Source organism: Novosphingobium resinovorum (assembly GCF_027922145.1).
Taxonomy (GTDB): domain Bacteria; phylum Pseudomonadota; class Alphaproteobacteria; order Sphingomonadales; family Sphingomonadaceae; genus Novosphingobium; species Novosphingobium resinovorum.
Genome location: NZ_BSFC01000019.1, coordinates 8,579 through 63,805, shown reverse-complemented (window position 1 = coordinate 63,805; position 55,227 = coordinate 8,579). Strand labels below are relative to the sequence as shown.

Here is a 55,227-nt window from a genome sequence, read left to right as displayed (position 1 = left end):
CGTGAATTGCGGGACGAGCTGTCGGTGATGGTTGGCGTCGGCAATTCGGTGGCCGAGCGTATCGTCGATGCCGCCGACAAGGCCCGCGCGGCCGAGGCGGGCGTGCGCCGCCGCTCCGCCCGTTGGCGCGACGAGGCCGATGCGGTGCTGCGCGCCGAGGCGGAGGCGCGGCCTGCCGCGCCTGCTCCGGTAGCGGATGAGGCGCGCGAACTCAGCCGCATCGTGTTCGACCTGACCTCGAAGCGCGGTAATCGGGTAGCATGACTGGGCGCGTGGCATGATAAGAGCGCTGACCAAGCCTACCCGGTTGATGCTGGGCGTCGCGGCGGCGGCGGCGGTGGCCAACGCCATCGCCTTTGCCGCTTCGGCAGACATTGCCGGGGGGGCGCCGACGAGCCGCCTCGGGGCCTCGCTGCAGGATTCGGCGGCGCGGCGTGACAGCACTTCGGCCGCCGAGAAGCGCAGGCTGGAAATGCGCGAGCAGGCGGTGAAGGCCAGCGAGGCGCGGCTTGCCGGGCAGGTGCGCCAGCAGCAGGAACAGCAGGCCGCCGCCGCGAAGGCCGGGGCCCAAGGCGGTGCGGGGGGTGGGGCAGGGGCGCCCTCGGTGCCTTACGACAACCTCGCGCGGATCTACCAGACGATGAAGCCGAACCGCGCCGGGCCGATCTTCGAGAAGCTCGACATCGAGGTCCAGCGCGAAGTCGCCACCCGCATGCGCGAGCGGGCGACGGCGCAGATCATGGCGAACATGTCGCCACAGGGCGCCGTGGCGCTGTCGATGGCGCTGGCCGGACGCAAGGTGGTGCCTGCGGTGGCGAAGGCGGGGAAGTAACCCCACCCCTCGTCATTGCGAGCGCAGCGAAGCAATCCACCCCGGTTTGCGCGGCCCTGGATTGCTTCGCTGCGCTCGCAATGACGAATGGGGCAGTAGCGGTTCCCGACCTCACCGCTCCGTCGCGGAAACCTTCACGATCAGGACCTTGTCGATGGCCGGGGCCACCCGCTTCACTGACGGCGCGATCATCCCCGCCAGACGTTCCACATCCACCGGGGAGAAGCGCGAGGCGCGCAGGCGGGCGAACTCGATCGCCGCGGGGAGCGCGGCGGCGCGCAGTTCCGGCATCCGCTTGCCGAGCGCGGCGGCATCGTCGGCGGTCTTCGCCTGCAGCGTGATCGCAACGTGGAGCACCCCGTCCACCCGTCCGCCATCGACGATCGGCGCGTCGATCTGCTCCATCGGCAGGAACGTGGGATCGGGCGGCGGCAGTTCCACCGCCTTGCGCGGTTCGGTGTTCGCGGCAAACGCCGGTGCCGCGCAGAGTAGCAGTGCCGGGACAAAGAAACGGAAGCGGGGCATGCGAACTCCGGTGGGCGGGCGACGCCTCTATAATAGGATGAAATTCGAGGAGTCCCGTTGAGATGAGCAGCGATCGGCGCCCAGCCAAGGTCCGCGTAGTATCTGCGAGCCAGGGCGAGGGTGCGTCCGCAATGGAAAATCCCGGCGTTAACCCGGGGCGCCGTCGCGGCGATCGGCCGGATGAGGACGCCGAGGCGGTGGCTGCCGCTGTGCTCGCGGCTCCGACCCGGCAGGGCGGGAGCCTCTTGTGGGTGTTCGGCGCGCTGGTGCTGTTCCTCGTCGGCTGTGCTATCGGCGGGGCCTTGCTGGTGATCTCGGGCATCGCATCGGCGGAATCGCTGTGAGGCGCATGCGGCTGCTCCCGGGCGCGGCGCTGGCGCTGGGCGCCTCGCTGTTGTGCGGTACGACCGTCGCGCCGCCGCTGCCCTACGGCACGCTCGACCCCGGCGTGGGCGCGCGGTTGCCGGGCTTCGCGGCCGAACTGGCGCAGCGCCCGCCGCTTACCGGTGTCGGTGCCTGGACGCCGCTGGCCGAGGCCGAGGCATGGCGCCGTCTCTCCACCGCGCCCAACCCGCAGCGACAGGCGGTGCGCTGGGACTATGCCCGCAGCCTGATCGCCGCCGAGCGCGGGCCGGAAGCGCTCGGTGTGCTCGAAGTCATGCGGCAGGACGACCCCGACCTCGGCATGGTCGATGCGTGGAGGCTGGCTCACGGCGCCGCGCTGACGCAACTCGGCCGGTCAGAGGATGCCATGGGCGAACTCGACATGCCGGGCCTGCGCGCCAATCCCGAGGCATGCCTCTGGCGCCTGCGCGCGCTGGCGCAGGAAGGTCTGGCCGAACAGGCGCTGGCGCAGCTGGAATGCGCCGGACCCGCACTCGCCAGCCCGCGCGGCGCGCCGTTCGTCCTCGCCGCTGCGCGCGCCGGAGTGGAGGGCGGTGCGCCGGACAAGGCGCTGCACTGGTTGTCATGGCTGCCCGACCGCGACCCCGCCGCCAACCTGCTGCGTGCCCGCGCTGGGCAGGCCTTGGGCCATCCCGACGAGGCCCGCCTGCGCTATGCCCGCGTGGTGCAGTCCGGAGACCCGGTCGAGCGCATGGACGCCCGGCTCAGCAAGCTGGAGGGCGACGTTGCCCGAGGTGCGATCCGGCCCGAGGCGGCGCTGAAGGAACTCGACGCCATCCGCTATTCGTGGCGCGGTGACGGTATCGAGGAACGCGCGCTGCGCTTGTCCTACCGCCTTGCCGACGCGCGCGGGGACTTGTCCGGGACGCTGTCCGCCGGAGCGGCTCTGGTGCGCTTCCACGATGTCGCCGACCTCGGGCCGGAGTTCCTGCCCGGCCTGCGCGCGAAGCTGACTGCGGCGCTCGACCCGGCGCGCAAGCTGGCGCTGGACAAGGCGGCCGGGCTCTACTGGGACTATCGCGACCTCGCCCCGAACGGCGCCGAGGGCGACCTCATGGCGAGCCAGCTTGCCGCGCGGCTGCAGCAGGCGGGCCTCTATGAGCGCGCGGCGGACCTCCTCTCCTATCAGCTGACGCAGCGTGCCGGCGACCTCGCGCGCGGACCGCTTTCGGCGCGGGTGGCGGGGCTCTACATCCTCGCCGGCAGGCCCGAGCGGGCCTTGCGCACCTTGCGTGAAACCGACGATCCCGGCCTCCCCGACGCGATGATCGCCGAACGCAAGCGCGTCGAGGCGGCCGCACTCACGCAAGTCGGCCGCGCCGAGGAGGCCATGGCGGTGCTGCAGGATTTGCCCGGAACCTCGGCGCTGCAGGCGGAAATCCTGTGGCAGCGGCGCGAGTGGGCGCGCTATGCGACGCTCTCGGCGGGCGCTCTACCGAAGGGGCGTGTCCTCGATCCGGTGGCCCAGGCGCAAGTGCTGCGCCACGCGATCTCTCAGGCGATGCTGGGGCGGGAAGACGCGCTCTCCGGGCTTCACGCGCGCTATGCGGGGGCGTTCAAGGGTCTGTCGTCGGCGCCGGTCTTCGAGATGCTGACCGGGACTGCCGGGGCGGTCGATCCGGGGAAGCTGGCGCAGGCCATGGCGGCTATTCCCTCGGCCAGTCCGGCAGGGGATTTTGCGGATTTGCTGGAAGCGGGGAAGAAGTGAAGTCCTGGGGCGCCAAAGAGCTTTGGCGCCCCAGCCCCCCATACTGTCGTCGTTTCCCGCGCAGCAGGTTCAATCCCGCATTGCGCGGCAGGCTTTCATCGTCATTCCCGCGAAGGCAGGGGCCCCTCTGATGACCTGGCAATAGGCACCGTCAGGAGATGGGTTCCCGCCTTCGCGGGGATGACGAAAAGTAAGAGATAATACGCAGCTACCTCGCCAAGTGCGCCTGACGAAGCTGCGCGCGTGCCCTCGACGGTATACCGGGTGCACGGGTGGTAAGCCCCTGCGAACCTTAATCGAGGAAGTTCACCAGCGACATCGAGTTCAACTGCGAGAACACCGAATAGCTCGCCTGCAAGATCGTCTGCCGCTGCGAGATGTCGATGGCGACCTGCCCCAGGTCCGCGTCCTCCACCGAACCGATGACGTTCGTCAGCAGCGTCACGCGGTCGTCGGCGCGGGTGCTCAGGGTTTCGACTTTGGCCTGCATCCGGCCGTTGCGGGCGTTGGCCGACTGGACTTGCGTGATCCCCTTGTCGAGCAGGCCGAGGGCGTCGTTGATCGCCTGCGTCTGTTCCTCGGTCAGCGTATCGCCGAAGGGACCGGCAGCGGCGAGGGCCTGGAACGCGGGGATGAGCGAACTGCCGATGTCGCTGGCGCCGATGCCGTAGTCCACGTCGAGCCCGTCGCCCGCGCGGGTGGAAAGGCGCACGGAATCGTTGGTGAAGGCCGTGGTGGAATCGTAGTTGGCAAGATCGTCGAGCGAAGCCGGGGCGAACGGCGTGCTGGAGGTCTGCGATCCGGCGAACAGCGGCACGCCCGCCACCTTGGCATTGAGCGCGTTGCGCAGATCGCCGAAGGCGTCCTCGATGATAGACTGCAGGCCCGGCGAGTTGCCGGTGCCGACGGCGCTGAACAGTTCGTCGCGCAGGCTGCCCATGGAACTATCCACCGCCTCGATGTTCGCCTGATAGAGCGAGAGCGTGGTGGAGACGCGGCTGATGTTGGTCTTGTAGCTCTCCTGCGTCGCAAGCATCGACTTGGCCGACAGCGTGCGCACCGCGTCGAGGCCGAGCCCGGCGTAGTCGTTGACCTTCTTCTCGGTCGCCAGTTGCAGCTGGCTGGTGGCGAGGCTCTGCTGCGAGCGCTGGATGGCGCTGGAGAGGGTCTGCTGGAGCGGGATTGTGGCTACACGGGTCATCTCGGGGCCGGTCCTCAGAGCATGTTCAGCAGGGTGTCGTACATCTGCGAGGCGGTGGTCATCACCCGCGCGGCGGCGGAGTAGCTGTTCTGCAGCACGACCATCTGCGCCAGTTCCTCGTCGATGTTGACGCCGGAGTAGGAATCGCGCCGCGTCGCCGCGTCGGTCAGGCGAGCGGAGGCATCCTCGTACGTCGTCTGCGCCAGCGAGGCCTGCGCGCCGATATTGCCGAGCAGGCGGTTGGCGAAGGCGCTGATGGTGGCCTTGCCGTCCCTGCCGAAGTCGGCCGTCCCCGAGAGCGCATCGACGAACGCGGTGGCGTTGCGGATATCGCCTGCGCCGATCGCCTTCTCGCCCACCGCTGCGCTTGCCTGCAACTGGGCGAGCGGCACGCGCGAGGTGTCGTTGAGCATGTCGGCGGAGACTTGCGCGGTCGCAAGCCCGCTTGCCGCGCCGGTGAGGCCCGAGAGAGCGGAGAAAGTCAGCCCGGTGCCGTAGCGGTTGGTGCTGTCCACCGGCACTTCGATCGTCGCGCCGGAGTTGCCGACCTTGGGCGTGAAGGCGACGCGGCCGGTATCGTCGAGCGCGAAGCTGCCGTATTTCGCCAGCTCTCCGCCGTTCAGCTGCGTTATGACGTCGCCCCAGGTGTCGCCGTCGGCAGCGGTCAGGGTCTGGCTGGTGAGGATCTTGCCCGAGGAATCACGCAGGACCAGCTTGGTCGTTTCGCCTGCGGTGAACCCGGTCGGGTCGCTCGCGGTGAAGCCCGAAGGCACGAGCCCGCTGGTGCCCGAGCGCACCAGATTGTTGAGCCCGAAGAACTGCGAGAACCCCGCGCCCGCGCGGTCGCTGGGTGCGTCTGCGTCCTGCGCGATGGCGATGCCGTTGGCGCTCGATGCGGCGCTGATCGACAGCACGCCGTCCGTAAAGCTGGCGGTGGCGACGGGGGAAAGCCCGGCGTTGATCGCCGCAACCGCGTCGTCCACGGTGACATTTGCGGGGAGCGCGTCGAAGTCCACGGTGGTCTTGGCCACCATGGTCCCGTCGCTCGACACGACCGCGAACGTGGCCTTGCCGGTGAAGCCGAGGCGGTCGCTGCCGATGAGGCCGTTGGCCTGCCCGGTCAGGGTTTGCGGCGCGGGGAGGGTGGTGCCCCCGTTCGACACCGCGTTCAGAGTCTGGGCAAGGCCGGTGAACAGCTGGCCCAGCTGCTCGGAAAAGCCCGGCAGCACGCGGTCGCGCATGTCGAGCAGGCCGCCGAGCTTGCCGCCGACGGCGGTGGAGGAAATCGTCTCCCCGGTCGAAGCCTGCATAGTGCCGTCGTCGCTGGCGAAGCGGATGTCGATGGCGGAATAGCTGGTCTGCGCCGCGCCAGCGCCCTGGTCGGCATAGCTCAGCTGGCGCAGGCGCTTGTCGAGCAGTACCTGGCCCGAGGCGGTGTCGATGGTGACGCGCCCGTCGGGCTGTTCGCGCACGCTGACTTCGACGAGGCCGCTCAGTTCCTCCAGCGCGCTCATCCGCTCGTCCGCCGGGCCGGAGGTGCTGAGGCCAAGGCCCTGCAGGCGCGAGACATCGGAGTTGAGGCCGTGAATCTTTTGCAGGAGCCCGTTCACCCGGTCGACGGTGTCGGAGACTTCGCTTTCCACGTCGGCGCGCAAGTTGGTGACGTCGGACTGCAGGCCCTGCAGGGTGTCGATCGTGTCGTCCACGTTGCCGGTGAACAGCGCGACGGACTCCGCCGAGCCTTGCAGGCCGGTGACCTGCGACACCGAACTGGAGATCGCCGAAAGCCGTGCGGTCAGGCCGCTGTCCGAACTCGGCGATCCCAGCAGCGCCTGCAGGCGGTCGAGGTAGCTCGCGGCCGCCTCGGCCCGTCCGGCAGTGCCCGCACGCTTGTAGACCGCGTTCTCGAGGAACTTGTCGGCCACGCGCGAAGGCTCGCCCACGACCACGCCGTTAACCGTGCCGCCCGCCACCGACGCGCTCTGCGACACCGTCTGGCGGGCATAGCCGACGGTGCCGACATTGGCGACGTTGGTCGAGACGACCTGCATCCCCGCCTGCGAGGCGGAAAGCCCCGAGATCGCGGAACTGAGGATCGAGTTGATGGACACGGGCTAGCCGGGCAGCTGCGTGATCAGCGCTTCAGGTTGCTCACTTCCTGCAGCATGTCATCGACCGTGGTGATGATCTTGGACGAGGCGCTGTAGGCGCGCTGGAACAGGATCATGTTGGAAAATTCCGACGCCAGATCGACGTTAGAGGCTTCCAGCATGCTCGCCGAGATCTTGCCGCCGCCCACGGTGCCGGGCTCGTTCAGCGCGAAGTTGCCCGAATCTTCCGAGACGATGTAGGCGTTGCCGCCGATGCGGGTCAGGCCGTCCGGGTTCTGGAAGGTGGCGATCGGCAGCTGATAAATCGCGCGTGAGGTGCCGTCGTCGAACACCGCGCTGACGACGCCAGTGTCGGAGATCTTCACCGAAGCTACCGTGCCCAGCATGCCGCCATCGACGGTTGAGGAGAGCAGCGCCGAGGTGCTGCCGAACTGGGTCAGCCCGTCGAGCCCGGCGTTGCCGCCGAGGTCGAGGCTGATCGGCATCGCGGCGGCGCCATTGTTGTATTCAAGCTGCAGGCTGCCGAACAGCGCCGTCGCGGGGGTGCCGAGGTCGAGGCTGCCGTCGGCGTTGAAGCTGACGGTGGTGCTGGCGATCATGCCGTTCGCACCCACGGGGTCGCCGTTGACGCTGGAGATGTCGGTGGGGTCGCCGGTGATCTCGGCTGCCCACTGGTTCGCGCCGGTCTTCACGAAGTTGAACGTCAGCGTATGCGCGGTGCCCTGCGAATCGTAGATTTCGACAGAGCGCGAGAACTGCGGATCGACGTCGCCGCTCGACATGTCGCCGGCGTCGTAGTCCGCCACCGCCTCAGAGGTGGAATCGAGGTTGGCGCGCAGTTCGATCGAGGTCGTGGGCGCTGCTGCCCCGGTCAGTGCGGTCGGGCGGATCGGTTCAAGCGAGGAGATCGCGCCGTTGTTCGCATAGTTGCCCTGCGTGTCGAGCGGCCAGCCCATCAGGTAATAGCCCGAGGTGTTGCGAAGGTAGCCCGAGCTGTCGGTGGTGAAAGATCCCGCGCGGGTAAAGGCGGTCGCGCCGCTGGCGTCGGCGCTTGAGCGCACGACGAAGAAGCCAGCGCCGTCGATGGCGATGTCGGTCAGGCTGGACGATGCCTGCAACAGGCCCTGCTTGGAGATCAGCGACTTTGCCGTCGCGGTCACGCCGCCCGCCGAATAGGTCGAGGAGACGCTGCCCCCGTTTACCAGTGATTCGAACTGCGCCGAGGTGCCCTTGTAGCCCACGGTGTTCACGTTGGTGATGTTGTCCGCGACGGTCGCCATGGCGCTCGACTGCGCACTGAGGCCCGAAACGCCGGCATAGAGAGCGGAATAGAGGCTCATTGCATGTCTCCTGTGCCGTCCATGCGGCAATATTGGCGTCGCGGGGCGGCGCACCCACGCACCGGACACAGGCATTGTAGGATGAATTGGGGAGGGTTGGTTGTCCGGTCGGAAAAATGCTCCTTGTTCCGCAGGAACGGGGGGGCGACGCCGCAGGCGTTGGTGGAGGGGGAGGCGCAGGAAAAACCCCTCTGTCACCGACATCGTCGGCGCCACCTCACCATTCCTGCGGAACAGGGAGGATAAGTCGGCCTGCTTGACCCCACCCTGGCAAAAATTGCCTGCCTTGACCGGATCGCAGCACTGCCATCCTATAATGTCAGTCTCAAAGGGACATTCTGGGACATGACGCTTCGTATTTCGCTTCGCAACGGCGAGCCGGTCATCGTGAACGGCGCGGTTCTGCGCGCGGTCGGTCGCACCGATCTGGTGCTGGAAAACGACGCTACGATCCTGCGCGGGCGCGACGTCATGAAGCCGCAGGACGCGACCTCGCCCGCCAAGCAGCTCTACTTCGCGTGCATGATGGCCTACATCGACCCGGCCGATCTCGAACGCCACCAGCAGACCCTGCTGGAGAAGCTGGAAATCCTGCTCGGCGCGCTCGAGGCGCCCGAGGCCAAGGCGGTCTGCGTCGCTTTCGCCAACAAGGTTTCTGTCGGCCAGTTCTACCAGGCCTTGGCCGACTGCCGCTGGCTGATCGCCTACGAAGCCGAGGCGCTGGCCCGCGTGGTTCCGGAGTAGCGCGTCGATGCTACCTTCCCCGTTCGACATTGCGAGCGCAGCGAAGCAATTCAGGACGGTTTGCGCTGCCCTGGATTGCTTCGCTGCGCTCGCAATGACGAGGGATGGGGCAGCCCCGTGCCCCTAGCTGCCGCCGCATCCGGCCTGCGCATGCTCGCGCCCGACCAGCGCTACGGCCGCGTCGTCGCGGTGCGCGGTGCGCTTATCGAGGTGGACGGGCTTGCCGGGGCGGCGCGGATCGGCTCGCGGATCACCTTGCGCTCGCCTGTAGGGGCGATCGAGGCGGAAGTGGTCGGCCTCGATCACGGCATCGCCCACTGCATGCCCTTCAACGAGCCGGAAGGCATCGCCTCCGGTTCGCGCGCGGATCTGTCGGCCGGGCAACTGGGCCTGCGCGTCTCCTCGGGCTGGCTGGGCCGGGTAGTGGATGGGCTCGGCCGTCCGGTCGACGGCAAGGGTCCGCTGCCGCAAGGACGCGAGCAGCGCCGCATCAAGTCCGCGCCTCCGCCCGCCTCCGCGCGCGCCCGCGTCGGTGCGCGGATCGAGACCGGGGTGCGCGCGCTGGACCTTTTCGCGCCGTTGTGCCGGGGCCAGCGCCTCGGCCTTTTCGCGGGATCGGGCGTGGGCAAGTCCACGCTCCTGTCGATGCTGGCGCGCTGGACCGAGTGCGACGTCGCCGTCATCGGCCTCATCGGCGAGCGTGGCCGCGAAGTGCAGGAATTCATCCAGGACGATCTCGGTGAGGAGGGCCTCGCGCGCAGTGTCGTCGTCGTCGCCACCTCGGACGAGCCCGCGCTGCTGCGCCGCCAGGCCGCCTGGACCACGCTGGCCGTCGCCGAACATTTTCGCGACGAGGGGCTGGACGTGCTGTGCCTGATGGACTCGGTCACCCGTTTCGCCATGGCCCAGCGCGAGATCGGCCTCGCCGCCGGAGAGCCGCCTGCGACCAAGGGCTATACCCCCACCGTCTTCGCCGAACTGCCGCGCCTGCTGGAGCGTGCCGGGCCGGGAACTGCGGGGCAGGGGGCGATAACCGGCCTGTTCACTGTCCTCGTAGACGGCGACGACCATAACGAGCCGGTGGCGGACGCAGTGCGCGGCATTCTCGACGGGCACGTCGTCATCACCCGCAAGATCGCCGAGCGCGGGCGCTATCCCGCCATCGACGTCCTGCGTTCGGTCTCGCGTACTTTGCCGCAGTGTCTCGAACCGCAGGACAACGCCACCCGCCTTGCCGCGCGCGCCGAACTGGCGACGTGGAAGGACATGGAGGAGATGGTGCGCCTTGGCGCCTATCGCGCTGGGGCCAATGCGGAAGTCGACCGCGCCGTCGCACTCGCCCCGCGCATCGAGGCGCTGCTCAGTCAGGACAAGCGCGTCCGCAGCTTCGCCGCCGAAGACTTCGCGGCGCTCTCGGGTATTCTGGAGGAAATTCATGAAAACGCCCTATGACGCCGCGTTGCGCGTGCGGCAGCGCGAACTGGACGAAGTGAGCAGCGCCATCCGCACCGAGGCGGGCGCCTTGGGCGCGGTCGAGCAGGAGCGGATGCGCGTCGCCGCCGCGCTGGTGCACGAGGCGGACCTTGCCGCCACCGACCTCACTCTCGTCTCGCCGGGCTGGCAGCGGCGCATGCGCGGCGAGCGGCAGGCGCTTTCGGCCCGTGAGACGCAGCTGCAGGCGCGGCTCGACGCCCTGCGCGAAGTCGCAGTGGACGCCTACGGCGTGCTGCGCGGGATCGAGAACGCCGCTGACGACTACCGCGCCGAAGCCCTGCGCGACGAAGCCGCCGCCGAGCAGTCCGCCACCGACGACATCAGTGCCGCCGCCTTCCTGCGGACCCTGCGCGCGCGATGATCGACAAGACCGCCTCTTCGGACCTGACGGCAGCGAATCTGTCGGCGTCGCAGAAGGCGCGGTTGATCTACGATACGGCGCGTTCGGAGATGTCCGGTCGCCTGTGGCGCGCGGCGCTGGGTTCGGCCGATGAGGCGAAAGGCGAGAGTAAGCCCTCGGTGACGGGCCTGCACCAGAGCGATCCGATCGGGCTCGACCGGCTGCTGGCGATCCTCGATCCGGCCTCGAAGGCGGCGCTGGACACGGCTGTGCCGCAGGTCGAGGTTCCGGCTAAGACGAGCGGCGATGCGGTGTCCGCCATGGGCGACGGCGCGAATGCGCGCTATGCCGGGATGCTCGGCGCGGCGGCGGAGCGGACCGGCCTCCCGGCCTCGGCGCTGGCCGCAATCGTCGATGCCGAGGCGGCGAAGGGCCCGGGCGGGACCTGGCAGCCCTATTCGCGCAACCCGCGTTCCAGCGCGGCGGGGCTCGGCCAGTTCCTCAACGGAACGTGGGAAGGCGAGGCGGTGCGCTCCGGCACCTGGCTCAACAGCACGGCAGAGGCCAACGGCTGGCTCGACGCACGCGGGCAGGTCAAGGCGGAGAGCCGGGGCGCCCTGCTGGCGCTGCGCTACGATCCGCGCGCCTCGATCGAGGCGGTGGCGGACTATGCCAGGGCCAATGTCGCGGCGCTGCGCCGCTCGGGCGCGACAATCGGCGCGGGCACCACCGAGGTCGCGCAGGCGGCGTACCTTGGCCATCACCTCGGCGTCGGCGATGCCAGGCGGTTTCTTGCGGGCGGCCTCTCACCCGACCGCGCGCGCAAGCTGCTGGGCGCGCAAGTCGGTTCGGCGGCGGCGGAACGGCGGATCGCACAGGCCGGAGGCGCGGTTGCGGCGCACCGGTCGTGGCTGATGGACTATGTCGGAAAGCACGTCCGGCCGGAAAGATTTGCCTGATCCTATATTGGCGGGGGCAGTGTGTGCCATCCTTCGGCAAGCTCAGGATGAGCGGAGGGATGGGATGAAAGTGAAATTTGGTCAGATTTCGTTAAATTACGCCCCAATCCCGCTCAGGCTGAGCTTGTCGAAGCCCGTGAGGCGTGGCGCAAAGTGCGAATAGGTAGGAAAATCACTCCACCGCTACGGCAAATTTTGCCGCATCAGTGGATAACTCTCGTATAGGATTGCTGGTTCCCGATTTATAGGAATAGATTCCGAGCCCATGGACGCGTCGCAAGGGGCTTCGCGTGCCATCGGGGTTCGCCATGTCGAAGATCACTGTCGCGCTCGAGGCTGCGGTTGCTGCGGTCAGCGCCAATATGCCGCCGGAAGGCACCGAGCAGACCCGGCGGCAGCGGGCCGAGGTTGACCGCGCTTTCGCCCGCATCCTCAAGTTGATCGCGCCGCGCATCCGCCATTTCATCCGGCAGTATGGCCTCGTCGGCCACTGGGACGATGCGGAGCAGTGCTGCGCCATCGCCGTCCACCGCGCGATCCTGGCTTACGAGCCGGAGAAGGCGCAGTTCACGACGTTCGTGAACTGGCAGATTCGCGGTGAACTGCAGAGCCTGCGCTTCCGCGTCATGACCGACCAGCGCCCCTCCGCCCGCAAGGTGGAAGCCACCACCGTCTCGCTCGACGCCATCACCGGCGGCGAGGACGGGGAGGGGCTGTCGATCCTGGCGGCCATCGCCGACGAGGATGCGCTCGGCCGCACCGAGGCCGGGGCCAGCGACTACCTCGCCCATTCGGCGATGAGCGCGCTGACCGACAGCTACGTCGAGCACATGCGCAATTCCGGCCTCGACCGCATCCGCCGCCGCGCCCAGCCCCGCAAGCTGACCCGCGCCGAGCGCGCTGCCGGGGCGGTGGCGCAGCGCCGTCCGGTGCTCGACACCGGGGAAGTCGGAGAGCTGGAACAGCGCCTCCAGCACAACCGCCAGGTCGTCGAGGGCCGCCTGTTCGAGACTTCGGCGCTCGATGGGGCCGAGGACGAAACCGTCCGCGAACGCATGCGCCAGATCGCCAAGCGCGCCGCCAAGACCATGGGCGATCTTGCCGTCGCCGATCCGCGCTTCGCGCTCATGGCCGAGTACCGCCAGGCGATGGTGGCGGCGCACTGAGTGATATTCTGTGTCGTCATTTTCCGCGACCCGGAGGGCAGCGCGAAGCGCTAATGCGCGAACCCATCTCCTGAGGGTGCCTGTTGCACCGGCGTCAGTTGGGTCCCCGCCTTCGCGGGGATGACTTCGCAGGGATGGGGGGATGTATTTCAATCGGGCGCATCGTGCTCACACGCTACGTCCTCACCCCACCGGCACCGCGCCGTTCTCGTTCGCCAGCCCGGCCATCACGGTGCGGTTGACGGTGATCAGTTCGTCCACGCTTTCGCGCCCGGTGATCACCTGCGAGGTGTACTTGTCCACCCACAGGCTGAGCGAGACGATCCCGGCGCGCAGTTCGTCAGGCAGGGCGTTGGCGGAATCGATGCACAGCGTGCGGAAGGCGCCCCAGACCTCGCGGTTGCGGTGAAGTGCGGGGGCCAGCTGTACGCCCGAAAACCCGGCATCGCGCGCGGCGATCATTTGGGCGGTGATCTCGGTCATCAGCCGGAATTCGGTGCTACGGGGCGTCTCGGCGACCTTGCGGGCGCGGACGTAGGCGTTAACGGACATCGGGGCTCCCGGACGGGGTGGGGCAAATAGCGTCGCCTGTCTCATATAGAGCGTCACGCCCCCGCCCGGTCGCGCCCGCGAAAAATGCGCGAGCCGCCACCGCGATGCAGCACGCCGTCCTATAATTCAGCAAAGGTCCCGTCTCTCGCGGGCAAAGCTTTCTCGGAAATTTCCATGCTCAATATCGTCGGCCTCGTCGTCATTCTGGTGTGCGTCTTCGGCAGCTTCCTGATGTCGGGCGGCAGCATGGGCGTCATTTTCCACGCCCTGCCGCACGAGATGATGGCGATCGGCGGTGCCGCTTTGGGTGCGTTCGCGCTGGGCAATTCAATGACGACCCTGAAGAAGGCGGGCAAGGGCATCGCCCGCGTGTTCAAGGGCGAGCGCTGGAAGGAGGCGGATTACCGTGACCTCCTCGCGCTGCTGTTCGCGCTGCTCGCCACCTTCCGCAAGGGCGGCGCCAACGCCATCGAGCCACACCTCGACCGGCCCGAGGAAAGCGCTCTGTTCGCCCGCTATCCGCGCCTGCTGGCGGACCACGAGCTGATCGAGTTCATCTGCGACTACCTGCGCATGATGACCGTCAACTTCGAGGACCCGCACCAGCTGGCCGAGGCGATGGAGGGCGATATGGAACGCCACCACCACGAGGAACTCGGCCCCCAGCACGCGATCCAGATGATGGCCGACGGCCTGCCCGCGATCGGCATCGTCGCGGCGGTTCTGGGCGTGATCAAGACCATGAGTTCGATTGACCAGCCCACCGAGATCCTCGGCGCGATGATCGGCGGCGCGCTGGTCGGCACGTTCCTCGGCGTTTTGCTGGCTTACTGCCTCGTCGGCCCGATCGCGCAGAAGCTGCAGCAGATCATCGACGCCGATTTCAAGCCCTACACGCTGGTCAAGACCGCCATCGTCGGCCACGCGCAGGAGCAGCCCACCGAGATCGCCATCGAGCTGGCGCGCCGCATGACGCCGTCGAACTACGCCCCCAGCTTCCAGGAGATGGAGACGGCGCTGGAGGCGGTGAAGGAACAGCTCAATGCCGCTCCGGCCTGAGGCGCGCTGACCCATGGCCACCAAGGGCAACGAAAAGCGCCCCATCGTCATCCGCAAGGTCAAGAAGGTGGTCGGCGGCGGCCACCATGGCGGCGCGTGGAAGGTCGCCTATGCCGACTTCGTGACCGCGATGATGGCCTTCTTCATGCTGCTGTGGCTGCTTGCCAATCCGGACGAAGTGCAGCTCAAGGGCCTTGCCGAGTACTTCTCCGCCGATTCCGAGAAGGCCAACCCGGCGACCACGCTGACCAAGGACCCCGGCATGCAGCCGGGATCGGGCGGCCACGGGCGCAACAATCAGGGCGACAAGGAAGAGCCCGAAGGCCAGCCCGCCTCGGAGGCCGGGACCGTGGGCACCGCGCGCGGGGGTACGGCGGAAGTGCCCGCGGCTTCGCTGCGCGTCATGGCGCAGGAGATGCAGGTGGCGCTGCAGCCGCCGATGGACAGCCAGGGACGCGCCAATGTCGACGTGCGGCCGAGCCGCGAGGGGATGCGCATCCACCTCGTCGACAATGCGCAGCGCTCGATGTTCAAGGGTAGCACCGCACAGCTCAACGACTTCGCGCGGGCGCTGCTGACGCGGGCGGCGAAGCAGCTTGCCGGGATCGACGCGCGCATCGCCATCGAGGGCCATACCGACGGCGCGGGCGGGAACAGCGATGCCAACTGGCAGCTTTCGGCCGATCGCGCCCTTGCCGCGCGGGCGGCGCTTGTGGCGGCAGGGCTGCCGGCGGACCGCTTCGCCGAGGTCGTCGGCAAGGCGGCCACCGAGCCGGTCTATCCCGACCAGCCCGATCGCCCCGAAAACCGCCGCATCACCATCGTCGTCATGGCCGAGGCAGGCGCGCTGCCGCATGACGCCAGCTTCAAGTTCTGAGCGGAGGGCACCATGATCAAGCGCATCGTGATGGGCCTGCTCGCCACCGTGGCGGGGCTCGGCGTCGGCGGGGCGGGGGCCTGGGGCGTGCTCCACTTCGCGCCGCAGCTGGTGACGGGGCATGCGAAGAAGCCGACCAAAGGCCCGACCGAGTTCGTGCCGCCGGTGGAAGTGCTGGCGCCGCTGGTCTTCGCCGACGGGCGGCTTTCGGGCTACGAGACGTTCGAGATCCAGCTCGAGGTGCCGCAGGGGACGACCGAGGAAGTGGGCGCGAAGCTGCCGCTATTGATGAACGCGGTGAACCTGCGGACGTATCGCACGCCGATGGCCAGCGGGCCGGACGGAATGCTGCCAGGGCTCGATGCCTTCCGCAAGGTGGTGATGGACGCCGCGCTGGAGGTCTACGGCAAGGACGCGGTACGCTCCGTGGCGGTGACGAAGGCGTCGCCGGGGTAGGGGCTGCGCTGGAACCCGATCCTTCGACAAGCTCAGGATGAGCGAAGTGTTGGGGGCGAGCGCAGCTTTCAAATAAAAAAGCCCGTCATCCCAGCGAAGGCTGGGACCGCTGGCCTGTTACTGCGGGCTTTCGTTCGAATGCCCTGCCGAGGGTTGGGCTTCATGCGGCCAGCGGTCCCAGCTTTCGCTGGGATGACGGGCGCGCGCAGGGAGACAAACGCCCTCAACCCGCTCAGGCTGAGCTAGTCGAAGCCCCCTGCGGCAAGGCGCTACCCGAAACTCTTCACTAGCGACCCCGCCACCAGCGCCCAGCCATCGACCAGCACGAAGAAGATGATCTTCATCGGCAGCGACACGGTCGCGGGCGGCAGCATCATCATGCCCATCGCCATCAGCACCGCCGCCACCGCAAGATCGATCACCAGGAACGGCAGCAGCAGCAGGAAGCCGATCTCGAACGCGCGGCGCAGTTCGGAGATCATGAAGGCGGGCATCAGCGTCGTCATCGGCAGTTCCGCCCTGCTCTTCGGCACTTTGCCCGAGAGGCTGACGAACAGCTTCACGTCATCGTCGCGCACTTGTTTCAGCATGAAGGCGTGGAACGGCTTGCTGGCGCGGGACAGCGCCTCGGTCTCGTTGATCTGCCCGGCGTTGTAGGGCTCCATGCCCTGCTTCCACGCCGCGTCGAACGTCGGCGCCATGACGAAGAAGCTGAGGAACAGCGCCAGCGAAATGACGATCGGGTTGGGCGGCACGCCCTGTACGCCCATTCCCGAGCGCAGCAGCGAGAGCGCCACGACGATGCGGGTGAACGAGGTGATCGTCATCAGGATGCCCGGCGCCAAGCTGAGCACCGTGAGCACCATCACCAGCTGCAGCACCCGGCCCGACATCGTGCCGCCGCCGGTCAGGGCGCTCGCTGCGCCTCCGGCGCCAGCACTCTGGGCCATCGCCGCGACGGGCAGGACGAGGACCACCAGAACCGCGAGAACGGCCAGAATGCGCCGAAGCACGGTTTCCCCGGGGAAACCGGCAGGGGTGGCAGGGGCGCTCATCAGTGCAGTTCCGTCTTCACGTCCTGCGTGAACCAGACGTCCGGGAGCACTGGAATGCGGTCCGCGAAGGAGGCTTTGTGTGCTTCCGGTTCCTTATCAAATATCTGATTTTCATCATTTTGTTTGACGATCTCGACCGCCTTCGGGGCCGCCGTGCTGTCCAGCACCGTCACCCCTTCCGGGCCGATCAGGACGCTGAATTCGGTATCGTCACGGCGCAGCAGCACCAGCGAGCGGCGTTGGTCCACGGCAAGCCGCTCGACTACCTGCAAGCGCTTGTCGTTCCCGGTATTACCCAGCTTTTCCAGCCACTTGCGCGGCATGGTCAGGTCGTAGCGCTTGACGGCCCACAACAGGCACACAAGGGCACCCAACACGACCATAAGGGCACCCAGCATGCGCACAAGCGAGAACAGGTCCACCTTTCAGCGCTCGGCCTGGACCACGCGGGTGATCTCCAGCGACATGGCCTCGCCGTTGACGAGGATGCGGCCCTCGGCGACGAGGCGGTCATTGACGTAGAGGCGCGTCGGATCGTCCTGCCCGCAGTCGAGCTGGATCATCGCGCCGCGGCTCATCTTGAGCACCTGGCGGACCGGGATGCTGGTGGAGCCCAGCACGATCTGCAGGTCGATGGGAATGCCTTCGAGGACGGACACCGCGCGTCTCCTTTCACTCGCAGCTTTATAGGGGAAAAATTTATAGGAGTAGTGCGTCACTAGGAAAAAGTTGCCTATAAGGTCGAGGTAAGGGCGTACAGGGGCATCTGGGGACCAAGCGTGGCGGAACTGGGCAATTCGATCGACGTCTCGGCATCGGGCCTGCGCGCGCAGGCGCTGCGGATGCGCGTCATCGCCGAGAATCTCGCCAACTCGGACTCCATCGCCACCACGGCCGAGGGCGATCCCTATCGCCGCCGCGTCGCCAGTTTCGCAAGCGAGGTCGATCGGAATACCGGCGCCACGCAAGTTACCGTGAAGTCCATCGAAGCGGACCAGAGTGCCTTCGGTCGGATCTACCAGCCCGGCAATCCCGTCGCCGACGCGCAAGGGTATGTCGAGCAGCCCAACGTCAATCCGCTGATCGAGGCCGCCGATATGAAGGCGGCGCAGCGCTCCTACGAAGCCAACCTCAACGCCATCGAGGCGGCGCGCGGCATGACCATGCGCACCGTCGATCTGCTGAAGTAAGGACGAGGCAATGTCGATCGGCTCCCTCGATGGGCTTTCCGCTTACGCCCGGGCGGCCCGGGCCACCAATCCGCTCTCGGATACCGGCCAGAGGAGTGGCGGCCTTGCGCCCTCCGGTGGTCTTGCTCCGAGCGGTGGCGGGTTCGGCTCGATGGTCGAGAGCATGGTCTCGCAGACCGGCGACGCCTTGCGCGGGGCCGAGGCGCAGAGCATCAAGCAGATCGGCGGCAAGGGCGACCTGATCGACGTCGTCACCGCCATTGGCGCGGCGGAAACCGCGCTCGATACGGTAGTGGCGGTGCGCGACCGGGTGGTCTCGGCCTACTCCGACATCATGAAGATGCAGATCTAGGGATGAGCGGGTGCGCTGAACGGGGACCAAATCCCCGTCATCCTGAACTTGATTCAGGATCCATCGGGCGGTCGTACCCGATGGCTTATGTCACCATCGGCGCTTGCGGTTTGCTGCGGCAAAGCACCGGGCTTGAGGCGCGATGGACCCTGAAACAAGTTCAGGGTGACGAAGCAAAGGGGCGGCATCGCGCCATCCCGTGACGCCGGACGCCGCCATCGAACTCGCCCGCGCCGCGCTGGTGCTGATGCTGACCATCTGCGGGCCGATGCTGATCGCCGCGCTGATCGTCGGCGTGCTCATCGGCCTGTTGCAATCCTTGACGCAAGTGCAGGAAATGACGCTGACTTTCGTGCCCAAGCTGCTGGTGCTGGGCGTGGTGATGCTGCTCAGCCTGCCGATGATCGGCCATGCCCTGAGCAATTTCATGGACCGCGTGGCCGACGCCATCGTCGCGCATTAGGCCGCCGATCGTGCTTGATCGAAGCTCGCATAGGCGAGAGCTGGGGTATCAAAACCCGATCCGTCATCCCCGCGATTGCGCGTGCGCGTCGATTTACCGCGCGGGCGCACCCGCATGAACGCCATCGACCTCGCGACCCTGCTGCGTCTGCCGATCGACACGGCGGCGTTCCTGCTGCTGTTCTGCCGCGTCGGCAGCGTCATCATGCTGCTGCCCGCCTTCTCCGACGACGGATTGCCGATGCAGATCCGCCTCGTCATGGCGCTGGCCTTCACCTTCGGCATGTATGGCATGCTGGAGCCGCACGTCACGCCTGCGTTGCAGTCCGGCCTGTCGATGCCGCTGCTGGTGATCGGCGAGGTCATGGTCGGCCTCGCGCTCGGCATGATCGTGCGCATCCTGTTCAGTGCCGCCGCCATTGCCGGGGCGCTGGCCTCGCAGCAGGTGGGCCTGTCCTCCGCGCTGGTGGTCGATGCGGCGATGGGCGGGCAGGTGCCGCTGCTCGCGCGGTTCGTCGGCGTCTCGGCGATCGTGGTGTGCCTTTCGACGGGCGTGCATCACTTGTGGATCGCCTCGATCTTCAAGTCCTACGCCAGCTTTCCGGTCGGCGGGATGCCGCCTGCCGCTGACTTTGCGCATCTCGCCGTCGCGGTCATGGGGCAGGCGACGGCGTTGGGGCTGAGCCTGTGCGCGCCGCTGATCCTCTACGGCATGCTGTTCAATCTGGGGCAGGGGCTGGCGGCGCGGGTGGCGCCCTCGATCCAGGTGTTCTTCATCATGCAGCCCGCGAACCTGCTGCTCGGTCTCTCGGTCCTGGCGATGACGATGGGGGCGATGCTCACTGCTTTCGCGAACGCCATGGCCACGTTCATGCAGAGCGGGTGGAACCTCTGACATGGCCGATGACGCCCCCGACAAGGACCAGCGCACACACGAGCCTACGCAGAAGAAGCTCGACGACGCCCGCAAGCGCGGCGAAGTCGCCATCGCGCCGGAAGTTCGCCACGCCACGATGATGGCGGGCGCTCTGGCGGTGACGGGGTGGCTGGGGCTCTCGGCGATGGAAAGCCTGGGCACCATGCTCAAGCGGCTCTGGGGCCATGCGGAGGATTTCAGCCTCGATCCGGACGGCGCGCAGGGCCTTGCCACCGGGGTCGCGTGGCACACGCTGGTGTCGCTGCTGCCGGTCTTCGCGGTGCTGATGGCCGCGGCGGTGAGCACGATATTCCTGCAGGGCCGCGCGGTGATGAGCTGGTCGCGTCTTTCGCCGAAATGGTCCAAGCTCTCGCCCGCGAGCGGGTTCTCGCGCCTGTTCGGCACCCGCGCGCTGGTGGAATTCGCCAAGACGCTGGCCAAGATGAGCGCAATCGGCCTCGTGGTGTGGATGGTGCTGGCGCCGCGCCTGCAGGGCGTGGACGGGCTGGTCGGCCGCTCTCCCGGCGCGATCGGTGCGGCGGCGGGGGGGCTCGCGTTCGAGGCCCTGCGCGCGGTGGCGATGCTGGTCGCGGGTCTCGCGCTGTTCGACTTCCTGTGGCAGCGCCGCAGCTTCCTGCAGCGCATGCGCATGACCCTTCAGGAAGTGAAGGACGAGCACAAGCAGAACGACGGCGATCCCAAGATCAAGGCCAAGATCCGCCAGATCCAGATGCAGCGCTCGCGAAAGCGGATGATGTCGGCAGTGTCGACCGCCAGCGTGATCGTGACCAACCCAACGCACTACGCCGTCGCGCTCAAATACGAGCATGGCGTGACCGCCGCGCCGACGGTGGTAGCGAAAGGCGTGGACGCGGTGGCCCTGCGCATCCGCGAGGTCGCAGCGGAGGCCGGGGTGCCGATCCTGGAGAACCCGCCGCTGGCCCGCGCGCTCTTCGCGGCGGTGGAGATCGACCACCCCATCCCGATCGAGCACTATCAGGCAGTGGCGGAGATCATCGGCTACGTGCTGAAGCTGGCGAAGAAGGCGGGGCGCTGATGTTCCTCACCGAGCTTGTCTTGGGGAGGTGGCGCCGACGAAGTCGGCGACGGAGGGAGAATCTGCACGCCTTCTCCTCCTCCACCACCCGCTTCGCGGGCGGTCCCCCTTCCCCGAGACAAGCTCGGGGAGGAATTGCGTCGGTCACACCCGACCCTCCCAACTCCATCCTATAAAGCACACGATGCCCCGGCTGCCGTTCCTCCTCGCGCTTCTCGCCCTGTTGTCGCCCTCGGTGGCACAGGCAGGCCCGCAGCCGCGCATCAAGGACATCGTCGACGTCGAGAACGTGCGCACCAACCAGCTGGTCGGCTACGGCCTGGTGGTCGGTCTCCAAGGCACCGGCGACCGCATCCGCAACGTCCCCTTCACCGAGGAGACCTTGCAGGCGATGCTGGAGCGCATGGGCGTCAACATCCGGGGCACCCAGATGCTTACCCAGAACGTCGCCGCCGTAACCGTCACCGCGACGATGCCGCCCTTCGCGCGCGCGGGATCGACGGTGGACGTGCAGGTTTCGGCGCTCGGCGACGCCAGCAGCCTGCAGGGCGGCATTCTCCTCGTCTCCTCGCTGCGGGCGCTGGACGGCGAGATCTACGCGGTGGCGCAAGGGCCCGTCGCCGTCTCCGGCTTCAAGGCGCAAGGGGCGGGCGCGAAGCTCAGCCGGGGCGTGATGACCACTGCGCGCATCGCCGGCGGCGCCATCATCGAGCGCGAGGTGCCTTATGACCTGCGCAATGCCCACTCGCTGAAACTGGCGCTGAAGAACCCCGATTTCACCACCGCGCGCCAGATCGCCCAGACCATCAACCGGCAGGCGCCCGGCTCGGCCGAAGTGCTCGATCCCGGCACGGTGGAGCTGCGCCCCTATGGCAGCGGCTCGTTGATCGACCTCGTCACCCAGGTCGAGAACCTGACCGTCGCGGTCGACCAGCCCGCGCGGATCGTCATCAACGAGGCGGCGGGCACCGTGGTCATGGGCGCGGACGTGCGCGTCAGTCCGGTGGCCATCGCGCAAGGGGGGCTGACGATCAGCGTCACCGAGACCCCGGTGGCCTCGCAGCCCGCGCCGTTCTCGGGCGGGCAGACGGCGGTATTGCCGCGCACCACCATCCAGGCCAACGACGGAAACGGCGCGGCGCTGGCGATGCTGACCAGCGGCACTTCGCTGCAGACGCTGGTGGGCGGCCTCAATGCGCTGGGCGTCAGCCCGCGCGATCTCATCACCATCCTGCAGGCGCTCAAGACGGCGGGCGCGCTGCAGGCCGAAATAGCGGTGCAGTAGGATGAGCGATCCGATCAATACCTATCCCACGCGGCCGCCGGTTCAGGCGCCGACGATCTCGCAGGATCGCAGCCCGGCGGCGGTGGCGCGCCAGTTCGAAGGCGTCTTCGCAGGCCAGATCACCAAGATCATGATGGAAACCGTGGAGCAGGACGAGCAGTTCTCCGGCGGCCACGGCGAGGAGATGTTCCGCGGCATCCTGGCCGAGCAGATCGGCAACTCCATCGCGTCCGGCAAGGGCCTCGGCATTGCCTCGGCGGTCGAGGCGCAGATCATCCGCCTGCAGGGCGCGACCAATGCCGAATGACAACGAGACCGCCGCCGCCATCGTCGGGGTCATGACCTCGCTCTCCTCGGTCATGCGCGAGGAGACGCGCGCGCTGGAGAGCGGCATCCGCGCGCTCGACCTGGCCGAACTGGCCTCGGCCAAGGCGCGGCTCGTGGGCACGCTGGAGGAACACCTCGCCCGCGTGACGCGGCAGGAGCCGGGCTGGACCGCGCAGCTGGACGCCCCCTTGCGCGAGAGCTTCACCGAAGCGCTGGGCGAGCTGCGCGCCGCCTCGATGGTCAACGCCGCGCTGCTGGAACGGCACATCGAGCTGTCCGCCGACCTGATGGGCGCGATTGCGTCCGAGGCCAAGCGCCTGACCGGCAACCGCGCCTACGCCTACGGGGCGCGCGGCACCCTTGCCCGCGCGGACCTGACGACGCCGATTTCGCTCAACGGGGAGTTCTGAGCGGGTAATTTTCGGGAGCCCCGCCGCCCTCCGGCGTGCTAAGGCCGCAGTCTGTTTCGGGAAGGAACGGCCTGATGGGCGGTATCTGCGGGAAACCGGTTCTGCTGCTGGCGGCGGCCATGGCATTCACCGCTTCGACGGCGCGGGCGCAGTCTGCGGGCACGCTGATCGCGGCCGATCCGGTCGCCACCGCGCCTGCCGGCATGAAGGCCTGGCGCATCCGCTACTGGACCCGTGACGAGAAAGACCGGCCCCTCGCGGTGACCGGCATGGTCGTCGCCCCCGCTGCCCCCGCTCCCGCTGCTCCCGCCCGGCCGGTCATCGCCTGGACGCACGGGCTGGTCGGCATCGCGCGCCGCTGCGCGCCGTCGCTGGGGGACGACAACTTCACCGTGATCCCCGGCCTGAAGGATGCCCTCGCCCGCGGTTATACCGTGGTCGCGCCCGACTATCCGGGGCTGGGGTCGGAAGGCGTGCATCCGGTGCTGATCGGCGTGAGCGAGGGCCGTTCCACCCTCGATGCGGTGCGCGCCGCGCGTCGCATCCCGGCGGCGGCGAGCGGCACCCGCTTCGCGCTCTGGGGGGAATCGCAAGGCGGCCACGCAGCCTTGTGGTCCGGCCAGATCCAGGCACGCTACGCGCCCGAGCTGCAGCTGTCGGGGATCGTCGCGGTGGTGCCGCCGACCGACCTTCCCCGCAACTTGACGGAAGGCAGCGACCCGCGCGTGCGCGCCCTGTTGATCGCCTATACGGCGACCAGCTGGTCGCGGCTCTACGGCGCGCCCATGGCGACGTTCGGGTCGCCCTCGGTCCAGCGCGTGATGATGCGGCTCGCCGACAACAACTGCGTGCGCTTCGACGCCCGGCCCAAGCTGGGCACCATCGCCGGCATCGCCATTGCCCAGCGGGCGATCGCCAGGCTCGATTTATCCCGGCAGCAGCCCTGGGGCCGCATGATGCGCGCAAACAATCCCTCCGCGGCGGCGATCCCGGTCCCCGCCCTGATCGCGACCGGAACGGCGGACACGACCGTCGCCCCGGCCGTGGTGCGCGACTTCGCCCGCCTCGCCTGCAGGCGGGGCAGGACCGTGCGCTTCATGTCGATACAGGGGGGCCGGCACGAGACCGTCGCGCGCAGCGAGGCGGCGGCGATGCTGGACTGGATCGACGCCCGCTTCGCCGGCCGCAAGGCACCGGGCAACTGCGGCACGTTCTGAAAGACGATTCCCGGTCAGCCCTTCCCGGCCTAAATTCCGAGCCATTGCTCGGTGTGTGTGCGCAAGTCGATCCCCGCGTTGTGGTCATATGCGATCCACGCGCTCGTCGCCAGCATCGTCCACAAGATGCTGAACAGCGATCCGACCAGGAAGTATTCGGCGAAATTGCGCTCGTCCATGTCCTTGAAGCGCGCGACGGTCTTGAGCGCGATCACAGCGGCAAGGATCTCCCAGCTATGGACGATGATCCCCGTGGCCAGGATCAGCCGTTCGAATACGCCGATCCAGCGGCCCGCGTTGTGCGCCGCAGTAGGAAGATGCGCGATGGAATCCTTCAGGCCGCTGAGGTGGAAGATCCCCCGGCAGATCAGGTTGCCCTCCCAGGTCAGCAGTATCAGGGCTACTGCGGTGTAAAGGAATGCGCACCCCATTTGTCGGCCCCCGGCAATCGGTATCGATGGTCGAGCTCGGCGAGCGCCTTGTGAATGGCGGCCCACTGGATGACATACAGCTCGAAGTCGCCTGCGCTTCGCACTTTGTAGACGTTGTGTACGCTGACATTGCGGGCGTTCGCCACTTCGGCGACCGAGGCCCCGGCCAGCAGCTTGACGATATCGCCGCGCTGGGCCTGCGACCACCCGCGCTCGATGGCGGTCAGGCTTGCGCCGCTTGCTTCCAGCAGGGTTTCGAGAAGCTCGTACTGCGGGAAGGAGAAGCGGTAACGGCTCGCAGAGCGCTTTTCCCCCAGACGTTCCCGCGCGTCGGCGAAGCCCGGCCCCATCATGTTCCAGGCGCGCCGGGAATTGACCGGTGTTCTAAGATCGATGCTGCCGATCACGAAACGGCAGTCGATGTCCTTGCCCAGCAACTCGAAGCGGATCTCGCGCGCGGCTTGCGCGGCAGCCACCAGCGAGGTGAACGGGCCCTGGAATTCGTCACCAAGCGTTATCGTCAATGGCGAGGCCATGTCGGCGGCAAGGGCCTTGTTCTGGCGGTCGATCGCGGCATTGAACCGGGCGTGCAGGTCCCGGGGATCCGCATGCCGCTCGCTCCCCACGAGATCGCCCATGAGGACGGCATGGAAGGAGGGAGAGGAAGCCATGAACGCGGTGACGGCATCAACCCAAAAAAGGGTCACTTCAATTTTTAACCCAAATTCGGTGTAATCGAAGAATTATCCCAAAAACGGGTTACAACTCCCGGGGGCGAGCGCCGCGAGTGGCGTCGCCCTTACTCGAACACCGCGGAGAGCACCGCCGCGACGTCGGCCGGGGCGAGGGTGTCGAGCATCACTTCCAGATCAGGGCTTTGCGAATAGCCGAGCATGCGGCCGTGCCGGTCGGCGGCGACGGAAAGGACGCGCAGCGCCTCACCCTCGCGCACGACGGCGAGACCGCCGGTGGCGGGGTAGCGGTCGGGGTCCACCACCAAGGTAGCGCGGCCGGGCAGTCCCGCGCCCAGCGTCGGGCGGCCGAGGCGCAGGCCATAGGCGCGCGGGCCCGCGCTGCGCGGCGCCTCGACCTCGGCGCCGGTCGGGGTTGGCGCGATCAGGCCGCCGGGCAGGGGGGTGCCGAGGACGGGAAGCAGGCGCAGGGTAGCGGCGTTGTCGGGAGCCATAGGCTCGGTCTTCGGCGCCGGAGCTGGAATCGTTGCCCGTGCTGCTACAGGAGCAGCAACCTCAGGCGCGCCGCCGCTCAGTTCGTCCTTCAGCGCTGCGATGCGCGTGCGCGACTTGGTGAGGCGGATCTCGGGGTTGGCGACCATCGGCAGCACCGCGTCGAGGTCCCCGGCGGCGTGGAGCGCCTCGACCTCGGCCATCAGCGCCTTGTCGTCGGGCGCGCCGAACAGGCGGCGCAGGGCGGCCCGCACGTCCTCGTTCCAGCGTTCCAGCGGCTTGAGCGCATTCTCGATCCGCGACAGTACCACCGGGGCAATGCCGTATTCGCTTTCGAGCACCGCGATCGTCAGCGCCGGATCGCCGCCGCGCCGCGCGCGCAGGGCGGCGGCGAGCAGCACCGCGCGCAGTTCGCCCTCAGGGTCGGCAGGGGCGGGGCCGTGGAGAGGTTCCGCCCATGCGGCGATGTCGAAACCTGGGGCATCGACGTCGATCAGCAGTTCCACGGGGTCCACGCCGAGCGCGCGGCCGAGATCACGCAGTTCGTCGGGCCGGGCGAAAATCTCTCCCCGCTCGATCTTGGAGAGGCGGATATAGGTTATTCCCGAAAGCCGCTCCGACAATTCTAGCAGGCTGCCGATATTGAGTTGCTTGCGAAACTTACGGATGCGGTTCGGGAATACGAGCATGCGATGGTAATCGATTGTCGTCATCGCCGCCTCCATTACTTGCCGGGGACCGGCCCGACCGCTTAATCCGGGCGACTTGTCGTTCATCGCAGATCTTGTTCCATTCTGGGGATGGCCGGGACTTTTCATGTCCGACCTTCCCGGTCAATGCGCCCATTCGGAGTGTTCTGCCGAATCGGGTCTTTTTCGCGACCGCCGCTTGATTGGCGGAACTTGGGAATTGGCGCTTACTGCCTTGCGATATCCTTAAAATTTCGCATTTCTTACGCAATCCGGCCAGTTGCCCTCCGCAAAACCGGAGTGTGGATGCGCGAAACGGCGGAATCTGTGGGTTTGCAGGATAACGCTGCAAGGTCCGAAATGGATGCGAAATTGGGGATGAAGGGGCGAATTTTCTGCTCGCCAAGGCTCATCCTTTAAGTGTCGGCTCAATCCGCCCTGTCGCGTAGCGATGGGGAGGTGGCAGTCGCGCAGCGACTGACGGAGGGGGCTTTGAGCGCGCTATCCCTCCACCACCGACTGCGTCGGCGGTCCCCCTCCCCATTGCTGCGCAACGGGGAGGATGCCGGTCACCCCTTGCCCACCGCCGTCTTCATCAGCGCCATCTGCTTGCGATAGAGGTTGGTCATCGCTGCATAGTCCTGCTGCACCTGGCCCAGCGACAGGAGCTGGTCTTCCAGCGTCACGTTGTTGCCGTCGGGCTTGGTCTCGCTGGTATTGCCGTCGAGGACGATGCGCCCGCCTGCCTGCGGGGCCCTGGCGCCCAGCGCGGTCATGCTGCTCGAGAGTTCGACGTGCGGGCGAGCCACGTGCGGCGTGCCGCTCGAGCCCAGCTGGCCGTCCACCAGTGCGGAGAAGTCCGGAGCCTCGACCGTCCGGGCCTTGTAACCCGGTGTCTCGGAGTTGGCGACGTTCTCGGCGATGACGCGCTGGCGCTCGGCCATGGACTTCATGGCGCGGCCCATGCCGTCGAACAGGGGGGGGAGGGTGGACATCGGGTGCCTCCTTAGGAACCGGTGAGGCGCGAAAGCGCGGCCTGATAGCTGGCGAGCTTGGCCTGCTGGTAGGCGCTGCCGCCGCTGCCGGAAATGGTGCCGTCGACGATCGCCGCCTTGCCCGAATCCCAGTAGAGCGAGCGATAGGCCGACTGGATCATCGACAGCGCGCTCTTGACCCGGGAAAGCGCAGTGCCTGCCGTGGTGGCGTCGGTCAGCGTCAGCGCGCTGGACAAGTTCAGGTTGAAGCGCCCTCCCGGCATCACCTTGGCGGCTTTCGGATCGAGCACCTTGGAGGGCACGAGGCGGATAGGATCGAGGCCCAGCTTGCCCAGGGCGTCCTTGCCGTCCGCGCCCGCGATCAGTTCCAGCGTGTGCCCGGACTTGACGTCGATCTTGAGGCTGGAGGCGCCGTCGGTGAAGGGCGTGGTGATGGTCGCGTCGGTGCCGGCGATCTTGCGGATCTTGGCGGCGAGGCTGGTCATCGTCTCGCCCTTCTCGATGGTGACGGTGCGCGCGGTCTCGCCGTCGACGCTGATCTTGAAGCTGTCGCCCAACCGCAGCGAGGTCTCGGCCACGAGGTCGCCGGTGCTCTGCTGGTTGAGCACGCCGCGGTGCAGGCCAAGCGCGCCGAGGCCGCTGGTCGCCCCGCCCGCGACGGCGGTAATGCGCACCGGCTCCACGGCGCTGCTGCGCTGGCCCCATTGCGAGACCGTCTGCACCGAGCCATCGGCGGGATCGATCCGCGCGACGAAGCCGTCCACGCTGCCCTTTTTCGCATCGCCCAGCGTCCCCGCCGTGCGTCCGCCGACGTAGAGTGCGCCGTTCAGATAGGCGACGCTGTCCGCCTGATCGGCGCTGTCGGTGCCGATGTAGCTGGTGAGGGTGGCGGAGAAATCCGGCTCGATCAGGGTGACGAAAGCGTCGGTCCCGCCGGAGAGGCCATTGACCTGCGCGCCGTTCAGCGCCGTGCTGGTGGCGCCGACGACGGCGATCTGGCCGCTGTCCGACACCGCGATCGCCTTGGCTGAGGCATTGCCCAGCGCCACCGAGCCGAGCTCCGTGCTCAGCGATCCGGCGGCGGTCTTGCGCAAGGTGGCGACGCCCTTCTCGTTGGTCAGCGCCAGCAGGTTGCCGTCCCCATCGATGGCGAGGGCCGAGATCGAGTCCGACCCGCCGCTGTCGATGGTGCGCCGCTCCTGCATTTTGCCCGCCGCGTCGAGCCGCACGATCACGGCGTCCCCGCCTCCGCCCCCTGCCCCGACTGCGGCGCGCCCGGCGACGTAGATCGAACCATCGTTGCCGACTGTCACCGCGCTTGCGGTCTCGTTGCCGACCTGGCGGATCGCGGTGCTCGAAAGCTCCTCGCCCTTGGCGTTGAAGCGGCTGACGAGGAGGTCGGTCTGGGTATCGTCGCTGCCGTTGAACGCGCCCGAGACGGTGCCCGCGACGACGATCTCTCCGTTGGGCGCGATCGTCACCGCCGCGCCCGAGGCGGTGCCTGCCGCGCCGAGATTGCGCTGCCAGACCACCGTGCCCTCGCTGTCGACTTTGGTGAGGAACAAGTCGTCGGTGCCGTCGCCGGTCTGCGTGCCCATGTCGCCTGCGGTGGTGCCGACGATGTAACTATAGCCGTCCGCGTCGGTGGCGATGGCATTGGCGGCGGTCGCCGAAACGACGGTGTACTCGGCGTTCTCGGCCAGCTCGGTCTTGGTGGATTTGGCGGTGGCGGCCGCGCTTGCGGCGGCGCGGGCGGTGGCGTCGGTATCCACGGCGTTGATCTTGCTCAGCCGCTCCCAGGTTAGCGATCCGGCAAGGTCCTCGATGCGGTAGACATTGGCCGAAGTGGGTGATTTGGTGCCGGAGATCGTCGCCGTCTCGCCGCTCGCCACCATCAACGCATCGCCCGCCGCGACCTGATCGATCGAGACTTTCTCTATGCCCGAGGGGTTGAAGGTGAGGCCCCACTTGCCGTCGGTCTTCTCGACGGTGAAGTGCGACTTCCACTGCGAGGTCGTATTGCCCTCGGCATCGAGGATCGGAGTGCCGCTGGCGTTCGTGGCGATCTTCGCGCCGATCGCGGCATTGAGCGCGGCGGCGACCGAATCAAGCGTCGGGGGCTGGGTGCTCGTCTGCGAAAGATCGACGCTGACGACCTCGCTGGTGGTGCCGCGGGTCAGGGTCACCTGAAAAATTTCACTGCCCGTCAGACCCTCGACCGGGGCCGCGCGGGTGGTCGAAACGCCGGTGCCGGCAACCGCGCCGGTGGCGTAGCGAGCCTCGACGCCCAGGGTACGGGTGCTGCTCGTCACCGATCCGAAACCAAGTTCGAGAAGGTCGGTATCGGCGCTCGAAAGGTAGCCCTGAAGGTCCGCCAGACCTAGCGCGAAACTCTTCTGCAAGGCCGCCCGCTCGGTCGCGGAAATCGTCTTGGAGGTGCCTGCCTGCGCCAGAATACGCAGGTTTTCCAGCGCCTTGTAAGCAGTAAAGGCGGTCTGGACGTCGGGCAGGTCCTCCAGCGAACTGTCGCCATTGGCATCGATGATCGAGGCGAGCCGCTTGACCGCCGCGACTTGCGCGCTGGTCGCGGTATCGGTGCCCAGAGCATCGAGCCACGGCGCCGCCGTGGTGGGCGTCGTGAACGCCTTCTTGGCCGCCGTCACCGCCACGCTGTCGGACGAGGCGAGGCTGCTTTGATAGGATGAATAGGCCGAGGTTCCTCCCAGAACCGACAGGCCGATCAACCCATTATTCAGACTTATCGTCAATTGTGCCTCGTGAGCCGGTTGCGTGGGCGTCCTTCCTATAAATAGAAGGAAGACCTTGCGATCGGATGAAATTGCGCATTTTTCAAGGAATCTCGCAGTGAACATGATGACCGCGGTGGGCGAGCCGCCGGAGCTCAAGAAATATTCGGGCACCCAGCGGGCGGCTGCGCTGCTGCTGGCGCTCGGTCAGGAGCACGGAATCCCCATCTGGCAGCAGCTGAACGACGACGAGATCAAGGAGCTGTCTTCCTCGATCGCGTCGCTCGGCCGCGTGCCTGCCGTCGTCGTCGAATACCTGCTCGGCCAGTTTTCGGGCGAGGTGTCCTCGATTACGACGCTGCACGGCTCCTACGAGACGACCGAACGGCTGCTCGAAGGCGTGCTCGCGCCCGAGCGCGTCAAAGACATTATGGAGGACATTCGTGGTCCCTCCGGCCGGACGATGTGGGACAAGCTCTCGAACGTCAGCGAAGGCGTGCTGGCGGGCTACCTCAAGAGCGAGCACCCGCAGACCGTCGCGGTGATCCTCCAGAAGCTCAAGCCCGACCACGCGGCGCGCGTGCTGGCGGCGCTGCCGCGCGATTTCGGCACCGAGGTCGTCATGCGCATGCTCAAGACCGAGACCGTCCAAAAGGACGTGATCGTGCAGGTCGAGCAGACGCTCAAGACGGAGTTCATGACCAACCTCTCGCGCGCGCAGCGCCGCGATCCGCACGAGACGATGGCCGAACTGTTCAACGCGCTCGACCGCTCGACCGAGGAGGCGATGCTCGGCGCGCTCGACGAGAAGGCGCCCGAGGAAGCCGAGCGCATCCGTGCGCTCATGTTCACCTTCGAGGATCTGTCGAACCTGCTGCCGAGCGCGATCCAGGTCATAGTGCGCAACTGCAACAAGCGCGAACTGGCGCTGGCGCTCAAGGGCGCGCCGGAAGAGATGCGCCGCCTGTTCTTCGGCGCCATGACTGAGCGCGCCGCCAAGCTGCTGCGCGACGACATGGCCGCGATGGGGCCGGTGCGCGCCCGCGAATGCGAGGCCGCGCAGGGCAACCTCGTCACGCTCGCCAAGGATCTGGGCGAGCGCGGCGAAATCGTCCTCGCCGACCCCAAGAGCGACGATGCGATGATCTATTGATGACGACTGATGGCAACTAACCCGAAGGCACCCGCCGACGGCGCGGGAACGATACAACCTTTCGGCTTCGACCGGGTGTTCTTCCACCCCGTCGATACGCCGTTTGTCCCCGTGCCCGGCGAGCCCGAGCCTGCGTCCGCCGCGGAAACCCTGCCCGAATCCTTGCGTGACCGGATCGAGGACCTTGAATCCCGCATCGAGCGCATGCAGGCCGAGCACCGCGCCGAACTCGCCCGCGCCCGCGCCGACGGCTTCGAGGCGGGCGCCGCGCAGGCCCGTTCGGAACGCGGCGAGGCGCTGCTGGCGGCGACGGACGCGCTTCACGCCGCGCTCGACGGTATCGAGGGACAGGTCGAAGCCGTCGCCCGCCGCATGATCGGCGAGGCGGGCGCGGTCGCCCTCCACGCGGCAGAAATGCTGGCCGGCCACGCCATCGAAACCTCTCCCGCGCGCGCCGTGGACGAGGCACTGGCCCGCGCGCTGGAGCAAGTGGCGCAAGGCACCGCGCTGGTGGTCCGCGTGAACCCGGAAATGCGCGACGAAGTGGACGTCCTCGTCGAGGCGCGCGAGGCGAAATGCGGCCGCCCGCTGGCGATCACCGTGATCGACGACGAGGCCGTGCCGCAGGGCGACGCGCGCATCGAATGGACTTCGGGCGGCCTCAACGTCGATGCCGAGGCGCGCCGCGCCGCGGTGATGGCGGAACTCGCGGGGGTTTTGCTCTGACGCCAAATCCTCCCCGACGCGTAGCGATGGGGAGGGGGACCGCCGACACAACAGGTGGTGGAGGGGGAGAAACCCCGCCGTCAGCGCTGCGGGCTGCCACCTCCCCATTCCTGCGGAACAGGGATGATAAAGAGACCAGACATTTTTGCGCATCCCGGCAAGTCTTGCCTAGTCTCATCCTATAATGCCCTCTGGGCGCGCGACAGGGGCGGCGCCGGGATCTCGGAAGGCCGGACTTGGAAGCGTTGCGCAATTTCATCGGGCAGATTGGAGTGCGCCGCGCCGCGATGATGGGCGGCGTCGCGCTGGCGCTGCTGCTCGGCCTCGGCTGGATGGCCACGCGTACGCCTGACAGCGCGATGGGCTATCTCTATACCGACCTCGATCCCTCGGCCGCATCGACCATCACCGAGAAGCTCAAGGGGCAGGGCGTGCCCTTCCAGCTGTCGGCCGACGGAACCGCTATCCTCGCGCCCGCCGACAAGCTGCCCGAACTGCGCATGGCGATGGCCTCCGAGCAGCTGGGCGGCAAGATCGGCTACGAAGTGCTCGACCAGGAGGAGCCCTTCGGCATCTCCTCCTCGCGCGCGAAGCTGAACGAGACGCGCGCGATCGAGGGTGAACTGACCCGTTCGATCGAAAGCCTGGACCGTGTCAGCCGCGCCCGCGTCCACGTCGTCATGCCCGAGCGCGCCATGTTCGAAACCGAGCCGCGCAAGGCCAGCGCCTCGGTCACGGTCAAGACCACCGGGCGGCTTCCGGCCGAGGCGGTTCAGGCGATCCGCTACCTGGTGTCCTCGGCGGTGCCCGACCTCTCGCCCGAGGCGGTGTCGGTGGTGGACCAGACCGGTGCGCTGCTGGCGCGGGCGGGCGAAGGGCAAGGCAGTTCCGGCGACATCGAGGAACGCCAGGCCGCCGTCGAAGCCCGCCTGCGCGACCAGATCGAGACCATGGTGGAGCCGATCGTCGGCCACGGCAAAGTCCGCGCCGAAGTGTCTGCCGTGCTCGAACGCGATCAGGTGCGTGAGGAATCCGAGACCTTCGACCCCGACAAGCAGGTTATCCAGCATCAGGTCAGCGTCGAATCCAGCAACCAGAGCACCGAGAAGACCCCCGGCGCGCAAGGCGCGACCGTCGCCACCCAGTTGCCCGAGAACGCGGCCGCCGCGCAGAACGGCGCGAACGGCGACAGCCGCAACGCAGCGCAGAACGAGACGTCCGAGGACACCACGTACCAGAACAGCCGCGTCCAGAAGGTCGCCGTGCGCACGCCGGGGCAGGTCAAGCGCCTGACCGTGGCGGTCATGGTGGACGGCGGCGAGAAGGGCCTGCCGCAGCCGCAGCTCGATCGCCTGCAGCGCCTCGTGGAGAACGCCGTCGGCTTCGACAGCGATCGCGGCGACAGCGTGGTGGTGGAGAACATGCCCTTCGCCGCGCAAGACGTGGACGGCATCGATGGCGGCCTGCCGTTCGGCCTGACCGTCGATCGCATCCTCGACGTGCTGAAGATCGTGCTGGTGGGCGGTATCGTCCTCTTCGCCATCCGCATGCTGCGCCGCCAGAACGCGCCCGCGCTGCTGCCGCCGCCCTCCGGTGATCTTCCCGAGGGCGAGGACCGCCGCCAGCCTGCGGGCAGCCTCTCAATGGCGCAGCTTGAACCGATGGGCGGGGCTGCGGACGATACCCCGCTGCTCGATCAGGAAGTGGCGCTTGCCCATGTCGATGGGCGGGTGAAGCTCTCCGCGATCAAGCGTATCGGCGACACCATCGCTTCCAACCCGGCGGAATCCGCCTCCGTCATCCGCCAGTGGATGAACACGTGAAAGGTATCCGATGAGCGACGAGCTCGACACCCGGCACCAGCTGACCCCGGCGCATCTGCCTGAGGAACCGGCCCCGGTCCTGAGCGGCGAAACCGCGCTGCCGCCGCGTCCCTCCACGCCGCCGACGCCCGACGACCTGCACGCCGTGTTCGACGTGCCGGTGAAAGTGCAGGCAGTGCTCGGCCGATCGAAGATGGACATCGGCGACCTGCTGCGGCTCAAGCCCGGCATGGTCGTGGAGCTGGACCGCCGCGTCGGCGAGCCGGTCGACATCTTCGTCAACAACCGCATCATCGCGCGCGGCGAAGTCGTGCTGATCGACGCCACGCTGGGCGTCACGCTGACCGAAATCGTCCGCAAGGAAGCATGATGGGTTCGCGTGATCATGATGCCACCCGGCTGATGCTGGTCGGCGAACTGGGCGACGCGGTGGGCCTTGCCAACGAGATGGTGCGCGGCTCGGCCACCCGTATCGGCGTGGAATCCGCGCCTGCGGCCTTTGAAGGCTGGACCGGATCCGAAGCCGACATGGTAGTGGTGGACCTTGCGGTGAACCTCAAGGACGTGCTCGCGCGGCTGCGCGGCGGGCGTTCGGAGGGGTCCGTCACGGCATCGGTCTCCGGCCTCGTCGGACAGAACATCGCCGATGTCGAGCGCGAACTGATTCTCCAGACCCTGCGCCACTGCGGCGGCAACCGCAGCGCGGCGGCAGCAATGCTGGGCATTTCGGTGCGGACCATGCGCAACAAGTTGCGCTCGTTCCAGGCGGACGGGATGGCGGTGCCCCCGGCTCTTGCGGGCGTGGTGCGGGCCGAGATGGCAGCCGGGGTGTGATGAACGGTGCGCCCAGCCTCGGGGGCTTCGACACGCTCAGCCTGAGCGGGATTGGAAAGTCTACTTTTCCCCCGCTCACGCTGAGCGTGTCGAAGGGTCAGGCGCAGCCTTTCGCAACCCTGCCGCAACCGGCGGCCTGACCCGATGGCCACCGCTCCCACCAAGTCCGCGCTCCCGCCGCAGGTCACGCAGTTCCTCGTCCGCCTCGGACCGGGGCGCGACCTGGCGTTGGCGCTGGGTGTGGGCGCGATCATCGCGATGCTCATCCTGCCGATGCCGGCGTGGATGCTCGACATGGGCCTCGCGCTCTCGATCACTGCTTCCGTCCTCATCCTGATGACGGCGCTGTTCATCGAGAAGCCGCTGCAGCTTTCCAGCTTTCCGACGATCCTGCTCATCACCACGATGCTGCGCCTTGGCCTGAACCTTGCCTCCACCCGCCTGATCCTCGGCCACGGGCATGAGGGGCATCAGGCGGCGGGCGGCGTGATCGCCGCCTTCGGCGAGTTCCTGATGGGCGGCGAGACCGTCATCGGCCTCACCATTTTCGCGATCCTGATCGTCATCAACTTCGTGGTAATCACCAAGGGCGCGGGCCGCATCGCCGAAGTGGCGGCGCGCTTCAGCCTCGACGCGATGCCGGGCAAGCAGATGGCGATCGACGCCGACCTCAACGCCGGGACCATTACCGAGGACGTCGCCCGCGAACGCCGTTCCGAGATCGAGCAGGAGAGCGGCTTTTACGGCGCCATGGACGGTGCCTCGAAGTTCGTGAAGGGCGATGCCGTCGCCGCGCTGCTGATCACCGCGATCAATATCATCGTCGGGCTGATCGTCGGCGTCGCGATCCACGGTGTGCCGTTCGGACAGGCGTTCACGACTTATACCATCCTCACCGTGGGCGACGGCCTCGTCAGCCAGATCCCGGCGCTGATCGTCTCGACGGCGGCGGGCCTGCTGGTGTCAAAGGGCGGCGTCGTCGGCAAGACCGGCGCGGCGCTGGGCGATCAGCTGGGCCGTTATCCCAAGGCGTTCGGCATCGCGGGCGCGCTGATGGGCATGCTGGCGCTGATGCCGGGCCTGCCGTTCTTGCCCTTCGCGATCCTCGGCGGGCTCTGCGGATGGCTCGCGTGGACGATGACGAAGAAGGCGGAAGGGGCGGTGGCCGCCGCCCGCGTCGAGGAGGCCGCCGCTCAGGCCCGCCAGAAGGCCGCGCAGGCCGAGGAGCCGATCGCCCGCACCCTCGCGATCGACGCGCTGCGCATCGAGTTGGGCTATGGCCTGCTCCCGCTGATCAACGACGCCAGCGCGGAGCCGCGCCTCGACGATCAGGTCCGCGCGCTGCGCCGCCAGATGGCGACCGACTACGGCTTCGTCCTGCCTTCGGTGCGCATCATCGACAACATGGCGCTGCAAGCGAACGAGTACGTCGTCTACGTCAAGGAAACCGAGACCGCGCGGGGTGAACTGCGCATCGGCAAGCTGCTGGTGATCAACGCCGGCGGGGGCGAGACCGGCCTCTCGGGCGAGGCCACGCAGGAGCCCGTGTTCAAGCTTCCGGCCCAGTGGATCGACCGCGAACTGCGCCAGGAAGCGGGCTTCCGCGGCCTGACAGTAGTGGACTGCGGCACTGTCGTTACCACCCACCTGACAGAGATCGTCAAGGACAACATCGCCGATCTTCTTTCCTATGCCGAGACGCAGAAGCTGCTTGACGAGGTCCACAAGGATTCGGCCAAGCTGATCGCCGACATCGTGCCCTCGCGCATCTCCGTCTCGGGAGTGCAACGGGTGCTGCAGAACCTGCTGGCCGAGGGCGTCTCGATCCGCGACCTACCGACGATCATGGAAGGCGTAGCCGAGGCGAGCCCGCTGACCTCCAACCTCACGCAAGTCACCGAGCACGTTCGTGCGCGGCTTGCGCGGCAGATCTCGGCGCAGCACACGCTGGACGGGACCATCCCCATCGTCGCGCTCGGTGCGGTGTGGGACGAGGCGTTCTCCGAGGCGATCATCGGGCAGGGCGACGACCGCCACCTCGCCATGGCGCCCTCGCAGTTGCAGGCTTTCATCGCCTCGGTGCGCGAGACGTACGACCGCCTCGCCGGGCAGGGAGAAATCCCGTGCCTGCTGACGAGCCCGAGCCTGCGGCCTTTCGTGCGCTCGATCATCGAGCGGGTGAGGCCCGCGACGGTGGTGCTCTCGCAGAACGAGATCCATCCGAGGGCGCGCCTGCGCAGTCTGGGCGCGATCGGGTAGGGGCTGACACGGATGGGGCAAATACACCCCGTCATTCCAGCGAAGGCTGGGACCCTTCGACAAGCTCAGGGTGAGCGGGAGTGGCGTAAACCTCACAATTCCGCTCAGGCTGAGCTTGTCGAAGCCCTTGCGCCGCGCGCCGCGAGGTGGGCTGTTCACGGCCAGCGGTCCCAGCTATCGCTGGGATGACGGGGCCATCTGCTATCACACCCCGCCGTCGCTGCTCGCAATCCGCGGATGATAGCGCGCATAGCGCCGCTCCCCCACCCGCTCCAGCGCGCCCAGTTCGACAAGCTCGGCCAGATCGCGCGTCGCGGTGGCGGCGTCGGTGATCGTGCGATAGTTGTGCGCGCTCAAGCCCCCCGCGAAGCCGTCCGACCCTTCGGCCATCATGCGGATCAGCGATAAGATACCTTTCTATCGATCACCATAGGGCGCGATCGTGATTTAGGGAAGGCAAGCCCATCGATCAGCCCTGCGCATAAGATCGCAGCCGCGACCGCCCGGTGCACGAGCATCCTATGATGAACCGATGCCCGTTCCCGTGACGACCCTCTTCCCGACCGTTACTGGCTCGGGCACTCCCACGCCGAGCGTCGGGGATGCGGAACCCGGCGCTTTCCTTGCCGCGCTGGCGAGCGTCGGCGCCAAAGTCGATGAGGCCGCGCAGGCGGGCGAAGCGCCGCCTGTCGCGGCTCAGGCTCTTCCGCTCTCCAGCCGGATCGCGCCGCAAGTGGCGGCGGCGAGCGTCACGGCGCCGCAGGCCCCGGCCGAGCCGGTCGGGGCGACTGCAGCTTTGTCTCTGACGTTGACGGATGCGACCGCTGTGTCGGTTCCGTCTCTCCCCGAACCCAAGGTGCCGGAAATCCCCGCAGCCGCGTCTGCTCCGACCCTTGCGGCTGCATCGCCAGCGGCAAACCCGACCGCCGGGGCAACCGTGGATGTCCCCGAGGTTCCGGCACTCGCGGCCACGTCCGCAGAGGTTATGGCTCCACCTGTCGAACCGGTCCGGGCACGCCCGGAAGCCCTCGAGACCGTGGTGCCCGGGGAAGACACGCCGCCACTCCCGAGGAAGGGGGAGGAGGTCGGGAACCTGCCGACCGCCGCGCCGGCGCAGCAGGAGCGACTCGTCGGAGCGGAGGTATCCATCGACGTTCCGCCGGTTACGCTCGCAGCGGCCGGGCTGGTCGAAGACGCGCTGCCATCCGAGACCCCCGCCGTCGAACCGAAGGCAGAAACGTCCGAGGCCGCCCGTCCGGTAAAGCGCAAGGCCGCGAAAACCCCCGCTCCTTCAGAGCCCCCCGCCGCCGCTCCGGCCACCTCCGAGGCCACTGGCGTGCCGATTGTGGCGGCCGCGCCTTCCGCTTCCCCGCCATCCGCCGCAGCCGAGACGCTTGAACCTGCGGCCGCCCGCACCGCCGCGCCCGTCGCCCACGCCGCGCCGCAGGCCGCCGAGGACACCGCCACCCCGGAGCCCGAGGCTCGCGTGTCCGCCCCGCTGTTCACCCAGACGCTGGAAGCGGCGACCACGCGACCCCCAGCACTTCCCTATGAAATCGCGCGCAATGCTCCCGCCCTCGCCCCGGCCGAGGCGAGCGTATCCATGCGCGAGGGGCACTTCGGCGCGGACGTCGGCATCGCCATCGCGCGGGCGTTGGACGGCGGGCCGGAGGGTCTGCGCGATGCCTTGCTGATCCGCCTCGACCCGCGCCACATGGGCCGGATCGACGTGCGCATGGGCTTCGACGACGACGGCACCCTGCGCGCCGTGGTCTCGGCCGACCAGCCCGCCGCGCTCGACCTGCTGCGGCGCGAAAGCATGTATCTCGACCGCGCGCTCAGCGATGCGGGCGTGCGCGCCGATGCCCAGTCGCTGCGGTTCGACAGTTCCGGCGGCAGCCTTGGCAGCGGCAACGGCAGCGCGGGTCAGCACCGTCCGTCCGCGCGGTCGCAGGGCGCAAGCAGCGAATTCACCGGCGCCCCGGAAGAGGCCGCCCCCCTTCTCCGCTCGCTGCGCGGCAGCGGCAATCTCGACCTCATGGCATAAGGCAGCACCAGCATGGCAACCGTTACCGACACTGCCTCGACGTCCAGCACCTCCAGCACCACGGCGGCATCCACGACCAGCCTGCTGGCCGACTACAACCTGTTTCTCAAGCTGCTGACCACGCAGATGACCAACCAGGACCCGCTCGACCCGATGGACACCTCGGAATACACCCAGCAGCTGGTGCAGTATTCGCAGGTGGAGCAGTCGATCCAGCAGACCGGCAAGCTTGACGACATCCTCGGCCAGCTCCTGTCGCAGCAGATGGCGCAGGCATCGAGCTACATCGGCCGTGAAGCGCGCTTCGACAGTGCCGTGGCGGGGCTGAGTGACAATCCGGCCAAGTGGACTTACTATGTCGATGGCACCCCCTCCACCGTCACCGCGACGATCAAGGACGCGCTGGGCGGCACCGTGGCGACCGTCAGCCTCGACCCCAGCGAGACCCAAGGCACCTATAAATGGGACGGCCTCCAGACCGACGGTACCAAAGCCGCCGCAGGCGCCTATACCCTCTCGATCAAGGCGCAGGCGTCGGACGGATCGAACCTCAACACGACGATCAACTCGGTAGGCGTGGTGGACGACGTGGTCACCGACGGGACCAGCATCATGCTTGGCGTCAACGGCATCCGCCTGTCCGCGACCGGGCTGGTGGCGCTGACTACACCGACGACCTCGACGAAGGAGTGAGCGCATCCTCGCTGTTCCGCAGGGAGGGGGAGGTCGCAGTCGGCAGGGCAGACGGAGGGGTTATCCCCCTCTTCACCACCGACTGTCTCGGCGGCCCCCTCCCAATCGCTGCGCGACAGGGAGGACTATCTCATTCCATCGCGTCGCTGCGTTCGCGTGCGGCTGCAGGCGCTCCCGCCGCGCTTTGCTGCAGGGTCGTATCGAGCCGGGTGCAGCCGGGAATCCGCTCGGGCAGGGCGAGCATCATCAGGCAGTCAGTGATCGAGGGATCCTCGATCGGGCCGATCAGGTCCTCGACTTCGTCCTGCGTCAGGTCGGACTGGCTGAGGCAGCGCAAAGCGGCCGCCTGCCATAGCTGCGCGGGTGCATCGACCCGGAGCCTGAGCGAAAACCAGTATTCCTGCTGCGCCCCTGAAGTCCGGGTGCTGCCGTCACCCAGGCCCCAACTTGAATTATCCGCCATCCGCGCTCTCAAAGTACCGCACCGAATTGCATCGGTGCGCTGCCCCTGACCCGAGAAATAAGGTCGACCCCCGCTTGCCGATGGTAAACGCAATATTCACCAGTGACCCGCAATTTCCGACACTATACTATGCAATCGATCTTAAAAGCCGCGCCCCGGCAATAAGGCGTTGATAAATCCTCCGTCCGGCTTGCTCCGCATGGCGGAGATTCACGCTCCCCGCTGCGGCGCGGGATCGATGTCGAGCGAGGCGGGCCGCGTCGTTGGCGCCTTGTGCGGCGTGAGGTGGACGGTGCTGGTCGGGAAGGCGATGCCGACTTCAGCCTGCTCCAGCGCAGCGAAGATTAGCAGCAGCAGGTCCTGCCGGATCACCAGGCTCTGGTCGAGATCCGCCGCCTCGATGTATGAGAACACCTCGATGTCGAGCGAACTGGCGCCGAAGTTCTTGAACCGCGCCCGGGCGCCTGGCTTGATGATCCGGTCGTGCGCGTCCAGCACGCTCTCGATCAGCTCCACTGCCTCCAGCAGCTTGGCCGAGCCGATGCCGTATTCCACCCCGATTGTGGGATTGAACAAGAAGCGGTCACGCTGCGCGTAATTCTCGATCTGGCGCGACGAGAAATCGCCGTTGGGGATGGTGACGACGGTGCGTTCAAGTGTGCGGATGCGGGTGGAGCGGATGCCGATGTCTTCCACCGTCCCGGTCACCTCCCCGACCTTGCAGAAATCGCCCACCTGTACCGGCTTGTCGGCGATCAGGGTGACGGAGCCGACAAGGTTCTCGACCGTCTTCTGCGCGCCCAGCGCCAGGGCGATACCGCCGATGCCGAGCGCTGCCACGCCCGTTGTCACGTCGATGCCGAAGGTATCGAGGACCGCGACCATGGCGATGAACAGCAGCAGGATCTTGGCCGCGCGTCTGATCAGCGTGACGACCGAGACCGCCTGCCGCCGCTCTTGCCCGGCCATGCGGCTGATCAGCAGGGCCGAAACGGAATCGACCATGCGGAACAGGAACCAGGCCAGCGCCACCCACGCGAATATCCCGATGTAGCGCAGCAACAGCTGCCGCGCGACGATCGAGACCGGCATCGATCCCGCCCAGAACATGAAAACTACGGTAGCGAAGAACAGGCTGAGCGGCGGCATCGCCGCCTGGGTCAGCCGGTAGACGCGGCTATTCTCCTTGTCGGCGATGATCCGCCCCATCGTGAAGAGCAACCCGGCGTTGATCAGCTGGAAGCCCAAGAACACCAGTGCGGCTATGCCCAGCAGGCGCACCCAGTCCTCCAGCGACGCGCCGGCGATCTCTGGGCCTTCGTCCTCGGCCTGCTTCGTCCTAGGCTGCAGGGTATGCGCGGCGGCACTCGTTTGGCGGGCGATGCGCCAAATCCGGGTGCCCGCGCGGTTGGTGCCGTGCGTCAGCAGGATCGGGGTCTTGCCGGCGTCGCCGAGGTCGCCCACGCGCTCCTGCGCGGGCTTGAGCCCGTCGTCGAGCACGCCCGCCGGATCGTTCGACAGCGCCCCGAACGGCAACAGCGATCCGCCCGCGTCGAGTACCGCCTGCATCTCCTTCGCGAGTTGCTCCCCGTTGGAGCGGGCCTCGAAATAGTTGGCGGCCAAAGGATAGTCCCGCTCTGCCAACGCCGCGAGCAGCCCTGACACGGCATCGCGCGGCGTCTCGCGCCCTAACGGATCGGTCGGGGGCGCGGCGGCGGGTGCCGGAGTGGCTGTGGCCGCGTCCGTCTCGGTCGTCTTGGATTCCTCGGCCTTGGGCGTCGGCAGCAGCTGCGCCTGGGCCTGCGAGGCGATCAGGACGAGAAGGAATAACGCCCAAAGCCGGGCCAGTTTGCGCAACATTGGGAAACGGTCTCCTGAAGCTCGGTGTGAGCGGGCGCTCCAGACGCGAAAGCGCCGCGCATTTCCAGCGAATATGCGCAGACGAGAGCCTCACGCGCGGCAACCCGTGCTTGTGTCCTCGCAATGCCGGTGGAATGCGACAGTCGCAAGACGGGAGGATTGGACTGCCAACGCGCGATGATTGGCAGCCTCATTACGCGAGCCGTCAGGCATGCATCAGAAACGGATATAGCGCCGCAGCGCAGCGCCGCAGGCACCTCCTGCGCTGGCAACGAGTGCAAGATCGGAAAAAATCCCTGTGTTTCAAGTTCCTGCTTGTGCCAAGACCGCTTTCCAGCGTGCATCGAGCAGGCTCTTTCCTGCAGACTTGCGGGTGCGGGCCACCAGTGAGACGCCGCGCAGCGTGATGCTGTGGCCGCCCAGCCAGCGACCCGCGATGCTGTAACCGATGTCGTAGATCGCCAACTCCTCGTGGAGTTTGCCGTCAGCCAGGAAACGGGTAGTGACGAGGATTGGCAGCTTCTCGTCACCGCGGCTGCTGTCAGGCAGTCTGGCTCGGCTGCGGGCCTTCTTGAGCGCGTTCTCAAACCATCGCGCCTCAATCCTAGGTTCTCCCGTGGTTTCCGCGGCAGCAAGAGCGAGTGCGCTGGGAAAGGCGATACTCTGGCTCTGAACCGATTGCTCGGGCGATGCGGGCTTCAGGACCAGTTCGTCATCATCCGTCCGGGCTGCCACAAGAATGAGCATCGCCGCCTTGGTGGAAGCACGCCGGGCATCGGCGTTCTTTCCGGCTTCAGTCTCGCTGCGCTGGCTCCAGCTATTCCACAAGGTCAAGCCGGAGATGGTGACCGCGATCACCGTAAGGACTTCGCCCAGCGTAATCCAGCGGCGGCGGATCGCCGCCGCTTCATCCGCGCGGGCCTCTGCCCTGGTTATTGGCGGAGGGGACTTGGCGGCGGAATTGGGGGAATCGTCAGTCACGAGCAGGTTCGAACATCTGTCGCTCCAAGCGTCAAGGTGCAGATGTCCCTTCGTGATGTCTTACATGAACCCTTTGTGATCGAGCGCGCCCTGTGCCTTCTCGCAAGTCGGAGGTAGCTGATATCTGTCGAGGGCCAAGGTCACCACCGATCCCCGCCGATCCCCGCCGATCCGCGACGTCAGCGGTGACAACACGCGGGCCGGCTCGCTCAATTGCTGACTAGGCTGCGATCTGCCCGCTGAGCGCGCTGGCCGCAGCCTTGAGGGCCTCCTTCAGCCGCGGCAGTTCGTTGCGTAAGGCTGCGCCAATCCCTATCGCCACAAGCGCATGGCTGGGCCTGCCCCCCTTCCATACAGGCGCGGCTACCACCGTGACCCCTGACAGGTAGTGCCCTGCATCCACCGCGACACCTGAAACGCGCGCGTCGTCTACCTGCGCAAGCCAGTCTTCCCAGCTTGGTGGCTCGTCCCAGCGCAGCTGATCAAATCGCGGTTTCAGTTCGCTTTGCGGGTACCCTCCGAAAGCGGCGATGCATCGTCCGGTTGCTGACACCAACGCCGGGAAACGGCTGCCGACTTGCGTCGAGAGCTGGAAGTTCTGGCCTGATTGCGACATCGCGGTGACGATGATGTGGTCCAGGCCGAAGACTTGGACCCCCATGGCTGTCGTTCCGAACTCGCGGGCAATTCGGTCCAGAGCCGGCTGGGCAAGGTCGTTGAACTGATCCTTGCGCAACCAGGCACGAGCCAGTGTCAGCACGCCGGCGTCGAGCGAATAGCGTTTGGTGTCGGCATCGAAGGCCACCAGATCCTCTGCCACCAGGGCGCGCAGCACATACAGACACGTGCTGGGTACGAGGCCGAGTTCACGGGCGATCGCCTGAACGCCGAGAGGCGCACCATGCTTGCCCAGCAGGCGCAGCACCGCTGCCGCCCGGGCGATGGCTGGGGCCTTGCTGGCCTTAGCTGTATCAACACCGCTTTTCATTCAATATATAGAATAACATTCAATATTTACAAAAACAAGGCCGTTGTGGCAGCAGTGCTGAACACAAGGACAACCTTCGTCGCGGCGATTCGACCCGGCGGAAATGAGCCAGGGGACAGGACGGTTGATGGCCAAAATGATTTCAGGGCTGACCGACTACACGCGCTATGCTGATGCACAGGCCCATGCTTCGTCGGCGGCGCTGTGGGAGTTGTTCGACGGCGACCGAGAGTACTTCAACATCGCGCATGAATGCGTGACCCGCCATGCCGACGGTTCGGAGCGCGACGCGGTGCGGATCGCCCATGCCGATGGCGCGCACGAAGTCCTGAGCTTCGACACGATCGCGAAGGGCGCGGCGCAGTTCGCGCACTGGCTCGATGCGCGAGGCGTGCGGTCCGGCGAGCGGATCGCCTTCATGCTCGAGCCCTCGCTCCCCTTCTACGTGTGCCTGTTCGGGGCGATGCAGACCGGGGCGATCTCGGTTCCGCTGTTCACTCTGTTCGGGCCCGACGCGCTGCGTTTGCGCATCGGCGACTGCGAGCCCGAGATCCTGGTCACGAATTCCGAAAAAGCGGAGCTTGCACGCTCGGTCGCGGTAGACGGCAAGCCGAAGGTGATCGTGGCGGACGAGGCTTTTCTCGCCTCGCTTGACGATCTTCCAACCAGCTACGAGCCCAGAACACGCGCCAATGACATGGCCGTGTTCCAGTACACCAGCGGTACGACGCGCGAATTGCCCGAGGCGGTGAAGCACTCGCACCGCACGCTGGTGACGCTGATGTTCGCCGCGCTCTACGGCACCGGCATCCGGCCCGGGGACGCATTCTTCTGTCCCTCGAGCCCGGCCTGGGGGCATGGCCTGTGGCACGGAACGCTCGCCCCGCTGGCGCTGGGGGTAACGACGGGGACGTTCGCCGGCCGCTTCGACCCGGTGCGGCTGATGCAGGCACTAGACGACTTTGGCATCACCAACATGTCGGCGGCCGCGACGCACTACCGCATGATGAAGAACAGCGGCCGGGCGGCGGACTTCACGTTCCGCTTCGACAAGCTGTCGTTCACGGGAGAGCCGATCGATCCGGCGACGCTGGAGTGGATCGACCAGTGGTTCAAGGTGCCGGCCTGTTCGATGTACGGCACCACCGAGATCGGCGTGGTGCTGGTGAACTACCCCGGTGCGGACGACTTCCCGGTCAAGCCCGGCGCGCTCGGCAAGGCGGTGCCGGGGCAGCGGCTGGAAGTCCAGCGCCCGGACGGCTCGGTCTGCGATCCCGGTGAGATCGGCGAGCTGATGCTGTTCCGCGGCGGCGGCTGGATGACCACCAAGGACCGCGCCAAGACCGACGCGGACGGCTATTTCTACCATTGCGGCCGCGCTGACGACGTCATCATCTCGGCCGGCTGGACGATGAGCGCGGTCGAGATCGAGAACACCATGCTGCGCCATGACAATGTCCTCGAATGCGGCGTGATCGGCGTGCCCGACGAGCAGCGCGGGCAGGTGGTGAAGGCCTTCGTCGTCTCGAACCGCGCCGCCGACGACGCCTTCGTGCGCGAGCTTCAGGACTTCACCCGCGAACGCCTCGCCCAGCATGAATTTCCGCGTCTCGTCGAATTCGTCGACGAGCTTCCCAAGAACCCCGCAGGCAAGGTCCACCGCAAGATGCTGCGCGACCGTGAAGCCGCGAAAGCCGCCGAAGCGGTCGGCTGAGACATCCAGGAGAGCAGAGAAATGGCCACCACAGCAGAACCGAAGAACAAGTTCCCCAAGATCACCGAGGAGGGGCTCGACGACTTGCGCCAGCGCATCGGCGTGAAGATCGAGAACACCGTAGAGCCATGGAACTACGAGGCCACCCGCGACGCCATCCGCCACTATGCCCACGGCATCGGCGACGACAATCCGCTGTGGTGCGATCCGGAATACGCCGCGAAGACCAAGTACGGCTCGCTCGTCGCGCTGCCTTCGTTTCTCTTCACCACCAGCCGTATCATCTCGGGCTATTGCGGTGGTCTCTCGGGCGTCCACGCGATGTGGGCGGGCGCCGACTGGACCTGGCACAAGCCGGTGCTGCGCAACGACACCATCAGGGTCGAGGCGTACCTGAAGGATCTGGTCGAGCACCAGACCAAGTTCGCGGGCCGCTCGTTCCAGCAGATCTATCACGTCGACTTCTACAACCAGCACGGTGACCACGTCGCGGGCGCGGACAGCTGGGTGTTCCGCACCGACCGTGACGAGGCGCGCGAACGCGGTACCAAGTACACCGAGGCGCGGGGCCGCGTGGAGCCCTTCACCCAGGAACAGCTCGACGAGTTCTACGAGATCTACGACCAGGAAGAGCAGCGCGGAGCGGTGCCCCGCTACTTCGAGGACGTGAACGTCGGCGACAAGCTGCCGCCGATGATGAAGGGCCCGATGACCGTTACCGGCTTCATCTGCTATGCGCAGGGCTGGGGCGGCCTTTACATCCGCGCCAACAAGCTCGCCTACAAGATGCAGAAGGCGCACCCGGGCCTCGGTATCCGCAACCGCTTCAACGTGCCCGACTGCCCCGAGCGCGTGCACTGGGACGAAGCCTTCGCGCTCGAGGTCGGCGCGCCGGGCGCCTACGACTACGGCCCGGAGCGCTGCTCCTGGCTGACCCACCACATGACCGACTGGATCGGCGACGACGGCTTCCTGCACAAGTCGAGCTGCCAGATCCGCCGTCACAACCCGGACGGCGACGCCATCGTCATTACCGGCGAGGTGACCCGCAAGTTCGAGGAGAACGGCAAGAAGTACGTCGAAGTGGCGCAGAAGGCGACCACACACCGCGGCGAACTGTCGGCCTTCGGTACCGCCGTGGCGGAATTGCCGAGCAAGGCGTGAAGCGGGGGTGATCTTGACCGTCGCCGAGCCTAGGCTCGGCGACGAATACCCGCGAAGGCGCGACGCCGGCGGATTGGGAGAGGCCATGGACACGATGACCCGCGCGATGCCGGCGTTTCTTCCCGACGGTAGCGTTCAGGTTCCGGCCTTTACCCTGCCGGTCTCCGGCCTGGTCAGCGAGGAAGCGGCGGCCTTGCAGCGGCTGCGCGCGGCGATGCCGGTGTTCGATGCGTCGGGCCAAGAGGATGACATCGCCGTCCGCCGCGCACAAATCAACGCTTACATGGCGCCGCAGATCGAGCGGCTGCGGGCGACGTTCCCGGTCATTGTCACGCGAGGCGAGATCGGCGGCGTCGAGGTGCTCGATGTCACGCCGGTCGAAGGTGGGCACGACCCGCAGCGCGTCCTCATCAATCTGCACGGCGGTGCGTTCTGCGTCGGCTGGGATGGGGTCGCCCTCGTCGAAGCCATCCCGATCGCCGCGCTCGGCCGCATCCGCGTCGTCAGCGTCAATTACCGCATGGCGCCCGAGCATCGCCATCCGGCGGGCGTGGAGGACGTCGCTGCAGTCTATCGCGCACTCCTTGCCGACTATGCGCCGGGACGCATCGGAATTTATGGCGGCTCTGCAGGCGGTGCCCTCACGGCGCAGGCGGCTGCCTGGCTGGCGAGCCATGACCTGCCCCAGGCGGGTGCCATCGGCGTGTTCGGAGCGGGGGCAGTGCCCTTCGGCACGGGCGAATCGGCTTACGTCACGGGTTACATCGATGCCTCGTTTCCCCCGCCCCCTGCCGATGGAAGCGCCCCTGTCGATATCACGCGCGGATACTTCGCAGGTTGCGATCTTCGCGATCCGAGCGCCTGGCCCGGCTGGCATCCGGAGATTCTGGCAGCCTTCCCTCCGGCGCTGATCGTGACCGGGACCCGGGCAATGGACCTCAGTCCGGCCATCTTCACGCATTCGCAGCTGCTCAAGGCGAGCATCCGCTCCAGCCTGATTGTCGCGGAAGGCATGGGGCATTGCTACCACTACCAGGTCGCGTTGCCCGAAGGGCGTGATGCGATCGAGGCGATCTTGCGCTTCTTCCGGGAGGCACTGGCGTGACCGTGCGAGGGACGGCCGGCTGGTCCGGTCCCCTGGCGGGCGTTCGCGTGATCGACTTCACGCGCGTCCTGGCCGGCCCCGCCGCGAGCCTGGCGCTGGCCGACCTCGGCGCCGAGGTGTTCAAGATCGAGCCGCCCGGCACCGGGGACGAAACCCGCAGCTTTCCTCCCATCCGGGATGGCGAGAGCCACTATTACCTCGCGGTCAACCGGGGCAAGAAGTCGATCGTCGTCGATCTCAAGACCCCCGAGGGGCTGGCACTCGTCAAGGACCTTGCCGCGCAGTGCGATGTGCTGGTCGAGAACTACCGTCCGGGCGTGATGGAGCGGCTGGGGCTCGGCTGGGAGGAACTGCACGCGGCCAATCCCCGACTGATCTACTGTTCGATCTCCGGCTACGGCCAGACCGGTCCGCTCAGGGACCGGCCGAGCTTCGACATCGTGCTCCAGGCGATGTCCGGCGCGCTGTCGATGAACGGCGAGGCGGGTGGGCTGCCGACCAAGCTGGGCATCCCGCTCGGTGATCTCGTCGGCGGCATCAACGGGCCGATCGGCGTGCTGTCGGCGCTCTACGAGCGGGAACGTACCGGAGAGGGGCGTCATATCGACATCAGCCTGATGGATGGCCTGATGGGCATGCTCGGCTACATTGCGCAGCTGGCCTTCTTCACCGGTTCGGACCCGCAGCGGGTCGGCTCGCAGCATCCCAACCTCGTGCCTTACGGAATTTTCCCGGCGCGCGAGGGATCCATCGTCATCGCCTGCCTGACACCCGGCTTCTGGGCACGCATCTGCCGCTCGATCGGACGCGAGGAACTCGCTGAGGACCCGCGCTACGACACTCTGGAAAAGCGCCGCGACGCCCGCGAGGAGGTCAACGCGATCATCGCGGATTTCACCGCGCGCCACTGCGTCGATGAACTGGCCGCAATCTTCACTGCCCACGAGGTGCCGCATGCGCCGATCCTGGGTGTGAGCGAGGCTCTGGCCCAACCCCAGGCGCAGGCGCGCGGCATGGTCGTCGAGACCGAGCACGCCGTCCTGGGCACCATCCCCATCGTCAATCGGTCGATCCGTTTCACCGACGCGGAGCAGCCGGTGCCCGAGGCGCCGCCGGTGCTGGGCCAGCATACCGATGCGATTCTGGCCGAAGTGCTCGATCTATCGCCCGAGCGGATCGCGATGCTGCGCAGCGCCGGGATCGTTGCCTGACGGCAGCGCGCCGGTAAGCTTGGCGCGATCGAGGAGAGGACAGGTCATGGCCGAATTGCGTTTCGACGATCGCGTCGCAGTGATTACCGGCGGCGGCCGGGGCCTCGGCCGCGCACATGCGCTGCTGCTGGCGAGGCGGGGATGCAAGGTCGTCGTCAACGATCCGGGTGTCTCGATGGCAGGTGATGCGACCGGGGAAGGACCCGCCGAGGCTCTTGTCGCCGAGATACGCGCTGCCGGCGGTCAAGCGGTCGCCAGTCTCGACAGTGTCGCGACGCCCGAAGGGGGCAAGGCGATCATCGATACCGCGCTGGATGCCTTCGGGCGGGTCGACATTCTGATCCATTCGGCAGGCAACGTGCGGCGCGGCTCGCTCTCGAACCTTGGCTACGAGGACTTCAGCGCGGTGCTCGATGTGCACTTGAAGGGCGCTTACCACGTCATGCGCGAGGCGTTTCCCCGTATGATGGCGCAAGGCTACGGCCGGATCGTCCTCACCAGTTCGATAAATGGACTTTACGGCAAGGCCGACAATGTCACGTATTCGTTGTGCAAGGCGGCTTTCATGGGCCTGTCGAACACGGCCGCGATCGAGGGGCAGCACAGCAATGTGCGCTCCAATCTCATCGTGCCGGCGGCAGTCACGCGCATGTCCCAAGGGATCGACACGAGCGGGTTCCCGCCGATGGAACCCGAGATGGTGGCGCCGATGGTCGCCTACCTTTGTCACGAGCAATGCGCGGTGAGCGGCGAGATGTACGTTGCCATGGGGGGCCGTCTGGCGCGTGCCTGGGTTGCGGAAAATGCGGGAGTATTTCGGCCGCAATGGAGCCTTGAGGAGGTGGCCGGGCAGATCGGGGCGATCCGGCAGGGCGGCGAGGAGCTGGCATTTGCGCCGGTGCCGGATGGCCAACTCGACCACCTGCTGCATGGCTTCGCGATGATCCGCGAAAGAACGGGAACCTGAACCGGCAATTAAATTTCAGGAACCTCGCGGGCAGGGCGCTGTTTCACTCCTGAGAGGTTGCCACATGCGACGCTGAACAACGGGTCTGTGATGATCAACACCTACAATACTTATATCGAAGTGCCGCCCTTTGATCTCGGCACGATAGTGAAATTCAACGCGATGCTTTGGGTGATGATTGCCATTGTTGCAGCGTTGATCTGGTGAGATTTCGGCTTTCGCCAGGATTCGCTGTCACACGCCGGTGTAACTCCGGAACCAATCAACGAAACGCGGCACGCCCGTTTCGATCGGCGTACTCGGCATATAGCCGGTATCGCGGGTCAGCGCGGTGATGTCGGCGTAAGTCGCGGTGACGTCCCCGGGCTGCATCGGCAGGAGGTTGCGCCTCGCCTTGCGGCCGCAGGCATCCTCCAGCACTTCGATGAGGCGCAGCAGGTGCTCGGACTTGTTGTTGCCGATGTTGTAAAGCGCGTGCGGCTTGACGCTGCCGCCTGCCTTTTGCGCGCCGTCGTCGGCCGGCGGGCAGTCGAGGCAGGCGAGGACGCCGCCGACGATGTCGTCGATGTAAGTGAAGTCGCGGCTCATCTCGCCTTGATTGTAGACATCGATCGGTCGGTCACTGAGAATCCGTTCGGCGAACTTCCACATCGCCATGTCGGGTCTGCCCCAAGGGCCGTAGACGGTGAAGAATCTCAGCCCGGTGAGAGGCAGGCGGAAGAGATGGGCGTAAGTCTCGCTCATCAGTTCATCGGCTTTCTTCGTCGCCGCGTACAGCGAGACGGGATGATCCGCGCGGTCTTCCACCGCGAAGGGGAGCTTCGCATTTCCGCCGTAGACTGAACTTGAACTGGCGTAGACCATGTGGGCGACCTGCCGGGCGCGGGCGACTTCCAACATGTTGACGTGCCCGGCAAGGTTGGAGGCGACGTAGGCCTGCGGATTCTCCAGAGAGTACCGTACGCCGGCCTGCGCCCCCAGGTGGACGATGGTTTCGAACGTGAAAGACCCCAACGCTGCGGTGAGCGCAGACATGTCGGCGAAGTCGAGTTCCCGAAACTGAAACAGGTTGCCATGACGCGTAGCGAGCCCATCGAGGCGCGCGCGCTTGAGCGAGACTGCATAATAGTCGTTGAGGTTATCGATTCCGATCACCGACTGACCGCGGGCCATCAGGGCCTCGGCAACGGCGGCACCGATGAATCCGGCTGCACCGGTCACGAGGACACTTGCTTCCGCCACCTTCGAAACTTTTCCTGTCATCATTTCGCGCGCTCTGCCGCCTGTCCGTTTCAATTCGATTGCGAACGCGGATGCTAAGGCAAAATGGTGGAGCAGAAGATAACCTGCCGCCGCTTTTTGAGTGGGCAGGTCAGAACGAGCGCCGCAAGGTGGCTCCTGCGGACGTTACATTCCCAGCTTTCACGCCGAAACTGCGCGTGGTGAACAAATCGAGGTACAGGCTGCGTCCCAGCTTCATATTGGTCGTAGCGCCTATTTCGAACCAACTGTCCGCATAGTGCTTGCTGTCGAGCCGGAATGGCAATTGTGCGTCGGGGTCCCGATTGGGCCGAATCTGCAATGCGGAAAGGCCGTTGCTGGTCCAGTTCCGCGACAAGGACAGTCCGGCATAGTGCTCCCGAGCACTGCCGAATGCATAATCGATGCGCATCGTAGCATTGGCCGACCAGGTCGGCTCGTCGGTTTCCTGATCGCGCAGGCCTGTGACTTCGGGCGCCGGGCGCAGCAGCTTTCCATCGGCAAACGATGCGGCCACCGTCGGAGTGAGAAAGAAGCGCGAGCCCAGTGGCAGTACACGGCCGAAATCGCCACCGACGGCGTAATAGTCGCTGCCCTTGGCGCCGGTACTGGCGCGGCTGCCCAGCGAGGTGCTGATCCGGCCGTAATCCTGCCTGCCGAAGCTGACCCAGCCGTCGATCACCCAGTTGTCGAAATTTCCCCCCGCTCCGAGTGTCCCGACGTAATAGTCCGAGGGCAGCGCGACGTCCGACTGTTGCAGCGTACCGTGGTAGCGCATCGCGCTGGCGCGCAAGTAGCCGCGGCCAACGGTGCGCGTCAGGCTGAGCGACTGCCAACTGCCGTCCGGACCATCGTCGCGTGCGCTGATGCCGCCGGACGCCGCCGCCGTCCATCGCAGGGGAGCGACTTGCGCGGCGCTCGTGTCACCGATCGTGCCAGTCTCGGCCTCGCGGGATGAAGTCGCGGCCGTCGTGGTTTCGGCGGCACCCTCGGTCTCTTGCGCGGCAGCAGGCTGAAGGGATAGCGAGAGCGCCAGTGACGCACCAAGGGCGTGCAAATGTCTGAGCATGGCTCTGCCGTTCGCTCAGGCGGCTTTGCGCAGGGTCGGGACGAACGCGGCAGGCACTGTCACGCGCGCCACGAAGCCATCCAGACCGTGTGCGAACGAGACGTCGCCGCCGTGCGCCCGCGCGATCGAGCGGCAGACGGCGAGGCCGAGCCCGCTGCCGTTGCGGCCCGACTTGCGCGCGGCTTCACTGCGGTAGAACGGCTCGAAGGCACGATCGAACTCGTCCTCGGGGATACCCGGGCCGGCATCGACGATCTCCGCGACGGCCTCGTTGCCGCTGAGGGAGACACGCACGCGGGCGCTGTCGCCATACTTGACCGCGTTTTCCAGCAGGTTGCCGAGCAGGCGGCGGATGCCGACCGGATCGACCTCGACCGGGATGTGGGCATTGCGCTCGATCTCGACATTGGCCCCGACAAGCTGCCAGTCGGCGACACTGCCGGCGATGAGTTCTGCGAAGTCGAGCCGCTGGCGCGGACCGGGTGTCGAGGCGTCGCGGATGAAGGCGATGACCTGGCTGATCATCGCTTCCATCTCGGTCACTTCCTTCAGCAGACCCTCGCGCTGGTCATCGGGCACGTCCTCGATGCGGAAGCGCAGCCGCGTCAGCGGCGTGCGCAAGTCGTGGCTGATTGCCCCGACCATGGCGGTACGATCGTCGACGAAAGCACGAAGGCGGTGGCGCATCTGGTTGAAGGCGTTCGCCGCGCGGCCGATCTCCGCCGGGCCGGAGAGCGGAAGGATGGTCGCCGAGGGATCGCGGCCGAGTTGCTCGGCGGCCCTGGCAAAATCGCGCAAGGGCACGACGATACGGCGTACGAACAGCCAGGCCAGCGGGCTGACGATCGCCAGAGACAGCGCGAACCACAGCATTACCCTGGTCTGCCAGGCATTGGGAAAAGGCTCGGCGCGGGGGGCCACCGCGAGCCAGCTGCCATCCGCCTGCCGCGCGGCGGCAACGAAATCCCCTTCGATGAACGGGGGCGAGGTGACATCGAACAGCGAACTCGTCACACGGCGGAACGGGATGGGCTGCGGAGAGGAAGCCGTCTGTGGGCGCACATCCGGTGCGCGTATGGCCGCGGCTGCTGAAACCGGGTGGGCAGAGGCGACGGGCTGCGGTTGAATGGCCGCAGTCGGGATGGCGGCTGTCGTGGTGGACCGGGCGGCCGGACGAGCGGGTGCTCGCTGGGTCTCGGCGATCGGCTCGGCCGCCGCGCTCGGCCGGGTGATCGGCGGTGCGATGGCGATGACGGGACTGGGCGGAGCCAAGCCGATCCCGGGCGTCAGCCCGGGCTGGGCGAAAGCGCCGGGGCCGCGGGCGGCGCCAGGGCTGCCGATCGGTCGCCCGCCCTCACCGGCTCCGATCCCCGCGGTATTGCCAGCGGCATTTCCGGGGCTGCTTGCGCTGCCTGCACCAGGGCGTCCGCCCCCGGCCTGGCCGGGGGTAGCGCCTCTCGTCCCGCCGCCGATTTGACCGCCTGGCAGGTTGGGACGGGGCATGGACGAACCGGGCTGTGCAGGTACGCGCGGGCCTCCGCTGCCCGGAAAGCCGCCGCCGGGAAAGTTCCCGCCCGGCATGCGGCCGCCGGGAAATCCGCCGCCCGGCATGCCGGTGGGACCGGCGGATCCGCTCGCAGGCGGTCCGCCGGGAATGGCCTGGGCCTGGGCCTCGTCGATCAGCAGCGAGGACAGGCTGCCCGAACCAGAGGATTTCACGGCGAGCGGCGATCGCCCGCTGCTCGGCACTGCGACGCCGCCGACGGGAAGCTGGGTGTAGGAGGCGAGGACCACCTCGTTCGCGGGCTGGCCGATGCGCCGGGCCAGCGCATCGCGCGAGGATTCCGAGACCAGCCAGCCTTGTCCGCTGACATCGGGCGGGCCGCGCATGGCTTTGCGTTCGAGGCGCTTGGGGGCGGGGCCGCCGCCGAGCGCGCTGGCGACTTCGTCCATGTTCCAGCGTTCGGCCGGGCGCGGCGGCAGGATGACGGTCAGTGCGAGCGTCACCGCCTGCGCTGCCAGCAGGGCGCACACGAGGATCGCGACCATCTGCATGGCCAGCGGCATGCCGAGTCGGCGTGGAATCTCGGGAAGGGTCATGGCTTGTGCTTTGCCATGGGCGGTTGGCAAATTCGAGACGGAGGATTGTCGCAGGCAAGCCGCCTGCGGGTGATATGCGAAGCGGGGACAGGAGAGAGGGACACGTCCCTCCTGTCCCCGCTCCGCGTTCCCGCCGCCCACCGAAGCGGGTGGCGGGAACGGTCACCACGGACCGGGCCGGACATCAATCGCCAAAAGAGGCGGGTCCGGCTGGAAACTTTCTGGCTGCAAGCGCGTTTAAGGCGCCCAATCAGCTGCTGGCGCGGCAAGTACCACGCACTTGTGTCGTTTTGCAGACTATCAATCAAGAAATTATCCGACGCGTGGAGAGCCTTTTGGGTAATTTCTTTTCGATTTGTTCCGGGGCCACCGGCGAACGGGACGGGTGCGACTACAGAACCCGCTCGGTCGATGGCCCCGGCACCGCGAGACCCCTTGGCGGAGGGATCCCGGACGGTGGCCTTGAACGCAGCGGAACCGCATGTCGCGGGAAAGGGCGCGGGGGGCGCACTAAGATCCGCGAACACGGCTGGCCGATACGTATCGCGGCAAGCTCGACTGTCCATGACCCAGCTTTTCGGGGGGCGAGGTTGCCTGTGGATTTCACTGCTTTGCAGCGACATTTCAGGGGTGTCGCAGGGTGTAACGACGGCTGAAATCCGCCCGGAACACGCACTATCCATCAGCGCACAATGATCCTAGAACCGCATGCAATGGACCTGCA

55 protein-coding genes (1 of these 55 running past the window's edge) are annotated in these 55,227 nt (G+C 67.1%); 34 read left to right on the top strand and 21 right to left on the bottom strand.

The window, feature by feature from the left end; genetic code table 11:
- Both PKE80_RS10320 and PKE80_RS10315 read left to right on the top strand, forming a co-directional pair.
- Window positions 1-264, top strand: the 3' portion of a protein-coding gene (locus tag PKE80_RS10320) for a DUF6468 domain-containing protein (protein WP_271182386.1). The gene continues 228 nt to the left of window position 1, outside the view; only the last 264 of its 492 coding nucleotides appear in the window; the start codon falls outside the window, past its left edge; the stop codon is at window positions 262-264.
- 13 nt (window positions 265-277) lie between these two features.
- Complete coding sequence (locus PKE80_RS10315; protein WP_036527360.1) at window positions 278-832, top strand: MotE family protein; 555 nt, start codon at window positions 278-280, stop codon at window positions 830-832.
- A gap of 111 nt (window positions 833-943) precedes the next feature.
- Here PKE80_RS10315 and PKE80_RS10310 read toward each other — a convergent pair whose 3' ends face one another.
- On the bottom strand, window positions 944-1,357 hold the full coding sequence (locus PKE80_RS10310) for a flagellar basal body-associated FliL family protein (protein ID WP_211150615.1): 414 nt from the start codon (window positions 1,355-1,357) through the stop codon (window positions 944-946).
- A gap of 62 nt (window positions 1,358-1,419) precedes the next feature.
- Between PKE80_RS10310 and PKE80_RS10305 the strand changes: the two genes are divergently transcribed.
- Together PKE80_RS10305 and PKE80_RS10300 are read left to right on the top strand one after the other, a co-directional pair.
- Window positions 1,420-1,701 carry a hypothetical protein gene (locus PKE80_RS10305; RefSeq protein WP_211150614.1) on the top strand — a complete coding sequence of 94 codons (282 nt, stop codon included), beginning with the start codon at window positions 1,420-1,422 and terminating at the stop codon, window positions 1,699-1,701.
- Window positions 1,702-1,706: 5 nt separating this feature from the next.
- Entirely contained in the window at window positions 1,707-3,470 is a 1,764-nt protein-coding gene (locus tag PKE80_RS10300; protein WP_271182385.1) for a hypothetical protein, read from the top strand.
- Window positions 3,471-3,762: 292 nt separating this feature from the next.
- On the opposite strand, the gene PKE80_RS10295 is transcribed toward PKE80_RS10300, so the two are convergent.
- From PKE80_RS10295 to flgE, 3 genes are read right to left on the bottom strand one after another with little or no spacing between them, the layout of a single operon-like run.
- The gene (locus PKE80_RS10295) at window positions 3,763-4,671 is read right to left on the bottom strand and encodes a flagellin (RefSeq protein ID WP_036527369.1); all 909 of its coding nucleotides are present in this window, start codon (window positions 4,669-4,671) and stop codon (window positions 3,763-3,765) included.
- A 14-nt stretch (window positions 4,672-4,685) separates the two neighbouring features.
- Complete coding sequence (gene flgK, locus PKE80_RS10290; protein WP_271182384.1) at window positions 4,686-6,782, bottom strand: flagellar hook-associated protein FlgK; 2,097 nt, start codon at window positions 6,780-6,782, stop codon at window positions 4,686-4,688.
- A 23-nt stretch (window positions 6,783-6,805) separates the two neighbouring features.
- Complete coding sequence (gene flgE / locus PKE80_RS10285) at window positions 6,806-8,122, bottom strand: flagellar hook protein FlgE (protein ID WP_271182383.1); 1,317 nt, start codon at window positions 8,120-8,122, stop codon at window positions 6,806-6,808.
- Window positions 8,123-8,467: 345 nt separating this feature from the next.
- Between flgE and PKE80_RS10280 the strand changes: the two genes are divergently transcribed.
- The 5 genes from PKE80_RS10280 to PKE80_RS10260 all read left to right on the top strand — a co-directional run bounded on the left by PKE80_RS10280 (window position 8,468) and on the right by PKE80_RS10260 (window position 12,825).
- A complete protein-coding gene (locus PKE80_RS10280; protein WP_036527376.1) occupies window positions 8,468-8,866 on the top strand; it encodes a flagellar biosynthesis repressor FlbT in 399 nt (132 codons plus the stop codon).
- A 150-nt stretch (window positions 8,867-9,016) separates the two neighbouring features.
- A complete protein-coding gene (fliI, locus tag PKE80_RS10275; protein ID WP_051586963.1) occupies window positions 9,017-10,318 on the top strand; it encodes a flagellar protein export ATPase FliI in 1,302 nt (433 codons plus the stop codon).
- A complete protein-coding gene (locus PKE80_RS10270; RefSeq protein WP_036527383.1) occupies window positions 10,302-10,721 on the top strand; it encodes a hypothetical protein in 420 nt (139 codons plus the stop codon). The genes fliI and PKE80_RS10270 overlap by 17 nt, the downstream gene beginning before the upstream one ends.
- Complete coding sequence (locus tag PKE80_RS10265) at window positions 10,718-11,659, top strand: peptidoglycan-binding protein (protein WP_271182382.1); 942 nt, start codon at window positions 10,718-10,720, stop codon at window positions 11,657-11,659. The genes PKE80_RS10270 and PKE80_RS10265 overlap by 4 nt, the downstream gene beginning before the upstream one ends.
- A 308-nt stretch (window positions 11,660-11,967) precedes the next feature.
- Window positions 11,968-12,825: a sigma-70 family RNA polymerase sigma factor gene (locus tag PKE80_RS10260; RefSeq protein WP_211150608.1), complete on the top strand. Its 858-nt coding sequence runs from the start codon at window positions 11,968-11,970 to the stop codon at window positions 12,823-12,825.
- A gap of 183 nt (window positions 12,826-13,008) precedes the next feature.
- On the opposite strand, the gene flaF is transcribed toward PKE80_RS10260, so the two are convergent.
- Window positions 13,009-13,377 (bottom strand): flagellar biosynthesis regulator FlaF, encoded by a 369-nt coding sequence (flaF, locus tag PKE80_RS10255; RefSeq protein WP_036527388.1) that lies wholly within the window; start codon window positions 13,375-13,377, stop codon window positions 13,009-13,011.
- 174 nt (window positions 13,378-13,551) lie between these two features.
- On the opposite strand from flaF, the gene motA reads away from it, so the two are divergent.
- Genes motA through PKE80_RS10240 form a run of 3 tightly spaced genes read left to right on the top strand, consistent with a single transcriptional unit; the run spans window position 13,552 to window position 15,769 of the window.
- A complete protein-coding gene (gene motA, locus PKE80_RS10250; protein ID WP_036527390.1) occupies window positions 13,552-14,436 on the top strand; it encodes a flagellar motor stator protein MotA in 885 nt (294 codons plus the stop codon).
- A 13-nt stretch (window positions 14,437-14,449) separates the two neighbouring features.
- Window positions 14,450-15,313, top strand: coding sequence for a flagellar motor protein MotB (locus tag PKE80_RS10245; protein ID WP_271182381.1), 864 nt, complete (start codon window positions 14,450-14,452; stop codon window positions 15,311-15,313).
- Window positions 15,314-15,325: 12 nt separating this feature from the next.
- Window positions 15,326-15,769, top strand: coding sequence for a hypothetical protein (locus PKE80_RS10240; protein WP_211150606.1), 444 nt, complete (start codon window positions 15,326-15,328; stop codon window positions 15,767-15,769).
- 269 nt (window positions 15,770-16,038) lie between these two features.
- Here the strand turns inward: PKE80_RS10240 and fliP are convergent, their stop codons facing one another.
- The 3 genes from fliP to PKE80_RS10225 are packed head-to-tail and all read right to left on the bottom strand — an operon-like array spanning window position 16,039 to window position 17,483.
- A complete protein-coding gene (fliP, locus tag PKE80_RS10235) occupies window positions 16,039-16,824 on the bottom strand; it encodes a flagellar type III secretion system pore protein FliP (RefSeq protein ID WP_211150605.1) in 786 nt (261 codons plus the stop codon).
- Entirely contained in the window at window positions 16,824-17,246 is a 423-nt protein-coding gene (locus PKE80_RS10230; RefSeq protein ID WP_211150604.1) for a FliO/MopB family protein, read from the bottom strand. Before PKE80_RS10230 ends, fliP begins: the two co-directional genes overlap by 1 nt.
- A gap of 3 nt (window positions 17,247-17,249) precedes the next feature.
- Entirely contained in the window at window positions 17,250-17,483 is a 234-nt protein-coding gene (locus PKE80_RS10225; RefSeq protein ID WP_008832790.1) for a FliM/FliN family flagellar motor switch protein, read from the bottom strand.
- A 120-nt stretch (window positions 17,484-17,603) separates the two neighbouring features.
- On the opposite strand from PKE80_RS10225, the gene flgC reads away from it, so the two are divergent.
- The 9 genes from flgC (at window position 17,604) to PKE80_RS10180 (ending at window position 24,040) form a co-directional block, all read left to right on the top strand.
- Window positions 17,604-18,014: a flagellar basal body rod protein FlgC gene (flgC, locus tag PKE80_RS10220; protein WP_211150603.1), complete on the top strand. Its 411-nt coding sequence runs from the start codon at window positions 17,604-17,606 to the stop codon at window positions 18,012-18,014.
- A 10-nt stretch (window positions 18,015-18,024) separates the two neighbouring features.
- Window positions 18,025-18,366, top strand: coding sequence for a flagellar hook-basal body complex protein FliE (gene fliE / locus PKE80_RS10215; protein ID WP_036527400.1), 342 nt, complete (start codon window positions 18,025-18,027; stop codon window positions 18,364-18,366).
- 199 nt (window positions 18,367-18,565) lie between these two features.
- Window positions 18,566-18,829 carry a flagellar biosynthetic protein FliQ gene (locus PKE80_RS10210; RefSeq protein ID WP_271182380.1) on the top strand — a complete coding sequence of 88 codons (264 nt, stop codon included), beginning with the start codon at window positions 18,566-18,568 and terminating at the stop codon, window positions 18,827-18,829.
- 114 nt (window positions 18,830-18,943) lie between these two features.
- Complete coding sequence (locus PKE80_RS10205) at window positions 18,944-19,723, top strand: flagellar biosynthetic protein FliR (RefSeq protein ID WP_271182379.1); 780 nt, start codon at window positions 18,944-18,946, stop codon at window positions 19,721-19,723.
- 1 nt (window position 19,724) lies between these two features.
- Window positions 19,725-20,801, top strand: a complete 1,077-nt coding sequence (gene flhB, locus PKE80_RS10200; protein ID WP_271182378.1) for a flagellar biosynthesis protein FlhB — start codon at window positions 19,725-19,727, stop codon at window positions 20,799-20,801.
- Between the two features lie 184 nt (window positions 20,802-20,985).
- Window positions 20,986-22,086, top strand: coding sequence for a flagellar basal body P-ring protein FlgI (locus PKE80_RS10195; RefSeq protein WP_036527406.1), 1,101 nt, complete (start codon window positions 20,986-20,988; stop codon window positions 22,084-22,086).
- 1 nt (window position 22,087) lies between these two features.
- Window positions 22,088-22,393, top strand: a complete 306-nt coding sequence (locus tag PKE80_RS10190; protein ID WP_036527407.1) for a rod-binding protein — start codon at window positions 22,088-22,090, stop codon at window positions 22,391-22,393.
- Window positions 22,383-22,823, top strand: coding sequence for a flagellar biosynthesis protein FlgN (locus PKE80_RS10185; RefSeq protein WP_036527415.1), 441 nt, complete (start codon window positions 22,383-22,385; stop codon window positions 22,821-22,823). Before PKE80_RS10190 ends, PKE80_RS10185 begins: the two co-directional genes overlap by 11 nt.
- 74 nt (window positions 22,824-22,897) lie before the next feature.
- On the top strand, window positions 22,898-24,040 hold the full coding sequence (locus PKE80_RS10180) for an alpha/beta fold hydrolase (RefSeq protein WP_271182377.1): 1,143 nt from the start codon (window positions 22,898-22,900) through the stop codon (window positions 24,038-24,040).
- A gap of 29 nt (window positions 24,041-24,069) precedes the next feature.
- On the opposite strand, the gene PKE80_RS10175 is transcribed toward PKE80_RS10180, so the two are convergent.
- The 5 genes from PKE80_RS10175 to PKE80_RS10155 form a co-directional block, all read right to left on the bottom strand.
- On the bottom strand, window positions 24,070-24,471 hold the full coding sequence (locus PKE80_RS10175; protein WP_271182376.1) for a hypothetical protein: 402 nt from the start codon (window positions 24,469-24,471) through the stop codon (window positions 24,070-24,072).
- The gene (locus PKE80_RS10170) at window positions 24,441-25,109 is read right to left on the bottom strand and encodes a SatD family protein (protein ID WP_271182375.1); all 669 of its coding nucleotides are present in this window, start codon (window positions 25,107-25,109) and stop codon (window positions 24,441-24,443) included. Before PKE80_RS10170 ends, PKE80_RS10175 begins: the two co-directional genes overlap by 31 nt.
- A 161-nt stretch (window positions 25,110-25,270) precedes the next feature.
- Window positions 25,271-26,368: a helix-turn-helix domain-containing protein gene (locus PKE80_RS10165; protein WP_271182374.1), complete on the bottom strand. Its 1,098-nt coding sequence runs from the start codon at window positions 26,366-26,368 to the stop codon at window positions 25,271-25,273.
- Between the two features lie 545 nt (window positions 26,369-26,913).
- Window positions 26,914-27,339 carry a flagellar basal body protein gene (locus tag PKE80_RS10160; RefSeq protein WP_036527421.1) on the bottom strand — a complete coding sequence of 142 codons (426 nt, stop codon included), beginning with the start codon at window positions 27,337-27,339 and terminating at the stop codon, window positions 26,914-26,916.
- 11 nt (window positions 27,340-27,350) lie between these two features.
- Window positions 27,351-30,083 (bottom strand): NHL repeat-containing protein, encoded by a 2,733-nt coding sequence (locus tag PKE80_RS10155; protein WP_271182373.1) that lies wholly within the window; start codon window positions 30,081-30,083, stop codon window positions 27,351-27,353.
- A gap of 127 nt (window positions 30,084-30,210) precedes the next feature.
- Here PKE80_RS10155 and PKE80_RS10150 point away from each other — a divergent pair, with 127 nt between their 5' ends.
- The 6 genes from PKE80_RS10150 to flhA all read left to right on the top strand — a co-directional run bounded on the left by PKE80_RS10150 (window position 30,211) and on the right by flhA (window position 36,881).
- Window positions 30,211-31,239 carry a flagellar motor switch protein FliG gene (locus PKE80_RS10150; protein ID WP_036527424.1) on the top strand — a complete coding sequence of 343 codons (1,029 nt, stop codon included), beginning with the start codon at window positions 30,211-30,213 and terminating at the stop codon, window positions 31,237-31,239.
- A 9-nt stretch (window positions 31,240-31,248) separates the two neighbouring features.
- Entirely contained in the window at window positions 31,249-31,965 is a 717-nt protein-coding gene (locus tag PKE80_RS10145) for a FliH/SctL family protein (RefSeq protein ID WP_036527426.1), read from the top strand.
- A 236-nt stretch (window positions 31,966-32,201) separates the two neighbouring features.
- Complete coding sequence (gene fliF, locus PKE80_RS10140) at window positions 32,202-33,788, top strand: flagellar basal-body MS-ring/collar protein FliF (protein WP_036527428.1); 1,587 nt, start codon at window positions 32,202-32,204, stop codon at window positions 33,786-33,788.
- A gap of 10 nt (window positions 33,789-33,798) precedes the next feature.
- Window positions 33,799-34,158: a flagellar motor switch protein FliN gene (fliN, locus tag PKE80_RS10135; protein WP_008831931.1), complete on the top strand. Its 360-nt coding sequence runs from the start codon at window positions 33,799-33,801 to the stop codon at window positions 34,156-34,158.
- Window positions 34,158-34,622: a helix-turn-helix domain-containing protein gene (locus PKE80_RS10130; RefSeq protein WP_036527430.1), complete on the top strand. Its 465-nt coding sequence runs from the start codon at window positions 34,158-34,160 to the stop codon at window positions 34,620-34,622. The genes fliN and PKE80_RS10130 overlap by 1 nt, the downstream gene beginning before the upstream one ends.
- A 144-nt stretch (window positions 34,623-34,766) precedes the next feature.
- Complete coding sequence (gene flhA / locus PKE80_RS10125) at window positions 34,767-36,881, top strand: flagellar biosynthesis protein FlhA (RefSeq protein ID WP_036527435.1); 2,115 nt, start codon at window positions 34,767-34,769, stop codon at window positions 36,879-36,881.
- Window positions 36,882-37,085: 204 nt separating this feature from the next.
- On the opposite strand, the gene PKE80_RS10120 is transcribed toward flhA, so the two are convergent.
- A complete protein-coding gene (locus tag PKE80_RS10120; RefSeq protein WP_370424609.1) occupies window positions 37,086-37,271 on the bottom strand; it encodes a hypothetical protein in 186 nt (61 codons plus the stop codon).
- 154 nt (window positions 37,272-37,425) lie between these two features.
- Between PKE80_RS10120 and PKE80_RS10115 the strand changes: the two genes are divergently transcribed.
- Window positions 37,426-38,928 (top strand): flagellar hook-length control protein FliK, encoded by a 1,503-nt coding sequence (locus PKE80_RS10115; protein WP_271182372.1) that lies wholly within the window; start codon window positions 37,426-37,428, stop codon window positions 38,926-38,928.
- Between the two features lie 12 nt (window positions 38,929-38,940).
- Window positions 38,941-39,621 carry a flagellar hook assembly protein FlgD gene (locus PKE80_RS10110; protein ID WP_271182371.1) on the top strand — a complete coding sequence of 227 codons (681 nt, stop codon included), beginning with the start codon at window positions 38,941-38,943 and terminating at the stop codon, window positions 39,619-39,621.
- Window positions 39,622-39,751: 130 nt separating this feature from the next.
- Here PKE80_RS10110 and PKE80_RS10105 read toward each other — a convergent pair whose 3' ends face one another.
- From PKE80_RS10105 to PKE80_RS10090, 4 genes are all read right to left on the bottom strand, one after another.
- Entirely contained in the window at window positions 39,752-40,084 is a 333-nt protein-coding gene (locus PKE80_RS10105; protein ID WP_051586966.1) for a hypothetical protein, read from the bottom strand.
- Window positions 40,085-40,294: 210 nt separating this feature from the next.
- Window positions 40,295-41,944, bottom strand: coding sequence for a mechanosensitive ion channel family protein (locus PKE80_RS10100; RefSeq protein ID WP_081799093.1), 1,650 nt, complete (start codon window positions 41,942-41,944; stop codon window positions 40,295-40,297).
- 303 nt (window positions 41,945-42,247) lie between these two features.
- Entirely contained in the window at window positions 42,248-42,925 is a 678-nt protein-coding gene (locus tag PKE80_RS10095) for a hypothetical protein (RefSeq protein WP_236727395.1), read from the bottom strand.
- A 220-nt stretch (window positions 42,926-43,145) separates the two neighbouring features.
- Window positions 43,146-43,913 (bottom strand): IclR family transcriptional regulator, encoded by a 768-nt coding sequence (locus PKE80_RS10090; RefSeq protein WP_036527445.1) that lies wholly within the window; start codon window positions 43,911-43,913, stop codon window positions 43,146-43,148.
- A gap of 127 nt (window positions 43,914-44,040) precedes the next feature.
- Between PKE80_RS10090 and PKE80_RS10085 the strand changes: the two genes are divergently transcribed.
- The 5 genes from PKE80_RS10085 (at window position 44,041) to PKE80_RS10065 (ending at window position 50,074) form a co-directional block, all read left to right on the top strand.
- Window positions 44,041-45,627 (top strand): acetate--CoA ligase, encoded by a 1,587-nt coding sequence (locus PKE80_RS10085; protein ID WP_271182370.1) that lies wholly within the window; start codon window positions 44,041-44,043, stop codon window positions 45,625-45,627.
- A 21-nt stretch (window positions 45,628-45,648) separates the two neighbouring features.
- On the top strand, window positions 45,649-46,791 hold the full coding sequence (locus PKE80_RS10080) for an FAS1-like dehydratase domain-containing protein (protein ID WP_036527447.1): 1,143 nt from the start codon (window positions 45,649-45,651) through the stop codon (window positions 46,789-46,791).
- Between the two features lie 85 nt (window positions 46,792-46,876).
- Window positions 46,877-47,896 (top strand): alpha/beta hydrolase, encoded by a 1,020-nt coding sequence (locus PKE80_RS10075; RefSeq protein WP_211150589.1) that lies wholly within the window; start codon window positions 46,877-46,879, stop codon window positions 47,894-47,896.
- Window positions 47,897-47,898: 2 nt separating this feature from the next.
- Window positions 47,899-49,107, top strand: coding sequence for a CaiB/BaiF CoA transferase family protein (locus PKE80_RS10070; RefSeq protein WP_271182369.1), 1,209 nt, complete (start codon window positions 47,899-47,901; stop codon window positions 49,105-49,107).
- Window positions 49,108-49,153: 46 nt separating this feature from the next.
- Window positions 49,154-50,074: an SDR family NAD(P)-dependent oxidoreductase gene (locus PKE80_RS10065; protein WP_271182368.1), complete on the top strand. Its 921-nt coding sequence runs from the start codon at window positions 49,154-49,156 to the stop codon at window positions 50,072-50,074.
- A gap of 234 nt (window positions 50,075-50,308) precedes the next feature.
- Here the strand turns inward: PKE80_RS10065 and PKE80_RS10060 are convergent, their stop codons facing one another.
- The 3 genes from PKE80_RS10060 to PKE80_RS10050 form a co-directional block, all read right to left on the bottom strand.
- Entirely contained in the window at window positions 50,309-51,340 is a 1,032-nt protein-coding gene (locus PKE80_RS10060; RefSeq protein WP_271182367.1) for an NAD-dependent epimerase/dehydratase family protein, read from the bottom strand.
- Window positions 51,341-51,446: 106 nt separating this feature from the next.
- On the bottom strand, window positions 51,447-52,403 hold the full coding sequence (locus tag PKE80_RS10055; protein WP_271182366.1) for an autotransporter outer membrane beta-barrel domain-containing protein: 957 nt from the start codon (window positions 52,401-52,403) through the stop codon (window positions 51,447-51,449).
- A gap of 15 nt (window positions 52,404-52,418) precedes the next feature.
- Window positions 52,419-54,503 (bottom strand): ATP-binding protein, encoded by a 2,085-nt coding sequence (locus tag PKE80_RS10050; RefSeq protein WP_271182365.1) that lies wholly within the window; start codon window positions 54,501-54,503, stop codon window positions 52,419-52,421.
- Window positions 54,504-55,227 lie beyond the last annotated feature (724 nt).

Excerpts from the sequence above, each read along its gene's own strand:
- PKE80_RS10315 (WP_036527360.1), top strand. The coding sequence starts at position 278 with ATGATAAGAGCGCTGACCAAGCCTACCCGGTTGATGCTGGGCGTCGCG.
- PKE80_RS10310 (WP_211150615.1), bottom strand. The coding sequence starts at position 1,357 with ATGCCCCGCTTCCGTTTCTTTGTCCCGGCACTGCTACTCTGCGCGGCA.
- PKE80_RS10305 (WP_211150614.1), top strand. The coding sequence starts at position 1,420 with ATGAGCAGCGATCGGCGCCCAGCCAAGGTCCGCGTAGTATCTGCGAGC.
- PKE80_RS10300 (WP_271182385.1), top strand. The coding sequence starts at position 1,707 with ATGCGGCTGCTCCCGGGCGCGGCGCTGGCGCTGGGCGCCTCGCTGTTG.
- PKE80_RS10295 (WP_036527369.1), bottom strand. The coding sequence starts at position 4,671 with ATGACCCGTGTAGCCACAATCCCGCTCCAGCAGACCCTCTCCAGCGCC.
- flgE (WP_271182383.1), bottom strand. The coding sequence starts at position 8,122 with ATGAGCCTCTATTCCGCTCTCTATGCCGGCGTTTCGGGCCTCAGTGCG.
- PKE80_RS10280 (WP_036527376.1), top strand. The coding sequence starts at position 8,468 with ATGACGCTTCGTATTTCGCTTCGCAACGGCGAGCCGGTCATCGTGAAC.
- fliI (WP_051586963.1), top strand. The coding sequence starts at position 9,017 with ATGCTCGCGCCCGACCAGCGCTACGGCCGCGTCGTCGCGGTGCGCGGT.
- PKE80_RS10270 (WP_036527383.1), top strand. The coding sequence starts at position 10,302 with ATGAAAACGCCCTATGACGCCGCGTTGCGCGTGCGGCAGCGCGAACTG.
- PKE80_RS10265 (WP_271182382.1), top strand. The coding sequence starts at position 10,718 with ATGATCGACAAGACCGCCTCTTCGGACCTGACGGCAGCGAATCTGTCG.
- PKE80_RS10260 (WP_211150608.1), top strand. The coding sequence starts at position 11,968 with ATGTCGAAGATCACTGTCGCGCTCGAGGCTGCGGTTGCTGCGGTCAGC.
- flaF (WP_036527388.1), bottom strand. The coding sequence starts at position 13,377 with ATGTCCGTTAACGCCTACGTCCGCGCCCGCAAGGTCGCCGAGACGCCC.
- motA (WP_036527390.1), top strand. The coding sequence starts at position 13,552 with ATGCTCAATATCGTCGGCCTCGTCGTCATTCTGGTGTGCGTCTTCGGC.
- PKE80_RS10245 (WP_271182381.1), top strand. The coding sequence starts at position 14,450 with ATGGCCACCAAGGGCAACGAAAAGCGCCCCATCGTCATCCGCAAGGTC.
- PKE80_RS10240 (WP_211150606.1), top strand. The coding sequence starts at position 15,326 with ATGATCAAGCGCATCGTGATGGGCCTGCTCGCCACCGTGGCGGGGCTC.
- fliP (WP_211150605.1), bottom strand. The coding sequence starts at position 16,824 with ATGAGCGCCCCTGCCACCCCTGCCGGTTTCCCCGGGGAAACCGTGCTT.
- fliE (WP_036527400.1), top strand. The coding sequence starts at position 18,025 with ATGTCGATCGGCTCCCTCGATGGGCTTTCCGCTTACGCCCGGGCGGCC.
- PKE80_RS10205 (WP_271182379.1), top strand. The coding sequence starts at position 18,944 with ATGAACGCCATCGACCTCGCGACCCTGCTGCGTCTGCCGATCGACACG.
- flhB (WP_271182378.1), top strand. The coding sequence starts at position 19,725 with ATGGCCGATGACGCCCCCGACAAGGACCAGCGCACACACGAGCCTACG.
- PKE80_RS10195 (WP_036527406.1), top strand. The coding sequence starts at position 20,986 with ATGCCCCGGCTGCCGTTCCTCCTCGCGCTTCTCGCCCTGTTGTCGCCC.
- PKE80_RS10190 (WP_036527407.1), top strand. The coding sequence starts at position 22,088 with ATGAGCGATCCGATCAATACCTATCCCACGCGGCCGCCGGTTCAGGCG.
- PKE80_RS10185 (WP_036527415.1), top strand. The coding sequence starts at position 22,383 with ATGCCGAATGACAACGAGACCGCCGCCGCCATCGTCGGGGTCATGACC.
- PKE80_RS10180 (WP_271182377.1), top strand. The coding sequence starts at position 22,898 with ATGGGCGGTATCTGCGGGAAACCGGTTCTGCTGCTGGCGGCGGCCATG.
- PKE80_RS10175 (WP_271182376.1), bottom strand. The coding sequence starts at position 24,471 with ATGGGGTGCGCATTCCTTTACACCGCAGTAGCCCTGATACTGCTGACC.
- PKE80_RS10170 (WP_271182375.1), bottom strand. The coding sequence starts at position 25,109 with ATGGGCGATCTCGTGGGGAGCGAGCGGCATGCGGATCCCCGGGACCTG.
- PKE80_RS10165 (WP_271182374.1), bottom strand. The coding sequence starts at position 26,368 with ATGACGACAATCGATTACCATCGCATGCTCGTATTCCCGAACCGCATC.
- PKE80_RS10160 (WP_036527421.1), bottom strand. The coding sequence starts at position 27,339 with ATGTCCACCCTCCCCCCCCTGTTCGACGGCATGGGCCGCGCCATGAAG.
- PKE80_RS10150 (WP_036527424.1), top strand. The coding sequence starts at position 30,211 with ATGATGACCGCGGTGGGCGAGCCGCCGGAGCTCAAGAAATATTCGGGC.
- PKE80_RS10145 (WP_036527426.1), top strand. The coding sequence starts at position 31,249 with ATGGCAACTAACCCGAAGGCACCCGCCGACGGCGCGGGAACGATACAA.
- fliN (WP_008831931.1), top strand. The coding sequence starts at position 33,799 with ATGAGCGACGAGCTCGACACCCGGCACCAGCTGACCCCGGCGCATCTG.
- PKE80_RS10130 (WP_036527430.1), top strand. The coding sequence starts at position 34,158 with ATGGGTTCGCGTGATCATGATGCCACCCGGCTGATGCTGGTCGGCGAA.
- flhA (WP_036527435.1), top strand. The coding sequence starts at position 34,767 with ATGGCCACCGCTCCCACCAAGTCCGCGCTCCCGCCGCAGGTCACGCAG.
- PKE80_RS10120 (WP_370424609.1), bottom strand. The coding sequence starts at position 37,271 with ATGGCCGAAGGGTCGGACGGCTTCGCGGGGGGCTTGAGCGCGCACAAC.
- PKE80_RS10110 (WP_271182371.1), top strand. The coding sequence starts at position 38,941 with ATGGCAACCGTTACCGACACTGCCTCGACGTCCAGCACCTCCAGCACC.
- PKE80_RS10105 (WP_051586966.1), bottom strand. The coding sequence starts at position 40,084 with ATGGCGGATAATTCAAGTTGGGGCCTGGGTGACGGCAGCACCCGGACT.
- PKE80_RS10100 (WP_081799093.1), bottom strand. The coding sequence starts at position 41,944 with ATGTTGCGCAAACTGGCCCGGCTTTGGGCGTTATTCCTTCTCGTCCTG.
- PKE80_RS10090 (WP_036527445.1), bottom strand. The coding sequence starts at position 43,913 with ATGAAAAGCGGTGTTGATACAGCTAAGGCCAGCAAGGCCCCAGCCATC.
- PKE80_RS10085 (WP_271182370.1), top strand. The coding sequence starts at position 44,041 with ATGGCCAAAATGATTTCAGGGCTGACCGACTACACGCGCTATGCTGAT.
- PKE80_RS10080 (WP_036527447.1), top strand. The coding sequence starts at position 45,649 with ATGGCCACCACAGCAGAACCGAAGAACAAGTTCCCCAAGATCACCGAG.
- PKE80_RS10075 (WP_211150589.1), top strand. The coding sequence starts at position 46,877 with ATGGACACGATGACCCGCGCGATGCCGGCGTTTCTTCCCGACGGTAGC.
- PKE80_RS10065 (WP_271182368.1), top strand. The coding sequence starts at position 49,154 with ATGGCCGAATTGCGTTTCGACGATCGCGTCGCAGTGATTACCGGCGGC.
- PKE80_RS10060 (WP_271182367.1), bottom strand. The coding sequence starts at position 51,340 with ATGATGACAGGAAAAGTTTCGAAGGTGGCGGAAGCAAGTGTCCTCGTG.
- PKE80_RS10055 (WP_271182366.1), bottom strand. The coding sequence starts at position 52,403 with ATGCTCAGACATTTGCACGCCCTTGGTGCGTCACTGGCGCTCTCGCTA.
- PKE80_RS10050 (WP_271182365.1), bottom strand. The coding sequence starts at position 54,503 with ATGACCCTTCCCGAGATTCCACGCCGACTCGGCATGCCGCTGGCCATG.